Genomic DNA, 56431 nt, shown 5'->3' on the forward strand with positions numbered 1-56431 from the left:
AATGCGATTGATCAGGGTTCAAACTAAGGCGTAAAAACAGGAAACTGCGCGCAGAAGTTTCGCACAGCGCATCCCTCAATATACTACGCGATATCGAGCAGCAATGCGCGGTGGTCGGAGACCTCGGGCGCCTCGACCACCTCGAACTTGGCAACCTCCACGTCAGACGTAATCAGCATGTAGTCCGCAAAGCGGCCCTGCTTCAGATAGTGGGAGGTTCGCGTGTCGACAAGGCCGTTTCCGGTGACGAGATCGGAAAGACCCAACCGGGCAAGGACCCGAAAGGTCGCGCTGCCGGGCAGCACATTGAAGTCGCCGCAGACCACGAGTCCTTCGTCGCCGGGCCAGATCCGCCCGATGAGGCCGGCCAATGCCAGCGCCTGCTGTTCGCGCTGCGCCGTATCGCCTTTGCCGGCCGGATCGCGCAGACCATGCATATGGGCGATCGTCACGATGCGGGCGTGCGCATGGTTGAAGAGGCGGATGCAATGGGCGTTGCGCGGTCTGGGATGGTCACCCCAGCCATCGGCGGAAAAACTGCCATGCACGAAGTCCAGCGCCTGGGCGATGACGGAATGCGATTTTCGGACGAAGGTCGCCAACCCGAATTCCGCGACAATGGCGGCGTCGCCATCGAAAAGCTCACCTCTCGATGTCGGGCAGAAGAAGGCGTCGTGGCCGGGCAGGGCGGCGCTGATTTCCTGAAACAGATTGACACGTTGCGGCAGTTCCAGCCCCGCATCCCGGTATGTCGACCATCCGCTATCCGCATTCGGCGCCCGCAGCACCTCCTGCAGGCACAGCACATCAGGGTCGGCCTGCTTGACATAGGCGATCAGGGCCTCGTGCAGTCGGCCGCCCCATGCATTCAGCGAAATGATGCGCAAGCTCTCGGCTCCATCTTATAGCTGGCGGAATCAGATGGTGGCGCCGCCTTCAGAGTTCCGACTTGATGTCACCCATCCGGTTCCAGGCGTCGAGGCCGGCAATCTTGTAGGCTTCGGCGAGCGTCGGATAGTTGAAGGTGTTTTCGACGAAATACTCGACCGTGCCTTTGAGATTGAGCACCGCCTGGCCGATGTGCACCAACTCGGTGGCGCCTTCGCCGACGATATGCACGCCGAGCAGTCGGCGCGTCTTCAGCGAGAAGATCAGCTTTAACAAACCGGTATCGAGGCCCATGATGTGGCCGCGTGAGGTCTCGCGAAAGCGGGCAATACCGCATTCATAGGGAATGCCGCGCTCCTTCATTTCTTCTTCGGTCAGGCCGCAGGTCGAAATTTCCGGCACGGCATAGATGCCGTAGGGGAAATATTTCTGCGGCTCCTTGGCGACTGCGCCGATCGCCACGCGCGCGGCGATGCGGCCCTGTTCCATCGAGGTCGAGGCGAGGCTCGGGAAGCCGACGACGTCGCCGGCGGCATAGACGTTGGCAACCGATGTCTGGAAGGTCTCCGGATTGACCTTGAGACGGCCACGGCTGTCGGCCTCAAGTCCGATGGCCGGAAGGTTCAGCGCGTCGGTCGCTCCCATGCGTCCGGCGGCAAAGAGCACCATGTCGGTCACAAGATGACGGCCGTTGTCGAGCGTCAGCTGGACCTTGCCGCTATCCAGCCGTTCGACCTTCTCGGCCGTCGTGCCGAGCAGCAGCTTCATGTTGCGGTCGCGCAGCTGATAGGTGAAATCCTCGACGATTTCCTTGTCGATAAAGTCGAGCATCGTCGACTTTGGATCGATCACGGTCACGGCAGTATCAAGCGCCGAGAAGATCGTCGCGTATTCGATGCCGATAACGCCGGCGCCGATGACAACCATGGTGCGCGGCAGCTCTTCGATATCAAGCAGCTCGTCGCTGTCGAGCACGGTCCTGCCATCGAATGGCATGTAATCCGGGCGGAAAGGTTTCGTGCCCACCGCAAGCAGAATGCTGGCGCCGCTCACCGTCAGCGCTTCGCCGTCATCCTTGATGACCTGCAAGGTGGTGGAATCGACGAAACTCGCCTTGCCGCGCATGTGGTGGACACGGTTGCGAGCGAACTGATGCTCGAGCACTTCCACTTCATGGTTGAGCGTAATCAGCAGGCGGCGACGCAGGTCTTCCGCACTGATCTCCTGCTTGACGCGGTAGGATCGCCCGTAGAAGCCGCGCTCGCGCCAGCCGGAGAGATTGAGCGCGGTCTCGCGCAGCGTCTTCGAAGGGATTGTGCCGGTATGGACGGACACGCCGCCGACGCGCTTGCCCTGTTCGATGACAAGCACTTTCTTGCCGAGTTTCGCAGCCTGGATCGCGCCGCGGCGCCCTGCGGGACCGCTACCTACCACAACGAGATCGTACTGAAACATCCTCTAGCCTCGGATTGGAAATGGAATCATTTTGCGACAAAAATGTCGCTCTTTTATCGGTAGCCGGTCAATGTTACAGATTGTTTTACGGCTGCCGATTCAGCCGGACTGTGTTTTTCAGATCAGCTTCAGCCCTTTCAGGCTGACATAGTCGTCCTTGCCGATGATGATGGGGTCGTGGACAGTGATATCAAGAGCCTTCGCCGCGTCGATGATCACCTTCGTCATATCGATGTCAGCGCGCGACGGTTGTTCATGCGCGAGTGATGTAGTCCGCGGAAATATCGCTCACCCCAGTGACCCCGAGTAACGCCATATTGCTATGCAGTTCCGTCTTCAGGATATCCGCCGCTCTGAGCACGCCCGGTAGCCCCGCGACGGCTGCAGCATAAAGGAATGGCCTGCCCACGAACACGAAACAGGCGCCAAGCGCGAGGGCCTTCATGATATCCGTTCCACGCCGGATACCGCCGTCGATCATGACGGCAATGCTGTCTCCAACACGTGCGGCAATCTCCGGAAGGACCTGAAGGGGAGATGCGGTGCCGTCGAGCTGACGACCGCCATGATTGGAGACGATCACCCCATCCGCCCCGGTATCGGCAGCCCGTGCCGCGTCGTCAGGGTGCATGATCCCCTTGACCACGAGCTTGCCGACCCAGCGCTTGCGTATCCGCTCCAAGTGGCTCCAGTTGAGATGGTCACGCTTGCCGAAATCGCGCGTGACATTCGAGGAGATGATCGGCGCGCCTCTTGTGGCGTAGGAATTTTCAAAATGCGGAATGCCGTGCCGGACGATCGTGCGCAGGAATGTACCGGTAGTCCAGCGGGGATGCGAGATGCCCTGCCATGCCAAACGGAGCCCGGGACGCAAAGGCGTCGAAAACCCCGCTCTTACATTATTTTCGCGATTGGGCAGCGTGGCCGTATCCACGGTCAGCAGAAGGGTAGCGATGCCGGCCGCAGCGACCCGATCGATGAGAGCGTCGATACGGTCAGGTTCGCCGGGGAGATAGGCCTGAAACCATGCTTGTGGCGAAACCGCAGCGATCTCTTCCATGGGGATGAGCGATGAACCGCTTATAATCATCGGGATTCCCGATTGGTCGGCTCCTTGCGCGAGCACGATGTCCCCCCGATAGGCCATCAGCGCGCTGATCCCCATCGGCGCGATGCCGAATGGTGCGGCATGGGTCTTGCCGAAGAGGCTCGTCTCGGTGCTGCGCCTCGAGACGTCCCGAAGTACACGGGGCCGAAAGGCATAGGCCTGGAAGGCCTCTGCGTTATGCCGCAGCGACGCATTGGTCTCGGTCGCGCCGGCAATATAACCGAACAGAGGCTTCGGCAGATGTCGCCGTGCCCGCAGTTCAAAGTCATCGAGGCAGAGCGCATCGCGGCAGAGCGGGCGCGATCGATCAATGGTACCCCTGGAGATCGTCATGAAGCTTTGTCTTCTCGGTATTTCGGGCGGGTATTATTCAGCGAGTGGCGGCGCAGGATTGCATAGAATCCCGCGCCAGCGACTGCTGTCAACTGAAGCTTTCCTCAGCCTTCGCTTGCCTTGGATGCTTGCCTGCGACCTCTCCGGATCGACGGCCGCGATCTTTCCGAGCCGGAATGTCGCTAGTTGTCCGTCGATAGAGTAAACCGACGTCGGTCGATCCGCTCGCGCGCCAACTGCCCCGCCGCTGAGCAAAGATCGGGCGCATACAACTGACAAGTTCCTCGCTTTTCGATTCCCCTGTCGATCAGATCAAGAAGTCGTGCAGGTGTGATGTCGGGCGGCGCGGCAATGCGACCGGTGACGATGTACTTTTCCATTTTCTCATGATCGGCGTGATCAATACCGGGGTTGCGCCAGCAATTTGCGCACATGATCTTAAGGCTCTCGGTGTGCGAATAGATAATGGCGTCACCATCCAATTCCTCACTCAGATCGACCAATTGGCGTGCTTTCTCTTGCGTGCCCGCGAAAGCAAAGAACTGATAATTCCGGCGCAGAAGCGTTGCCAAATGCGGGAAGACCGGGACCTGCTGTTCACCGTAGGTGTGGTACGTAATCGGAGCGCCATCCATGAGGATGACATCGCCATAGTCGACGCTCAGATTGCCGTACAGCACGCTGCGAATAATGCCGTGACACGGGCTTAACCGTTCTATCCATACTGTCTCCTCCGCCCCTGGATCATCAGAGTCCGCCGTCCGCTCAGCAAGAGGCCGATGGGCAAGCCTCACCTTGCAGGCCGGATAACCACCCTCCGGTAACCCGAATCGTCCAAGCTCGATCCTCTGTCCCATCCGCTTCCATACGTCCAAAGCGGTCTCGGTGTCCCTTGCGCCGGTGGCGCAGATTCCAAGATTCCACTCCGTTGCGTCAGTAACCTCCCGCTGCAGGCTTGCAGCAGTGCGGCCCGCCGCTACGCCTTCTGCGAATCTGCCCCGCGTTTTGTAGAAAAGGCCCAAATTATATTGATACGAGCTGTTCCGTGGATCGATTTCCGTCAGTTTCCGGAGACTGTTCTCGGCGATTTCTGGCGCGCCATCATTCGTGCCGACGTGGCGAGCCCGCGCAGTATCTGCTTGTGTTCAGGCTGTCCCTCATGGAGCTTGGCTAAGCGGTCCAGCGTCGCGACCGTTGATTGAAATATCGGGTGTTCCGGCGGTGATGCGTTCAGGTCATCGATGTCACGGACGGCTTCCAGGCATAGCCCGAGCGCCGAAAGGATATCGATATTGTCCTCGTGGGCATCTGCGATCTCGGAAAGAACGTCTGTCGCCTCTTCTCTGGTGAGGCTTTGTTGGTCGACTATCCATAGCAATGCCATCGCGACCTCAGTCTGGTGACGCTGGGCTTTTCGAAATGGTTGGATCTTCTGCCATGCCGCCGACGTGCGGCCCGCTTGTCCTTCGGCAACGACGTCACGCGCTATCGCGTCGATCTCATCGGAAGTGAGAACAGCGCTGGGACCATTCGACATGATCGTCTCCGTAGAGGGCTTCGGGGTGGACAAGGTTGGCGGTGGTTGTGAGGTCGCGTTTCAGCTTAGCGGGATTAGATCAACTTCAGCCCCTTCAGGCTGACATGGCCGTCCTTGCCGATGATGATATGGTCGTGGACGGTGATGTCGAGCGCCTTGGTTGCCTCGATGATCACCTTCGTCATGTCGATGTCGGCGCGCGAGGGGGTCGGGTCGCCGGAGGGATGGTTGTGCACGAGGATGATCGCCGTTGCCGACAGTTCGAGCGCGCGTTTGACCACCTCGCGGGGATAGACCGGCGTATGGTCGACCGTGCCGCGGCCCTGCACCTCATCAGCGATCAGCACGTTGCGCTTGTCGAGGAAGAGAATGCGGAATTGTTCTCGTGTTTCATGCGCCATGGCGGCATGGCAGTACTGGATGACCGAGGACCAGGAGGAGAGAACCTGCTTGCTTCTGATCTCGCTCTTCAGGGTCCGGTGAGCGATGGTGGCGATCAGTTTCAGGTCGAGGGCGACATTCTCGCCGACGCCCTTCACCTCCGTCAGTAGCGCCGCCGGCGCGCCAAAGACGCCGGCGAGAGAGCCGAATCGTTCGATGAGCCCCTTGGCGATCGGTTTGGTGTCGCGTCGCGGGATCAGCCGGAAGAGCAAGAGCTCGAGGATTTCGTAATCGGCAAGCGCCGTATCGCCCAGTTCGCGGAAGCGGTCACGCAGCCGCTCACGATGACCGTGATAATGTTCCGGCCCGGAGAGCGAGGCGGGCAGGGCGGTCGGGGCGTTCGGCGCGGCTGGTTTTTGTGGCCGGCCGCCGAAGAACGAGCGTTCGTCGACAACAGGCTCTTCAGTCTCGAAAGGCAGCTTGTCGTCGGAAGATGTCGCAACAGGCCGCTTCGCCATCAGATCGTCACCTGGCAAGCGGCGGCAGTCCGGGCCGGTCGAGGCCACCCGGTGACAGCGTGAAGATTTCGCAGCCATCGGCGGTGACGCCGACCGTGTGTTCATACTGCGCCGAAAGCGAGCGGTCGCGGGTCACGGCCGTCCAGCCGTCGGCGAGCACCTTCACATGCGGCCGGCCGAGGTTGATCATCGGCTCGATGGTGAAGATCATGCCTTCGCGCAGCTCCGGCCCTTCATTGGCGCGGCCATAATGCAGGATGTTCGGCGAATCGTGAAACAGCCGGCCGACGCCGTGGCCGCAGAAATCGCGCACCACCGAACAGCGCTCGGCCTCCGCATAGGCCTGGATCGCCTCGCCGATCGCGCCGGTGCGGGCGCCGGGCCTGACGGCCGATATGCCGCGCATCAGGGATTCATAGGTGACCTCGAGCAGCCGCTCGGCGGCGCGCTTGATCGTGCCGACCGGATACATCCGGCTCGAATCGCCATGCCAGCCGTCGAGCACGAAGGTAACGTCGATATTGACGATATCGCCCTCGCGCAGCGGCTTGTCGTTTGGAATGCCGTGGCAGACGACGTGATTGATCGAGGTGCAGGTGGATTTGGTATAGCCGCGATAATTCAGCGTCGCCGGATACGCGCCGTGGTCCATGCCGAAATCGAATACGAATCGGTCGATCTCGTCGGTAAGCAGGCCGGGCCTGACGATATCGGCAAGCGCATCGAGGCAGCGCGCGGTCAGCTGGCACGCCCTGCGCATGCCTTCGAACGCCTGCCCATCGTAAAGCCGGATGGCACCCGTATTCTTCGGCGGCGCGGAGGAGGCTTCGATATAATTCACCATTGCAGGGCCTTAGCGGAGATTGTTAGATTTGTTCATAATGCAGCTATGCCGGGTTCGTCCATCGCGATCAACCGTCGGGACGAGATTTCTGAAAGGATTCGCGCCGTCTCCCGCGCCCGTCCGACGCCGGATTCTGAGTGCTGGAAGAAATATCCACAATCTTCCCAAGGGGATAGGATTGATCGGATAAGGTCTCCCCGCTACTCACCGATTGGTGACAGCGGGGAAGGGTCGGTCATGCTGAGTGAAGCTGAAAATCTTGATAATTCGCCCGGGGTTGGTGCGGAGCCGGAGCGGCGCGTGCGCGATCGCGGCGCCACCGAGCGCGCCATCCTTGCCGCCGCCAAGAGCCTGCTGGCGCAGGAGGGCTTCCAGAATTTCGGCATCAATGCGGTCGCCCGCCGCGCCGGCTGCGACAAGCAGTTGATCTACCGCTACTATGGCGGCCTTGACGGTTTGGTCGAGGCGATCGGCGCGGATCTCGGCACATGGGTGAGGGATCGCATTCCGGAAGATGCCGGCGGCATGTTCATGCTCACCTACGGCGATCTGATGGAGCGGCTGGCGCTTCTGCTGCTCGACGCCTTGAGAAATGATCCGCTGATGCGCCGCATCCTCGCCTGGGAAGTATCGGAAAATACCGAGCAGGTGACGCGGCTGTCCGAGGCCCGTTCGAAGGCTCTTGCCCTTTGGCTGGATCGCATGCGCGGTTCGCTGGCGCCACCGAAGGGCGTGGATGCGGCAGCCGTCAATGCCGTCGTGATCGCGGCGATCCAGCACCTCGTGCTTTCCGGCGCAGCCGGCGGCCAGTGCGCCGGCCTATCGCTGAAGACGTCGAAGGACTGGGAGAAGGCAGCGACGGCACTGAAGCGTCTCGTGCGCGGCGTCTACGGCTGACACCCTTTCATCCACAGGCTCCATTCATCCACAGGGAGGAGGCCCGGCGTTAACCTTAACGAATGGTTTACGTTGCGTGGGGCTGGTTAACCCGACAGTGTGGCGGGGAGCAGAGATGGTACGAGTGAGAGTCCCGAGTTGACGCCCATGGGAAGCAAGATCGCCAAAGCCGCAATTCTGGTGACGGCAATGATGTTCTTCGCAGTCCTGGCGCTGGATATTGCAATTCCGGCGCTGGTGCTTTGCATCATGGCATTGTCGACCTGGCTGGTTTCCCTCGATCTGCCCGTTGCCCGCAAGCAGGGAGGAGAAGCCGCATGAAGTGGTTTCTAGTCTTCTGGGCCGGTCCTATCGTCTTTTTGGGCGCATGGTACTGGCTCTCCTATTACGACATGAATTTCGGCATCTTCATGCTGACACGGCAGGTCCATGACCTGACCTTCGAAATTTATGGCGAAGCCCTCGGAATTCCGGCGGAAACCATTCCGCCGCTCGTTGCCCGCGCCATTGCGGTGGACAGTCTCGTCGTCTTCGCCATCCTGGGCTTTAGAAAGCGTAAGTTGATCGCCGCTTGGTGGAAGGCGCGTCAGGCGCTGAATTCGTCTCCCGCAGACCTTGCGAGCGAGGACAGCCTGTCGAGGGCCCCCTGAAGGATGAAGCTTGCCGCGGCCGAATCGATCCGTTCGGCTCGCTTGGCACGAGAGACGTCCATTTCGATGAGCGTCCGTTCGGCCGCGACCGTCGAAAGCCGTTCGTCCCAATAGACGAAGGGCAGCACCGTTTTCTGCTCCATGTTGCGCACGAAAGCGCGCGTCGCCTGTACGCGCGGCCCCGCCGATCCGTCCATATTCATCGGCAGGCCGATGATGAAGCCGGCAACCTTTTCCGCCGTCGCGAAGTCCAGCAGCGCCTGCGCATCGATTGTGAACTTGACGCGGCGGATCACCGGTCGCGGCGTGGCGAAGCGCCGGCCAAGATCGGACATCGAAAGCCCGATCGTTTTGGTGCCGAGATCGAGCCCGGCGATCGCCTGCCCGGGAGCAAGGGTTTCAGCCATTTCCTCGATCGTCAGCACCGTCATTGCCGTTTCATCCCGTCAAAAGAAATTGAAGCCGCCGCCGCTTTCCTTTGCCGGGGCATGAGATATTTCCTTACCATCGAAATCAGATTTTGCATCACGTAAGGAGAGATTTCATGAAGATCACCTGGCTTGGCCATTCCGCCTTCCGCATCGAGACATCAAAGGCGAAGATCCTGCTCGATCCCTTCCTCAGCCATAACGCCTCCTTTTCCGGCCAGGACATCAAGGATGTGTCCGCAGGCATCACCCATATCCTGCTGACCCATGGCCATGGCGACCATGTCGGCGATACCGTGGCGCTTGCCAAGGAAACCGGCGCCGTCGTTCTTGCGAATGCCGATCTTGCCGCATGGCTCGGTTCCAAGGGCGTCGACAGGATCGAGATGGGCAATACCGGCGGGACGGTCACGTTCGGCGGCTTCTCCGCCACGTTCACCAATGCGCTGCATTCCTCTGCCCAGATCACCGAGGACGGCGTCTCGCATGCGCTCGGCAACGCCAACGGCCTGATGCTGCATTTCGATGACGAAGCCTCGATCTTCGCCATGGGCGACACCGATATCTTCTCCGACATGGCGCTGATCAACGAGTTGCACCAGCCTGATATCGGCTTCGTGCCGATCGGCGACCGCTTCACCATGGGCGGCGCGGTGGCGGCACTCGCCTGCCAGCGCTATTTCAGCTTCAAGACCGCGATCCCCTGCCATTACGGCACCTTCCCGATCATCGACCAGACGGCCGATAAATTCGTTGCCGGCATGGAGGGATCGAAGACTGAGGCGAGGGCGATGAAGCCTGCCGAGAGCCTGTCGATCTGACGAAACCCCGTTGCACCGGGCGGACATGGCCTTTATAGCGGGTGAGAAAAATCCTATCCGGAGAATGCCATGTCCGTCGATCTTGCCACCGTGAAGCGCGTCGCCAAACTTGCCCGTATTGCCGTCTCTGAGGATGAGGCAAATCGCATGGTCGGTGAGCTGAACGGCATCCTCGGCTTCGTCGAGCAGCTCTCCGAAGTCAATGTCGATGGCGTTGAGGCGATGACATCGGTGACGCCGATGGCGATGAAGAAGCGGGCCGACGAGGTGACCGACGGCAACAAGGCCGCCGATATCGTCGCCAATGCGCCCGTCACCGACCATAATTTCTTCCTGGTTCCGAAAGTCGTCGAATAAGGCTTCGAAAGCCTCTTTCCGACCTTGTTGCCATTTTCAAGACCTGAAGCGAAAACACGATGAGCGAACTCACCAGCCTGACCATTGCCGAAGCCCGCGAGAAGCTGCGCGCCAAGGAAATCACCGCAATCGAATTGACTGAAGCCTACATTTCGGCGATCGATGCGGCCAATGAGCGGCTGAACGCCTACATAAAAACAACGCCGGATCTCGCCCGCGTCATGGCCAGGAAGTCCGACGAGCGGATTGCAGCCGGCACGGCGGGCGAGCTCGAAGGCATCCCGCTGGGGATCAAGGATCTCTTCGCCACCGTCGGCGTCCACACCCAGGCCTGCAGCCACATTCTCGATGGTTTCGAGCCGCGTTACGAATCGACCGTGACGCAGAACCTCTGGGATGATGGCGCCGTCATGCTCGGCAAGCTGAACATGGACGAGTTCGCCATGGGCTCGTCCAACGAGACGTCCTACTACGGCCCGGTGATCAATCCCTGGCGGGCAGAAGGCTCCAACCAGCAACTCGTCCCGGGCGGCTCCTCCGGCGGCTCGGCAGCTGCGGTTGCCGCCCATCTTTGCGCCGGCGCCACCGCGACCGATACGGGCGGCTCGATCCGTCAGCCGGCCGCCTTCACCGGCACCGTCGGCATCAAGCCGACCTATGGCCGCTGCTCGCGCTGGGGCACCGTGGCCTTCGCCTCCTCGCTCGATCAGGCCGGTCCGATCGCCCGCGATGTGCGCGATGCCGCCATCCTTTTGAAGTCGATGGCAAGCGTCGACGCCAAGGACACGACCTCGGTCGATCTGCCCGTGCCGGACTACGAGGCCGCCCTCGGCCAGTCGCTGAAGGGCATGAAGATCGGCATCCCGAACGAATATCGCGTCGACGGCATGCCCGGGGAGATCGAGACCCTCTGGCGCCAGGGCATCGCCTGGCTGAAGGATGCCGGCGCCGAAATCGTCGATATCTCCCTGCCGCACACCAAATATGCGCTTCCGGCCTATTATATCGTCGCGCCTGCCGAGGCGTCCTCGAATCTCGCGCGTTATGACGGCGTGCGCTACGGCCTGCGCGTCGACGGCAAGGATATCGTCGACATGTACGAAAAGACGCGCGCCGCCGGCTTCGGCAAGGAAGTCAAGCGCCGCATCATGATCGGCACCTATGTGCTGTCGGCCGGCTATTACGACGCCTATTACATCCGTGCCCAGAAGGTCCGCACGCTGATCAAGCGCGATTTCGAACTGGCCTTCGATGCCGGCGTCGACGCCATCCTGACGCCGGCAACGCCGTCCTCCGCCTTCGGCATTGCTGACGAAAACCTCGCCGCCGATCCGGTGAAGATGTATCTGAACGACATCTTTACGGTGACGGTCAACATGGCGGGCCTGCCCGGCATCGCCGTGCCCGCCGGACTCGACCACAAGGGCCTGCCGCTCGGCCTGCAGCTGATCGGCAAGGCCTTCGACGAGGAAACCCTCTTCAAGACTGCCTACGTCATCGAGCAGGCCGCCGGCAAGTTTACGCCGGCCAAGTGGTGGTAACGGGTCTCACGATCCGAACGATAGCCTCCGCCGACCACGAAACGGTCGGCGCCGTCGGCTTCGCCGCATGGGCCGCAGCCGACGCCTTCGACGACAGTTATCGCGACCCCGATGTGATTGCTAAAGTCAGGCAAGAGTTCACCGTGTTTCCGCGAGAGACGAAAGGTGAGATCTTCGTTGCCGAACTCCACGCGGAGATCGTCGGCTGGGGTGCCCGGGAAGGCGAACCCAACTATGTGTCCGATCTCTGGGTGCATCCCGATCATCAGGGTAAGGGTGCGGGCGAGGCTCTGCTGTTGCATCTGTGCGAGCTGATGGCGGCCGAAGGACTGACGACCGCCCGGATCGACACGCATGCCAGGAACATAGGCGCGATCCGGCTTTACAAACGCTGCGGTTTCACCATCATCTGGCACGGTATCGAATTCTCCAGGAGCATGGGCGTCCCGCTCGAAAAGGTGCACCTGGAGAAGCAGCTAGGCTGAGCAATAGCTGAAACTGGGAGGGCTACATGGCAGGCAATGATCTTGTGCGCCTGATCGAGGCAATCGATCGCCTTGCCGCCGGCGGCTTCGCCATGGGCGCCGATTGGCAGGCCGTCCACGATATCTGTCAGCGCCACGAAGGCGAACAGCCGTTCGACTGGGGCCACGCTCTCTGCCATCGCATCGAGGGCGACGACTGGAATGCCGACTACTGGTATCGCCGCGCCGGCAAGATGCGCGGCTCGGGCACGATGGCCGACGAGTGGGCGGCGATGCGGGCGGAATTGTCCGCAAAGGCTTGAGCTTTGCCCTGACCGCGCCGGTTTAAGGCGCAGTCAGGGTGAGTTGGTCGACTGACCCTATCTATTTGTCCAGCTCCGACCTGACTGCAAGAGCTCGAAGGCTACAGCGCGGAGCCGGCCGAGGTCAAAAGCTCGATTGTTGCCGATGTAGAAAACAACGCGCTGCTGATTCCACAACCGTCGGGAATATGAGCATGTTCAACAGCTCTTGCGCCAACTGGGTGTCTTCCCTACGCAGGTCCTACTTGAGGCCGTTATCGCTGAAGTTACATTGAACAACGAGCTGAAGTTCGGTCTCCGCGCCCTCGTATCGAAGGATTGCGTGGGCAAGCGTCAAGCCGGCCGCCAAAGCCAGCAGAGATAGGGTTGTTGTCGTTCGTATCGAAGGGGACAAGGGAGAGCAGCTCTCGGCAAGAGCGCGGACTGCTCCTTGCATCAGATGAACGACCGGCCTGTCTGAGACGGCGAGGGAGATGCCAAGCGTTGCAGGATTCGAGCGCGTTGCGGCACGCTATCCACAGGCTTTCGGAGCGTTGCAGAAGTGAGTGCTGAATGTTGGACGATTACTGATCTCAGATGCTTCTGCAATTGTCGTTAGTTGCATTTATTTTGCATTTCGACGTGATCACTACTTGCATTTGAAAGTGATTGCGACTTTAGAATGCGGAAATTTCAGTACGTTGTGATTCATCTGGGGGCTTCATGCGTAAATTTCCGTCTGGCGTTGCAGCTTTTGCTGCAGCGGTTTCTTTTGCTTTGTTCTTTGCGCCGAGTATAAACCAATCTGTTATCGGGACTGCGGTTGCTGCCGATGCCGATAAAACCATCGGCGATGGCCTTGGTAATGGAGGTTCAGGACTGGGCGGTGAAACCCAGAATGTTCCCCCGAGGTCTCAGGCCGGCGCCGATCCTGCAGCGGCGGCTCCTAAGCCCGACAAGGCGGTCGACCGAACCGGTCTCGGCAAGGCTGGTGTGGCGCCGGCTGACGATACCGCCGAGGATGCGACCAAAAGCGAAGCGCCGACCACCAGCGTAAAAGCAAAAGCTGCGACATCGACTGCTACAGCGGTTGCCGCTGCAGCGGCGGTCGATCCGGATGCGCCGCCTGTCGGCACATCGGCGCGTTCGACGACGCCGATACCGGAGGTTTCCGGGTCCGGCACGTTCAACGAGGAAATCGGAATCGAAACCCCGGCCTTTCATGGCATTCAGCCGGAAATCGCGCTTCAGTATGTCTCGTCGCGCAAGACGAAGCTCGGCGGGCTTTACCAGGGCTGGCTGGGTTATGGTTGGGGACTTAAAGGCTTCGATGTGATCGAGCGCGCCAGCATCGGCCAAGGTCTGCCGGCATTCAATTCGAGTGATATTTACCTGTTGAATGGCGAGGAACTCGTCCCTTGCGGGACAAACACGGTTTCCCCGTCATGCTCGACCGGCGGCACCCATGCCACCGAGGTTGAAAGCAATCGCCGCATCGTTCGCGATTCTTCTTCCGCCAACGAATGGATCGTCACCAATCCCGATGGCATCAGACTGACATTCAAGTCACTAACTGCCATAACAAATGCAAACCCTGCTCCGGGGGCGCTGTCTGATCTCTATAATAGTTCTCGCTGGTTGCTCACTTCCGTCAGCGACACGAATGGCAATACGGTTGCATATGCTTACACGTGCCCCGACCTGTTTGTCTGCTATCCCGGTACTATTTCATATGGCAATACCGTCATTCGGTTCCGCTATGAAGCTCGGCCTGACCAGATCATCATGGCCAACGGCCATCGTTTCTCCTATACCAAAAACCGGATCAAGACGATTGCGGTCGAGGTCAATGGCCAGTTGAAGGTGGCCTATGCGCTTTCCTACAATCAAGCGCCATTCTCCAACAGATCCCGGTTGGTCCAGGTCGAACGCTACGGCAGCGACGCCGTCATCGCTTCTGATGGCACTATTTCGGGGCCAACGCATAAGCCAATCCGCAAGATGGCCTATCACAATCTAAGCTATAGCTACGATTATGCGCCAAATCTTACCGCGCCTCCGACCAATGGTGATCCTTCCAAATATGAAACATTCACAAATGTCGAGACATTTGCCACGACGGACATGAATCTGGACGCCAGGGATGAGCTGTTAATAAATCGGGCAACGAGAAGGGCGATCAAGGAGCAGGACAGCTCGGGATTTTCCTACACGTATTCCTGGACTATGACAGTCAATTCGTTTGGATCGGATGGACGTGCAGTCTATCCCAGAAGCATCACTCGAGCAGATTACGGCAGTACGGTTCATCTTCTCGCGTATCCCGGAAGATATTTTCCGAGTGTTAAGGACATCCCTTACAGTTCAATAACCACCAGCAGTTCGGGTTATCGGACATTGAATGACGTGGTCGGCACGGCATGGGATCAGTCCATATCCGATGGAAGGTGCTCCTCTTCCTCCTACACCGCAATGTGCGCGGCGTTGCCTTCCGTTTCTAGCCCGTCTACCGACCCATTTTCTCAGAGTCAATCATTCGTGGCCGATCCTGATGGGAATGGCGTTGATCAACTTTTCAAATTCACTTCCTTGTTCTTGGGGGGCAGCGGTGGATACATTGTGGGGGCCGCCGACCTGCTCGGGAATGGTCGGCAGGGCACCGTCATCGGCGGCGCATCCTCGATTACGAAGGTCCTGAGTTATACCGGCAGCAGCTGGGTCAACATCCGGGATGCGTCGATCGATTGCCGCAATAGAGTTTGTGCTCTCGCCGACGTCAACGGCGATGGGGCCACGGATCTGGTGCAGAACACGTCTTTCTCGAATGGGAAATACAGTGGTCTATCGATCTGGCTATGGACAGGACGCGACTACGAAGCGTTTATACAGAACGCGTCATTTTCAGGTTCGCCGCTGCTACGCGATTTCGATAATGACGGCATGACCGACATCCTGGTTGCTGACGGCGCGACCCAGGCAAATCCTTATAGAACGACCTATGCCTGGGGAGTTTGGTTCGAGCCATCCGGTGCCCGGTTGGTTAAATCTCCGTTGGCGATCTCAGGGTCTAATATTTCCGGCGATTTCAACGGCGACGGTTTGCCGGATTTCTTGAATTCGCGGACCGGTGTGTTGCTCTCCATCTCAGGTACCGGCAATCCCAACCTTCTGCGCAGCATGACTCTCGAAACCGGGGCTACGGTTTCGGTCGATTATAAGCCGTCGTCAGCGCTGCCTGGTGCTGATATGCCACTGATGCATACTGTCAGCAGGATCAGCGCCAACGACGGAAAGGGGAACGTAAGCAATACCGACTACGCCTTCTCAGATGCTCTCTATAGCTTCGATCTGCGCAGGTTTTATACTTTTGGCTCTATGGTCAAAACCCTGCCACCGGCTTCAGGAGAGGCAGTTCGTCCTACCGTAAAAACATCTTATCGCAGAGATCGTGCAAGTTACGGGCGGCCTTGGGTTGTGTTGAGAAGTGACGCTAAGGGAAACTCCCTGCAAATTACCGAGGACTATTCGTTCCAGATCGATAAGAAGCCGTATTCGTTTAGAAATATTGCGACAACGACGAAGCTGACAGAGGGGGGCACGACGGCCTACCTGCGCACGGACCGCAGTTTCGATGCCTATGGCAACGTGACCGAGATCAAGGATCGCGGCCGCACGGTCGACGCTGCCGGCACTGAGAATGTGAACACTTTGGGCGACGAGAAGACGACGACGTTCACCTATGCGCCGAACACATCCGCTTACATCGTCTCACTGCCGACTTCGAAGACCGTTCGTCTTGGTGTCGATGCCGCCTCACCGATCGGCAGCAAAGAGGAATATCTCTATGACGACGCGACGGCTGTTGCGACGCCATCGGTCAAGGGCAATCTGACACAGAAGCTCGCCTATATGAAAGCCGGCAGCACGCCGAGAGTGTCACCGACCAGCTATGGCTACGATGCCTATGGCAACCGGATTGCCGAGACCGATGCGCTCGGCAACCGCACCGAATGGGACTACGACGCCACCTACCATCTCTATCCGGTGGCGGAGCGCAGCCCCCGCTACTTCGCCAACGGCACGTTGCCTGGCGACAGCCACTTCGTCAGCTCGACGACCTACGATCTCGTCTGCGGTCTGCCGGCCACGAAGACCGACTGGAACGGCGTCGTCGAGACCTTCACCTATGACGCCTATTGCCGGCCCTCTGGCTATGTGAATGCCGGATCGGGCAATTACCTCAACACCCGCTATGAGAACGAGGGCAACCCGACGACGCAGGCGGTGGTGACCTCTTCGCCAAGGACCAACGGCTCGGGCGAGGTGTTCAGCCGCACCTATTATGACGGTCTCGGCCGGCCCTGGCGGGTGGAGACACCCGGAGCGTCGGCCACCGGCCCGACTCGCATCACCGACACGGTCTATGATGCCCGCGGAAACGTGAAGCAGACCTCGCTTGTGCGGTTCAACGCCGCCACCGAGACGCCGCAGTGGACGACCAACAGCTACGACTGGCAGGACCGGGTGATCAAGACGGTCAATCCCGACACCAGCCAGAGGCTCTATCAGTATGCGGCGCAGTCGGCACTCGTTGCCGACGTCACCAGGCTGCCGGTGTCGCTGACGGTCATGACCGACGAGGAGAACCATCCGCATCGCAGCTATACCGACGCTGACGGCAATGTCATTGCCCTGCAGTCGCAGCTCGGCGCGAACTGGGTCACGGAGAACCGCAGCTACGATCCGCTCGGCCGTCTGCTGGGTGTGCGCGATCCCAAGGGCGCGCAATGGAGCTACAGCTACGATCTGCTCGGCAACCGGTTGACGGCAAGCGATCCGGATCTCGGCAACTGGTCCTATGAATATGACGATGCCGGCCGGCTGATCCGCCAGACGGATGCCCGCGGCGCGGTAACGACGATGGCCTACGACCAGATGGGCCGGGTCCTCCGCAAGGAGGTGACCGAGCCGGGTGCGACGGTGCCGACACTGCTGGCTGAGAACAGCTATGACGAGCCCGCCGCCAGCGGCCAGTCCCACAACGCCGGCATGCTGACCAAGGCCGAGAATGCCAATGCGACGGTGACCTACAGCCGCTTCTATAACGGCGCCGGCGACAAGAGCATCACCAGCACGACGATCGACGGGGTGACGAACACGACCACGGTCGAGCATGGACCGAGCGGCAAGACGACGGCGATGAGCTATTTGCCGACGACCGTCGCCGTCGGTGAGGCGACCACGCCCTGGCTCTATAACGAGGCCGATCTGCTTTCGAGCATTCCCGGGCTGATCGATGCGACCAGCTACGAGGCCGACGGCCAGACGACATCGATCACCTACATCAATGGCGTGACGACCAGCTTCAGCTATTCGCCGATGCGGCGCTGGCTGGACCGGGTGACAACAGCGAAGAGCACGACGGTGCTGATGGACAATCAGTACGGCCGCGACAAACTAGGCCGCATCAAGACGATCACCGGGCTGACGGCCAACGACAACTGGACCTACAGCTATGACGATCTCTCTCGTCTGACCGGCGCCGACAACGGCGGCGACAACAGCCTCGACGAGACCTACAGCTACGACACCAATCACAACCTTCTGTCGCGCAGCCGGATCGGCGCCTATACCTATCCGGCGCCAACGGCGATCCGTCCGCATGCGGCAACGCAGATCGGCGCCAAGGCGATCGACTATGACGCCAACGGCAACATGATCTCGGACGGAACCCGCACGCTTGCCTGGGACGGCGCCAACCGGCTGTCGACGGTGACCCAGAACGGCGCCACGGTGACGCTGTCTTACGGACCGGATGGCGCGCGGGTGAAGAAGAGCTGGGCCTTCGGCACCATTCTCTATCCCGACGCCAATGTCGAGATCGACCGGACGACGCCGGGCACGGATATCTACACGCTTTATCCGCATCCCGACGCCAAGATCGTCGTCACCGATGGCAGCACGGTACAGGACAAGTTCTTCCTGCATCGCGATCATCTGGCCTCGGTGCGGCAGGTGACCGACGAAAGCGGCATCCCTGTCGAGCAGACCGGCTATGCCGCCTATGGCGAGGCCACCAACACCAGCTTCCAGACGAAGAAGAGCTATATCGGCGAACGCTTCGATCCCGAAACCGGGCTGATGTATCTCAATGCCAGATACTACGATCCGGCATTCGGGCGGTTTATCTCACCGGATGACTGGGACCCGACACAGCAAGGGGTGGGCACCAACCGCTACAGCTACTCCGAAAATGATCCCGTTAATAAAAGCGATCGCAATGGGCATCAATGGGGTCAGCTTAGTGGAACGACCACAACGGGCTTCTTCAGCGATTTCATTGGCAGCCTTTATGGCCAAAATCCTCACAGTCGGCAAAGTGATCAAGTGCTGGCTGACCGGGCCGCGAAAGACGTGAACGCAGCAACAATGAAAGTCTCGAAAAGAGCTGCGGACGAAACAGGTCTGCCAGCGATCTATGATGGAATACGCAACAGGAGTGCGTTAAAGGTAGGTGCCGGCGTTCTTACACTCATTACATTAGTTGGTGGGCCAGAAGGTAAGGTTGCCGAAAAGCTGGCGCTTAAAGCCGGTGAAAATCTTGTCTATCGTGCGGTAAATTTGGCTGGGGAGGTGAAGTACGTCGGCATCACAAACAACCTGGAGCGGCGGGCCGCCGAGCATTTGAGTTCCAAAGGTATAGCCATTGACGCGATCCCAGGGCTGAGTAACCTTTCTAGGATAGATGCCAAGGCTGTTGAGCAAGTTCTTATTGAGAAGTACGGTTTGGCCAAAAATGGCGGATTGATGAACGTGATTAACAGCATCGCAAAATTAAACCCAGCATATGCTGGAGCAACGCAACGCGGAGCCGATCTGTTGAAACAAGTTGGGTATCCGGGGTACTAAATGGCGAAGCTGAAAATCGGCGATATTGTCGAGATCAACACCGCGAAAGGACTGGCTTACGCACATTACGCGCACAAGCATAAGCAATTTGGTGCGTTGCTTCGGGTGTTTGGAAAATTCTTTGATGCTCGACCCGACAGTTTTGTCAATTTGGTAAGCAGCCGGCCAATGTTTATGTGTTTCTTTCCGCTAAGCGCAGCGATTGATCGAGGAATTGTATCAATTGTTGGCAACATGGCGCTCCCGTCTGATGCCACGAAATTCCCGACGTTCCGGGCCGGTGTTGTAGATCCGGCTACGCGGAAGGTGGGTGTGTGGTGGCTGTGGGATGGTGAGAAGGAATGGCGGGTCGGGCATTTATCTGCTGAACAGCGTCAACTGCCGATTCGGGGGGTATGGAACGATACGTTGTTGGTCGAGCGACTTGAATCTGGTTGGACGCCTGAAACAGATTCGACCTGAAATAGGCTTTCATCCATCTGCGATCAAACGATGGCGGTAGGAACTGGACGTGGAAGCCACAAGCGGCGGCGACTTCACCCGCGATATCTGGTATCGCCAAAACTCCCGATGTCGGGCGAAGCCGTTGCAACGAACAGTGTCGATCTCAAACCCCCATGACGAGGAGGTGGCGCTGATCGCCTCTACGCTGGTCGAGCACGCGGCAAGGAAAAGCCGTCGCGGTGGCTCCGATAGAGCGGGGGTGGTTGTAAACTTCAGCCCATCTAGAGCGCTTCCGATTTTAGCTGAATCGGAAGGGATTCCGTTTTTGGCTGTTTTGTGATTCAAGATGCTGGCTGGAATGGAGGCCAGCATCGGATGACTCGACCTCTTTCAAATGATCTTCGCAAGCGTGTTGTTGATGCCATCGAAGCGGGCGAGAGCTGCCGGTCGGTGGCGGTGCGGTTCGGTATTGCGGTGTCTTCAGCGGTGAAGTGGTCTCAGCGCTACCGCTCGAGCGGATCTGTGGCGCCTGGGAAGATGGGCGGTCACCGCAAGCGTGTTCTTGAGCCGTACCGGGCGTTTATCGCCGAGCGAATTAACCAGACGCCGCATCTATCACTGCACGGATTGAAGGAAGAATTGGCCGCACGAGGGGTGAAGGTATCCCACGACACCGTATGGCAATTCCTGCGGCGCGAGGGGCTGCGGTTCAAAAAAAACACTGTTCGCCCTTGAACAGGGACGTGCCGACATCGCGCGGCGACGACAACGCTGGCGGTCCTGGCAGACCGGTCTCGATCCTAGGCGGCTGGTCTTCATCGATGAAACCTGGATCAAGACCAACATGGCGCCGCTTCGGGGCTGGGGGCCGAAGGGCAAACGCCTGCGCGGCTTCGCCCCGCATGGCCATTGGCGCACCCTGACTTTCCTGGGCGCGTTGCGCTACGATCGGCTTGCCGCACCTTGTGTCTTCGATGGACCCATCAATGGCGAATGCTTCCGAGCCTATGTCGAACAGCAACTCCTGTCGGTGCTCGAACCCGGCGACATCGTCGTGATGGATAATCTTGGCTCCCACAAGTCGGTCGCCATCCGTCAGATGATCCGCAACGCTGGTGCGCGACTCTGGTACCTACCGCCATACTCTCCCGACCTCAATCCGATCGAACAGGCCTTCGCCAAAATCAAGCACTGGATGCGCTTGGCTCAGAAGAGAACGATCGATGACACTTGGCGCCATATCGGACACCTCGTCACAACCATCGAGCCCAACGAATGCAGCAACTACTTCGCCAATGCCGGATATGCTTCCGTGAAAACCTGAAACGCTCTAGCGATTGCTTCAACGCCCGATCGCCTCCGTTTGCAAGTTTGCATCGGTCAGCGTCCCAGGAAAGCGACGATATCGCCGATTCGGTGAGAGCAGGCGCGTTCGCCCGGTGGTCGTCATAGACGGATCGTCCCATCCCGTGTTTTTCGGATGCAGCAGCCGGAATCGCTGTCGCGGGTGGCATAGAAGGCGACTACGTCGCGAAGCGTGTGGAAATAGCCGTTATGGAGGAAGCTTTTCTTCAGAGCGACATTGCGCAGCGTCGGCGTGCGGAACAGGCCACAATATTCGCTGTGGTTGGCGAGATCGGTACGCTGAGGGCTGCAGAGGCCGAGATCGTTATAGTCAGGATCGGCATTAGCCGGGATTGCCATGTTACGCGGTGCTGCGAGCGTGAGGAAACCGAAATCGGAACAGAGTGGCGGCTCTTCGTCATCTGCGGGGAGGCTCAGATGGCAGCTCGACAATTGCTCTTTGCAGGATCCTCGAAAGTTGGGGTCCGCGCAACTCCTGCGCGGTCAGCGTCGCCTTGCCGGCGAGAAAGGCTTTTAGGGCTTGCGACCTCGTTCGGGGACTGCCAGCCAAACAGGTGCTCGCCGACCGCGCCTAGCCGCGACGCCATCGCAAGCATCAGCATGCCTACAATCGCACCGCGTACAAGCAGCGCTGGGCATTGAGAGTTTCTTCGCCAAACTCAAACACTGGCGACGCCTCGCCACCCGCTAGGACGAGCTTTGCAGCCGATTTCATCGGCTTCATGATCTGGCAAGCATCATGCTTTGGCTCAAATAGCTAACTTGTCACCACAGCCTAGTGCCTGGGCAATGCGAGCGGAATTGCAAAGCCTGACCGCGCCGTAGGCACGATCAGGGTTAGTCGCCAAACCTATCTATTATCCAACTGCGACCTGACCAATCTCAACCCTCGTTCGGTAATCCGGTAGGGTTGGCCGCCCGAAGACTTGATTGCCTTCAGCCGCTTCAGTCTGCGGAAGAGATCGAGGTCGACGCCGGCATAGAGCCAGCCTTCGCGGGTGAAGCAACTGACGTTCTCAATCTTTCTGTTGTCGTCGCGGATAATTTCGATGCGGCCACCTTGGGCCATGAGATGCAGGATGCGCTGCTCCGTGCGGGAAATGTCCATATTGTGAGATCCGGTATCGCGCCGTAGGCGCGCACAAAAACGATCTGGCGCTCATTCGAACGTCAGGGCTTCGTTTTTTCGGGCCAATGCGCGCAAGACGACTTGCGGGCAGGGCCTTTACCGGGTCTCAGGCAGGCTCAACATAAAACACCTCGATAAGATCCATTATTCAGCCCGGAAAAAGCGGTCAAGAGCATCCTTGTCGATGAAAACCGGTCGAAAACCCTGGTTTCGATTGATCATCCCTTTGCAGCTACTGGTAAATTCCGCGACTCAGTGATCTAGTTAGAGGGGTAACGCGGAGGTGTCGTTGATCCACATTCGCAATGCCCGAGACGGGGAAGCGGAGCTCTTGAGCGAGATCGGGCTCAGGGCCTGGCAGAAGGCGATGGCGTCGATCGGCGAATCGGATGCGATGATCGACGCGGCGCGCAACGCCTTTCGCAACTTCGTGGAGAATGACTGGCTGACCATCACGATCATCGAGCAGAACGGCCAGGTCGCAGGCTGGGCTGCACGCGAGGGATTGGACGAAACTATCTCGGATTTCTGGATCGATCCCATCTTCACCCGGCAGGGACTCGGCTCAGCCCTTCTCGAACGCATTGAGAAGGATATCGCCGGCCGAGGCTTCGAGACGGCGGCGGTGCAGACTCATTCCGGCAATAGCGAGGCAATCGGCTTTTTTCGGAAGCACGGTTACGGCATCCACTGGCTGTCGGTCGCCTATAATCCGAAGCTTGACCGCGACGTGCCCTCTGTCGGGCTGACGAAGCCGCTGGTTTCGGGCAGCCCAGGCGGCTATGGGCAGGAATTCTGAAGTTTAAAAATCCAGATGAAGGCGAGGGGCCCATAGCGGCGCGAAGGCCAGCGCCGCGGCCAAGGCGCCGTGGAGGACCAGGATCGCCGCCAGCATCGACCGGAACGGCTCCTTCCTCGTCTTGTGGCGCAGGAGCTGCTGTGCCGCCACCGCACCGAGGCTGCCGCCGATCAGCGCAAGGGTCAGAAGCGTACGCTCGCTGATGCGCCACCCGCCCTGGCGCGCCGCCTGCTTGTCGAGGAAATAGACCGAAAAGACGATCAGGTTCAGCGCCAGAAACAGTGCGGCCAATTTGGTGATGTCGGTCATCGTCATGCGGCTACACTGCCATGCCCCGGTTAACCCAAGGCAAATGTCGCCGCCCTTCGTCAAACCGCGGTGTGCGATGGGGAAAGCCTTGCACCGGAATGCCATTTCCTTTACCTCACCAGTGGAAAAGAACAGCCTGCAAAGAGCATCAGATGACCATTGTCGACGTCCGCACGCCCGATCCGAAACGCTTCATCCCCGGCGCCACCGGCGACTGGGAAGTCATCGTCGGCATGGAAGTCCATGCCCAGGTGCTGTCCAATTCGAAGCTCTTTTCCGGCGCTTCGACGGAATTCGGCAAGCCGCAGAATTCGAACGTATCTCTGGTCGATGCCGCCATGCCCGGCATGCTGCCCGTCATCAACGAGGAATGCGTCAAGCAGGCCGTGCGCACCGGTCTCGGCCTCAAAGCTGAGATCAACAAACGTTCGCTCTTCGACCGCAAGAACTACTTCTACCCCGACCTGCCGCAGGGCTATCAGATCTCGCAATACAAGGATCCGATCGTCGGCGAAGGCAAGATCGTCATTTCGCTCGGGCCGGACCGCCAGGGCCAGTTCGAGGATATCGAAATCGGCATCGAGCGCCTGCACCTCGAGCAGGATGCCGGCAAGTCGATGCACGACCAGCACGCGACCATGTCCTATGTCGATCTAAACCGTTCCGGCGTGGCGCTGATGGAGATCGTCTCCAAACCCGACATGCGCTCGTCCGATGAAGCCAAGGCCTATATGACCAAGCTGCGTTCGATCGTGCGTTATCTCGGAACCTGCGACGGCAACATGGACGAAGGCTCGATGCGCGCCGACGTCAACGTCTCCGTGCGCCGTCCGGGCGAGGCTTTCGGCACGCGCTGCGAAATCAAGAACGTCAATTCGATCCGCTTCATCGGCCAGGCGATCGAATACGAAGCGCGCCGCCAGATCGGCATTCTGGAAGACGGTGGCACGATCGATCAGGAGACACGCCTCTTCGACCCGAACAAGGGCGAGACGCGTTCCATGCGCTCCAAGGAAGACGCGCATGATTACCGCTACTTCCCCGATCCGGATCTGCTGCCGCTCGAATTCGACGATGCCTTCGTCAAGGCGCTCGAAGCCGATCTGCCGGAACTCCCCGACGACAAGAAGGAGCGCTTCGTGCGTGAACTCGGCCTGTCGGTCTACGATGCCTCCGTGCTCGTTTCCGAAAAGGCGATCGCCGATTATTTCGAGGCCGTGGCCGCCGGCCGCGACGGCAAGACGGCGGCAAACTGGGTGATCAACGACCTGCTCGGTGCGCTCAACCGTACCGGCAAGGACATCGAACAGACGCCGGTCTCGCCGGCTCAGCTCGGCGCGATCATCGACCTCATCAAGGCCGGAACCATCTCCGGCAAGATCGCCAAAGACCTTTTCGAGATCGTGCTGACCGAAGGCGGCGATCCCGCCGAGATCGTCGAATCGCGCGGCATGAAGCAGGTGACGGATACCGGCGCCATCGAAAAGGCCGTGGACGAGATCATCGCCGCCAATCCCGAACAGGTCGAAAAGGTCAAGGCGAAGCCGACCATGGCGGCATGGTTCGTCGGCCAGGTGATGAAGGCGACCGGCGGCAAGGCCAATCCGCAGGCGGTCCAGGCGCTCGTCAAGGCGAAGCTCGGCATCGAGGAATAACCCGTGTATTTCGTCCGCACCGCCGGAGAGCGCGACCTCGAGAAGGTGCGCGCTCTTCTGGTGGAGAGCTTTCACGCCACCTATGACGAACTCCACGGCAAAACAAAGGTGGACGATCTGATCGCCCATCTCTTTACGCCGGCAGCGCTGAAGGCGCGGCTGGCGCGCAAGGATGCCGAGTTCCTCGTCGCCGATAATGGCCGCAACATCGGCGGCGTGGGGTATGCAGCGATGTCGCAAGCGTTGACGAAGACGGTCATGCTGCATCTCCTCTACGTCAATCCGTCGCTGCAGCGCCAGGGCATCGGCCGCGATATCTTCGCCGAGCTCGAAACCTGCTTTCCGGATGCTGAGATCATGCGTCTGGAAGTCGAGCCGCAGAATGCGGCGGCGATCGCCTTCTACCGGGCGCATGATTTCACGGAAGTTGGCCGCAACGAGAACAGCGCACCCGGACAATCCGGCATTCCCTCGCTGATTTTCGAAAAACCGCTGCAAGGGCATTAAGGCCGTGCCGGTCGAGTTATCCGATATTCTCATTCGCCAAGCGCACGGGGACGATCTGCCGGCGCTTGTGGCGATGTTTGCCGCCGATGCTCTCGGCGGTCACGGCGATACGTCGGATGTCGAGGCTTTTGCCGATTATGCCAAGGCCTTCGCCGTCATTGAGGCTTCGCTGAACCAGACGCTTTATGTCGCAGAGCGCGGCGGCGAAGTCGTCGGCACGTTCCAGACGATGCTCACAACCTCGCTGACAGGCCGTGGTTCTTCGACGATGATCATCGAGGCGGTGCAGACGCGGGCCGACATGCGCGGGCAGGGCATCGGCACTGGAATGATCGAATTCGCCATATCAGAGGCAAAAGGCCGCGGCGTGCGGCTGGTACAGCTGACCTCGAATGCCATACGCAAGGATGCCCATCGTTTCTATGAAAGGCTTGGCTTCAAACCTTCGCATCTCGGCTTCAAGATGGCCTTGAAATGACCCTTGCCTCTCGTGGAATCGCTGGACAATTCGGCTTGGCGACGGCATAAGCGAGGAGCTAAATTCTGGTTTGGCCCGCACTGGCGGGCACAAGGAAAAGACATGCGGAATCTTCTGGTTCAAATCTTCACCTGGTGGAACAGTCAGACGATAGGCACGCGTTTTGCGACCTGGCGTTTTGGCAAGCGCGTCGGCGAGGATGAGTTCGGCAACGTCTATTATGAAGGCGGCATGTCTTCCTATGGCCTGCCGAAGCGCTGGGTGATCTACAAGGGTTATGCCGAAGCCTCCGCCATTCCGCCGGGCTGGCATGGTTGGATGCATCATCGCACCGATGTTCCGCCGTCCAAGGAAAACTACGTCGCCAAGGAATGGCAGAAGACGCATCGTCCGAACCTCACCGGTTCGCCGCAGGCTTACCGTCCGCCGGGCTCGCTCGCGGTTCCGGGCGAGCGGCCGCGTGTCACCGGCGATTACGACGCCTGGACGCCCGGCAACTGAGACGGCCCGACCGGGCGATCGCAAGCCCGGCTTTTGGCCACAATTGACCTTTACCCGCAGGTTGGCCGCGCTTGACAGCGGCAGTGAACCGAAAATGTCTGGAGACGGGTGCATATGAAGCTCTTCACGCGGTACATGGTCCTGCGTGGCGCCGGATCGCTGCTGGCGCTCTCGGCTCTGCTTCCACCGGTTGCGGCGCATGCCGCCCGCATTGACAATCCGGTTGCCGTCTTCTCCGGTCTCGACAAGATCACCGGCCGCATCACGACGTTCGATGTCTATGTCAATGAGACGGTACAGTTCGGCGCCCTGCAGGTGACGCCGAAGGCCTGCTATTCGCGCGACCAGGCGGAAGCGCAGAAGATCGACGGCTTTGTCGAAGTCGACGAAATCACCCTTGACCGCAAGATCCGCCGCATCTTCACCGGCTGGATGTTCGCCGACAGCCCCGGCCTCAACGCCGTCGAGCATCCGATCTACGACGTCTGGCTGAAGGACTGCAAGACAAGCTCGGACGTCCCGGAACCCGACAGCGCCAAGGCGCCGGCTCGCTGATTGATATCAGCTAGGCAGACGCCAAAAAAGCTTCACAATTTCGGCGCCGTCTCCTGGTTAAGCCGCGAGCCTATGCCGTGGGTGTCTTGTTTCGCGTGAAAAGACCTTTGGCAAACCGAAGCGCACCGCCAAGCACGATGACAATAAGGATACCGGCCTTTTTCAGAAAGGCGGCGGCAAGCGCCAGGAGCCCCACCTTTGCGGCGATCTTGGCGCCCGCACCCGCGGCGATCATGCCGGCCATTCCGTAGGCCGCGATCTTGTCGCCTTCGACGAAGTCGGTATAGGCCATTCCCTTGTCGAACTGCACGAGCGTCGTGACGGTCGGAATGACCTGCTCGATCTCCTTCAACTGGTTCAGGCCAGCCACGAAATCGAACTCGAATACGCCCTGGCGACCAAGAACGCGCATGGAGTAGTTAAGCGTATGCGGGGCTTGCGCATCATCACCGAACAGCAGATCGCGCGCCCAATGCATCGCATGCGCAGATTTGTCGTAATGCGGCGTCGAGGCCCAGCCGACAAGCGTGATCTTTCGAAAACCCTGCTTTTCGCGCTCGACGTTGTTTTCCCGAATGGAATCCTTGATGTTCTGCAGCAGTTCATCGTAATCGGTCGTGGCGGCATCGGCGTCTGAGACATAGCCGTCGGCGCTGTATTCGACAATGGAACCCCAGGCCGCGATATCGGTCGGCGCGTATTTCGCCGGGAAGATCATCCCCATCGTTCCCTCAGCCGCCTGCGGCGGATTTCCCCAGATATCGACCAGCACCTTCTTCGTATCTGCGGAATTGAGATAGTAGAAGCCTTCGGGCACGTTCAGCATTGCCTTTGCAGCAGGCAGCTTGATTGCACCCTGTTGAAAATCGAGCTTTTGCAGCAGTGGTTTTTCTGCGTCCGAAAAAGCCCTGGCAGGGAACATCTCCTGGTAAGGGCGCGCCCCGGCTTGACCCGTGAACAAGACGAAAAGGATTGCGGCCGCAAAATATCGTTTCAAAATGCTATCCCCCGTTGCATGGCCGAACCTATTCAATCGGCCCAAAAATCAACGCAAGGATGAAACGATCACATTTAAAACTTCAGGTGTGGCGATTCCATCGCGTTGGCAAGCAACAACGCATATTCGGTCTTCGGCACATCGATCGCTCCGAACGTCTTCAGGTGCTCGGTGGTAAATTGCGTATCGAGCAGCGTGAAGCCCTTTTCCCTCAGCCGGTCGACCAGGTGTACAAGGCAGATTTTCGAGGCGTCCGTCCGGCGTGAAAACATGCTTTCGCCGAAGAAGGCCGAGCCAAGCGAGACGCCGTAGAGGCCGCCGACCAGTTGATCGCCGTCCCAGGCTTCGACGGTATGGGCATGACCGATTTCGAACAGCGTGGAATAAAGCGATCGGATCGTCTGGTTGATCCAGGTGCTCGGGCGTCCCGATGTTTCCTCCGCGCAAGCCGCGATCACCTGGTCGAAATCGTGATCGAAGAGGATTTCGAAGGGTTTCCTGCGCACCGTTTTTGCGAGGCTTTTCGAGATATGGAAATCATCGAGCGGCAGAACGCCGCGCAATTCCGGTTCGACCCAGAAGATCTCCGGGTCATCGGCGGACTCGGCCATCGGAAAGAGGCCGATGGAATAGGCGCGCAGGAGGATGTCAGGGGTTATGCCTGGTGACTTCCTGCGCGATCCTGCCATTCCTGTCCTATGCCGCCGGCGTGTTGGCGAGGTAATGTTCCAGCCAGTGGATATCGTAGTCGCCGTTGGCGATATCCTGGTTGGAGACGAGATCCTGGAACAACGGCAGCGTCGTCTTGATGCCGTCGACGACGAATTCGTCGAGCGCGCGGCGCAGGCGCATCATGCATTCGACACGGGTGCGGCCGTGCACGATCAGCTTGCCGATCAAGCTGTCGTAATAGGGCGGAATCTTATAACCCTGATAGGCGCCGGAATCGATGCGCACGCCAAGGCCGCCCGGCGCATGGAAATGCGTGATCGTTCCGGGCGAGGGCACGAAGGTGCGCGCATCCTCGGCATTGATCCGGCATTCGATCGCATGGCCGGAAAAATGCACCTCGTCCTGCGTCACGGAAAGCCCGCCGCCGGAGGCGACGCGGATCTGCTCGTGCACCAGGTCGATGCCGGTGATCGCTTCGGTGATCGGATGTTCCACTTGCAGGCGGGTATTCATTTCGATGAAATAGAACTCGCCGTTCTCGTAGAGGAATTCGATCGTGCCGGCGCCGCGATATTTCAGCTTCTTCATGGCATCGGCGCAGATCTGGCCGATCTTCATGCGCTGCTCGACATTGAGCGCAGGCGAATTCGCTTCTTCCCAGACTTTCTGGTGGCGGCGCTGCAGCGAACAGTCGCGTTCGCCGAGATGAATGGCGTTGCCTTCACCGTCACCGAAGACCTGGATTTCGATGTGGCGCGGCTTGCCGAGGTATTTTTCCATATAGACGGCATCGTTGCCGAAGGCGGCTGCCGCCTCCGTGCGCGCCGTCGACCAGGCCTCGATCAGATCGGCCTCGCTCTTGGCGACCTTCATGCCGCGCCCACCGCCGCCGGCCGTTGCCTTTATCAGCACGGGATAGCCGATTTCGGCCGCTGTCCGCAGCGCATCCTCTTCGGTCTTCACTTCGCCATCCGAGCCAGGAACGACGGGAATGCCGAGTTCCAGCGCCGTCGTCTTGGCGGTGATCTTGTCGCCCATGATGCGGATGTGATCAGCCGTCGGCCCGATGAAGGTGATGCCATGCGCGTCGAGAATATCGGCGAACTTGGCATTCTCGGAGAGGAAGCCATAGCCCGGATGCACGGCGTCGGCGCCGGTGATCTCGCAGGCGGCGACGATCTGGTGGATATTGAGATAGCTCTCGCGCGAGGAGGGCGGACCGATGCAGACGCTTTCGTCGGCAAGGCGCACATGCATGGCATCGGCATCGGCGGTGGAATGCACCACGACGCAGGCAATGCCGAGCTCCTTGCAGGCCCGAAGCACGCGAAGGGCGATTTCCCCGCGATTGGCGATGAGGATTTTCGAAATCATGGGCTTGGGCCTATTCGATGACGACGAGGGCTTGGCCGTATTCGACGGGATGTCCGTCGTCGACGAGGATCTCGGTCACCTTGCCTGACTTCGGCGAAGGAATCTGGTTCATCGTCTTCATCGCTTCGATGATGATGAGCGTCTGCCCTTCCTTGACGGTGGCGCCGATTTCGATGAAGGGACGTGCGCCCGGAGCCGGCGCCATGTAGACGGTGCCGACCATCGGCGCATTGACGACATTCGCCGGGTTGCGGCCGGGTGCTGCGGCGGGCGCGGCAGCGGCGGCTGCGGGAGCGGCGGCTGCGGCCGGGGCGGCAAAGGCAGGTGCAGCAATCGGCGCCTGGACGTATTGCGGCGTGCCGCCGCGCGAAACGCGGATGCGCAAGTCGTCCTGCTCGACCTCGATCTCCGTCAGATCCGTCTCGTTGAGAATATTGGCGAGATCGCGGATCAGTGCCTGATCGATACCCGATTTCTTTTCAGCCATGGTGTTGCCCTGTCTTCTTCTTATGCCGTGATGTTCTTCAGCGCATGGAGCGCCAGGATGTAGCTGTGAGGCCCGAAGCCGCAGATCACGCCCTTGCATGCCGGCGCGATCATCGACTTGTGGCGAAATTCTTCCCGTGCATGGACGTTGGATATGTGGAGTTCGATGACGGGGATTGATATAGCGCGGATCGCGTCGTGCAGCGCGACTGACGTATGCGTATAGGCGCCTGCATTGATGGCGACGCCGGCAGCCTTTTCCTCGGCCTCGTGGAACCAGTCCACAAGCGTGCCTTCGTGGTTGCTCTGACGGAAGTCGATATCAAAGCCGAGTGCGCGCCCGGCTGCCTTGCAGTCTGCCTCGATGTCCTTGAGCGTCTTGCCGCCATAAATGCCGGGCTCTCGTTTACCCAGCATGTTCAGGTTTGGGCCGTTCAGGACAAAAATCGTTTGCGTCATCGAATGTTCCGTAAATGCACGACGGCAACCTATAGACTCCGCGAGGGCTGAATGAAAGCCCTTACGGGTTGGCCGACAGGAATCGCGCCACATTTGTCCACATGGCTGAAACGCTTCGATTCTGGCGATTTGATGAGCGGCCGGTCGGCTGCCTGATTCCTCAGCAGGCGGTCTTGCCGCAGCTGCGCATGTTCTTGACCTTGGCTTCGAGATCGTCGAGCCCGACGGCGCCCGGGACCAGCTCGTTGCCGATCACATAAGAGGGCGTGCCGCTGATGCCGAGGCTGGAGGCAAGCTGATAGGTCGCCTGAACGATCCCATCGTTCGGGCTCTTCGCCATCTCGGCGCGAATCTTGTCTTCGCTGACGCCGAGAGAGCCTGCGACAGCGATCGCACTGTCTTCCGAGGCACGGCCTTCGCTGCTGAGAAGGGCGACATGGAAATCGGCATATTTGGCAGGCGCCAGCCTGCGGAAGGCGTCGGCCACTTTGTGGGCGGCAACCGAATCCGGCCCGAGGATCGGGAATTCCTTGAGGACGAAGCGGACGTTCGTGTCCTTCTTCAGCATCGCCTGCATGTCGGGAAGCGCGTGGCGGCAGTAGGTGCAATTATAATCGAAGAATTCGACGACGGTCACATCGCCCTTGGGATTGCCGAGCGTGACGTCATCCTTTGAATTGAAGATGTTCGCGGTGTTCTCCTCGATCGCCATATTGGCCTTCACCAGCCGCGCGGCTTCCTGCTTCTTCTGCAGCGCGTCCTGGACGTCGAGCATGATCTCCGGGTTTTCGATCAGATATTGCTTGATGAATTCGCCGAACTCCTTCTTCTGCTGATCGTCGAGCGCTGCCGCCGGAAACGGGAGCGCGATCGATGCGGCGAGCGCCAGTGCGGTGAAGCTTTTTGAGAAGAAGGCCATGATATCCTCGTCATCGGCGATGTGGTCTTGGTCGAGAAAACCGTCGCCGGGTTATGGACTTGAACGCGTCGCGTCAAGGTACGGGGTGTCGAGTTCTGTTCAAACAGGAATTTTCATCCCTGCGCCGCCCTCGCGGGATTGTGATGAGCCGATTAATGCGGCAATTGTCTGGCCAATAGCGAAGAAGCCGAGCGAGAAGCGATCTTGTTTTCCATATCGAAACGCAGCGAAATCGAGCCTTTTCATGCCATGGACGTGTTGGCGGAGGCGACGAAGCGGCGGGCAGTCGGCCATCCCGTCATCTCGATGGCGGTCGGCCAGCCCTCGCATCCCGCGCCTCGATCTGCCCTCGAAGCGGCAAGCGCCGCCCTTGTCGAAGGCCGGATCGGTTATACGGATGCGCTGGGGACGGCGCGGCTGAAATCCGCACTGGCCTGGCACTACAGGGACCGTCACGGCTTGGAGATCGATCCCAAGCGCATCGCCATAACCACAGGCTCCTCGGCAGGGTTCAATCTCGCCTTCCTCACGCTTTTTGATGCCGGCGATGCCGTGGCGATCGCAAGACCGGGTTATCCCGCTTATCGCAACATTCTCGGCGCGCTGGGGCTGGAGGTTCTCGAAGTGCCGGTGACGGCCGAGACCCACTTCACCCTGACACCCGAGAGCCTCGAGGCGGCGCAGCAGCAAAGCGGCGTCAGGCTCAAAGGTGTGCTGCTTGCAAGCCCCGCCAACCCGACCGGCACGGTGACCGGCCGTGACGGGTTGAAGGCGCTTGCGGATTACTGCGCGGCCCAATCCATCGCCTTCATCTCCGATGAGATCTATCATGGGCTGACCTTCGCGGGGGAGGAGGCGAGCGCGCTCGAGCTGACGGACAAGGCGATCGTCATCAACTCCTTCTCCAAATATTACTGCATGACCGGCTGGCGAATCGGCTGGATGGTGCTGCCGGAACGGCTGGTGCGGCCGATCGAGCGGGTGGCGCAGAGCCTCTATATCTCGCCGCCCGAGCTCTCCCAGATCGCAGCGGTGGCTGCGCTTGGCGCAAGCGAAGAGCTCGATCATGTCAGGGCGAGCTATGCCGCAAATCGCGCGCTGCTGCTCGACCGCCTGCCCAGGATCGGCCTTGCGCCCGCTTCGCCGATGGACGGCGCCTTCTACGCCTATGTCGATGTCTCGCGCTTCACCAATGACAGCATGGGTTTTGCCAAACGCATGCTCGCGGAAATCAACGTCGCGACGACGCCGGGCCTGGATTTCGATCCGCTGGAGGGACACCGAACCCTGCGTCTCTCTTATGCGGGTTCGCAAGGAGAGATCGCCGAGGCGTTGGAGCGGATAGCAGTCTGGCTGAAGTAGGGCTGCGGGGGCAAGCGGCTGCTTGCCCACCTGCTCCTTAGATTAGCTGCGCGACGAAAACAGCGAGGCGAGGGTCGAGGCGGGCTTGTTGTTCAGCCGCGGCACCACCACGAGCTGCTTGATCTCGCCGCGTTTGTAGGCGGCCAGGAAGCGTTTGTAATCCTTGAAGGAAACGCAGCCGTTGGAATCACCGTTCTTGCCGAGCATGTAGGTGTGGGCAAGCAGGCCGACGCGGTCATAGATGGCATCCGAGCCTTCCACCGGTGTCAAGCGCAGCGCTTCGACACCGTGAAAGAGGGCCTCGCGCATCGTGAGGACATAGGTATGCGGCGGCGTCGGTCCGCGCATCTTCTTGTCCACGTAACGCGGATTGTCGCGCATCTTGCCGAGACCGGAATGAGCCTCCAGCCGTTCGCCGTTCGGCAGATAGACGGTGCTGTTTTCGATGTCGTAGATCGCGACACCTGCCCGCAGTTTTGGCGAGAAGACCGGCTTGTCGTAGCGCGGCACGGCATCGTCCTCATCGTCCTCGATCGGCGAGTTCGGCTGGGCATAGGCCAGGACAGGCCCGGCAGAGCGCTGTGCACCCTTGACGGCCGGCGCCGGTTTGCCCACGAGTCCGTCCGGACGCGCCATCGGCAACGGCACGGAACCTGCATCGGGCGACAGGACCAGATCGAAGGGTTGATCCTCCGCCGCTGCGACCTCCACCGGTGCGGATTCTGTTGCAGGAACCGAGGCGGTCCTGACATGAGAGGCGGCCGGCTCGATCGGGGCGGGCGCGATCTGCCGGGGGTCGGCATCAGCAAGCGCGAGCATTGCCTGGAGTTGGGCCGCGGCGACGGCCTCCTTTGACGGAACGATGATCCGGTTGCCGTCGTCTTCTTCAATCTCTGCCGAGGCGAGTTCGACCGGCGGCGGCGCGATCGCATCATCCTTGCGGAACTTGGCACTGTCGGAAATCGCGGCGACGACCGGTTGCTCGGCAGCCATGACGAGCCGATTGTTCTTCGTAAGAGCCGCCAATGCCGTTGCGGCAGCGGCCGTCTTTTCGGCGTGAGACTGGATGAGGCTTGCCGTCAGCGGCGTTTTCGGCTTCGCGTTGAAGGCGGTCAGCCGGTCACCCTTGCCGACATGGATCAACCTCTCAAGGCGAGTTGACGGCGCCGCCTTCGAGGCGGCCCGGATCTGTGCCAGGCTATCGGCTGGAGAAAAGGGCGCCGCGACCGAATGCATCGTTGCCAAGGTCGCGATCAGCCATGTTGAGGTTAAAAGCCCGGCGCCGATGACACCGTAAAGAAAACCGCGAGATCTGTGCGAACGCAAAGCAGATCCGCCAAGAGGGGCGACGTGATCCAACGTCCCTACCGCAAACGCCATACTACACTCGTCTTTCAAACTCGCTACGCAGGCCGGCGGCACTGACTGACTAAAACTTCGCCGGGCCGGTAAGGGCGCAAAGGGGCCGAATTTAGGCCGCTTGCGACTTCCGACTGTTTCGCGAGGATGACGAATTATGGTTTCTAATTTGTTTACGCGATATCGCTGTTTCTTGGGATGTCTCAAAAAGAGATGCCTGCCGGCGTCTCAGGTGCGTTCCATCACATAACTTCCCGGTGCTTCTTCGATCGCGTTCAGCGCATCGCCGCCGGGTTTGCGGGCCGCAACGCGTCTGCCGTCCTGCGTCTCGATCCAGGTCTGCCAATGCGGCCACCACGACCCCGCCGTCTCGGTGGCCCGCTCGAGCCAGGTCTCGTAGTCGCCCTTGGCCGGGCCACCCGTCCAGAACTGGTATTTCTTCTTGTCGGGCGGGTTGACGACGCCAGCGATATGTCCCGAGCCGGTGACGACGAATTCCACCTTGCCGCCGAAGAACTGACTGCCGAGGAAGACCGATTTTGCAGGCGCGATGTGGTCTTCGCGCGTGGCGAGATTATAGATCGGGATCTTCACATCCTTTAGCGATACGCGCTTGCCGTCGAGGATCATCTCGTTCTGCGTCAACGCATTGCGGAGATAGCAGTTTCGCAGGTAGAAGGCGTGGTTTGCTGCCGCCATGCGGGTCGAATCGGCGTTCCAGAACAACAGGTCGAAGGGCAGGGGCTCCTGACCCTTGAGGTAGCTGTTGACGAAATAAGGCCAGATCAGCTCGGAAGCGCGCAGCATGTTGAAGGCCATCGACATCTTCGTGCCGTCGAGATAGCCGGCCGCCTTCATATGCTCTTCGAGCGCGGCAAGCTGCTCCTCGTCGACGAAGACCTTGAGATCGCCGGCATGGGTGAAATCAACCTGCGTTGTGAAGAGCGTGGCGGTCTTGATGCGCCGGTTTTTCTCCTTGGCGTGCAGCGCCAGTGTCGCCGCTAGCAGCGTGCCGCCGACGCAGTAGCCGACGGCGTTGACGTCCTTCTCGCCGGTCGCCTTCTCGATCGTATCGAGCGCGAAATCGACGCCCTCGCGGGCATAGGCGCCCCAGTCCTTCTCGGCGTGACGCGCATCCGGGTTGACCCAGGATATGACGAAGACGGTCTGGCCCTGGTCCACGCACCATTTGATGAAGGATTTCTGCGGGTTGAGATCAAGAATATAGAACTTGTTGATCCAGGGCGGGCAGATCAGCAGCGGCCGCTTCAGAACTGTTTCGGTCGAGGCTTCGTACTGGATGATCTGGCAGATATCGTTCTGGGCGATGACTTTGCCCGGTGTCAGCGCCATGTCGCGGCCGACAGCGAATTTTGTCATGTCGGTCTGTCGAAGGCGAAGCTCGCCGTTGCCCGCAGCGATGTCCTCGGCGAGCATCTTCATGCCGCGCACCAGGTTTTCGCCGTTGCTTGCGATCGTCTCGCGGTAAAGCTGCGGGTTGGTAGCGATGAAGTTGCTCGGCGAAAGGGCTGCCGTGATCTGCTTCACGTAGAATCCAGCCTTGTGCTTGGTATGCTCGTCGAGGCCGTCGGTCTCCGACACTAGCTTGTCCACCCAGTCGCTCGTGACGAAATAGACCTGGCGGAGGAAATCGAAGAACGGATTTTTCTGCCAATCCTCGTCCGAAAAGCGCTTGTCCTTGCGGGTGTCGGGCTCGGGCGGCAGGGGTTCGCCCTGCACGCGCTGCATCGAGCGCATCCAGATGCCGAAGAACGAGGACATCAGCTGGGTCTGCGCCTCGAAGGTGCGACGGGGATCGGAAATCCAGTATTCGCTGACCTTGGAAAGCGTTTTGACCATGTCGGTCATCGGATCGATGGCGGTTTCGTTAATCTCGCCGCGTTCGCGCGGCGCAAGCCAGGCCGAGGCGGCCTGGCCGAGATTTTCGAGCGCCCGGGCGAAATTCATCGCCATGGTCTCGGGATCCTTCAACAGATAGGGTTCGAGATCGGTCGCGTCGAAACCGGTCTTGTCGCCATTCTTCTGGCCGCCACTCTCCTGCTTGCTGTCGGTCACCATTTCCTCCGGCGGCAGCACTCTTTTTATCCGTTTGTTGTACATCGTGACCGAACGAGAAAACAAGTTCCACCCGCATCGGCTCGTGCTATTGCTTTGTGGCTGCGACAAATTTAACAGTCGAAGCAATCAGAACTGGATTTTGAGGCATGATCGAGAACGACATTCGGCGCATCGCAACCTTCAACCGCACCGCATTGATCTGCGCCGCGGCGGCGATGACCCTTGCCGGATGCAATCTGACGGCGGAGGAAAAAGCCGCCGCCGCCGCCAAGCGAGCGGCGCCGACCGCCGTCGTCATGCCGGCAACCAAGGGCGAGGCGGTTGAAGGCGGTCTGATGAAATCACCGGACGGCTATCCGAATTTCGGCGCGCCGCTGACGGCCGCCAATGTCCAGATGAGCGACGAGCAGGCGGCCGAACTGCAGCATCAGTTGACCGCGCTTGCAGCCCGGCGCAAGGCGGGCACGATCTCGGAAGCCGAATATCAGGCCAAGGTCACCGAAATGCGCCGCCTTGCCGCCGAGCACGGTGCGCAGACGCTCTCTGAAATCTCCAAATAAGCCTTGCCTTTCAGGCAAATTGGACGCAAAGCCTTCCGGATGGATCGGAAGATGCGATTTTGCCGATAATGCGTGGTTGTGCGGCCTTTCCGTCAAAGATTTGCCGCTTGGCTTGGGTCTGATGAATACGGCGCTGCGATTGTGAAGTTCGTGTCGCAGCCGCCGGAAGACGGAACGAACTTCGACCGCGGCCCGAAATGCCGCCTTTCCATGGGGAATGAAATGGAAGAGTTTCACAAAGTCCGGCGTTTGCCGCCTTATGTTTTCGAACAGGTCAACCGTTTGAAAGCAAGCGCGCGAGCGGGCGGCGCCGATATCATCGATCTCGGCATGGGAAACCCTGACCTTCCGACTCCCCAGGCGATCGTCGACAAGCTGTGCGAGGTCGTGCAGGACCCGCGCACGCACCGTTATTCGTCCTCCAAGGGCATTCCGGGCCTGCGCCGCGCCCAGGCCGCCTATTACGCCCGCCGTTTCGGCGTCAAGCTCAACCCGGATACGCAGGTGGTCGCCACCCTGGGCTCCAAGGAAGGCTTCGCCAACATGGCGCAGGCGATCACCGCTCCCGGCGACGTGATTCTCTGCCCGAACCCCACCTATCCGATCCACGCCTTCGGCTTCCTGATGGCCGGCGGCGTGATCCGCTCGATGTCGGTGGAGCCGGACGAGACTTTCTTCCCGCCGCTCGAGCGCGCGGTCCGCCATTCGATCCCGAAGCCTTTGGCGCTGATCCTCAACTATCCCTCGAACCCGACGGCCTTTGTCGCGACGCTCGATTTCTACAAGGACGTCGTCGCCTTCGCCAAGAAGCACGACATCATCGTGCTCTCCGACCTCGCCTATTCGGAGATCTACTTCGACGGCGCTCCGCCGCCGTCGGTTCTCGAAGTGCCGGGCGCAATGGATGTGACGGTCGAGTTCACGTCAATGTCGAAGACCTTTTCCATGCCTGGCTGGCGCATGGGCTTTGCCGTCGGCAACGAGCGGCTGATCGCTGCACTCACCCGCGTCAAGTCCTACCTCGATTACGGCGCCTTCACGCCGATCCAGGTGGCGGCGACGCATGCCCTGAACGGCGACGGCTCCGACATTGCCGAAGTGCGCAATGTCTATAAGCGCCGCCGCGACGTCATGGTCGAAAGCTTCGGTAAATCGGGCTTCGAAGTGCCGCCGCCGGCAGCCACCATGTTCGCCTGGGCGAAAATCCCGGAAAAGTTCCGTCATCTCGGTTCGCTGGAGTTTTCCAAGCTGCTGGTCGAGAAGGCGGACGTCGCCGTTGCTCCGGGCATCGGCTTCGGCGAGATGGGCGACGACTATGTCCGTCTGGCGCTTGTCGAGAATGAACACCGCATCCGTCAGGCTGCGCGCAACATCAAGAAGTTCATGTCGACGGCAGACGAGACGATGCATAACGTCATCTCGCTTAACGCCCACCGTTAATTCCAACTCTTGGGCAGCCGCGTTCGGCGGCTGCCGCCACACAGACATTTCAGGATCGATCCATGGCAGATGCCCTCAAAATCGGCATTGCGGGCTTAGGCACCGTTGGCGCCTCGCTTGTCCGCATCATTCAGCAGAAGAGCAACGAGCTTGCCGTCACCTGCGGACGTCCGATTACGATCACCGCGGTTTCCGCGCGCGACAAAACGCGGGACCGGGGCGTTGATCTTTCTGCCGTCACCTGGTTCGATCGGCCCGAGGATCTGGCCGAAAAGGGTGATATCGACGTCTTCGTCGAGCTGATGGGCGGCGCCGAAGGGGCTGCCAACGTCTCGGTGCGTGCCGCACTTCAGCGTGGTCTCCATGTGGTGACAGCCAACAAGGCGCTGCTCGCCTATCACGGCGTCGAGCTTGCGACGATCGCGGAAGAGAAGGGCTCGCTGTTGAATTTCGAGGCGGCGGTCGCCGGCGGCATCCCTGTCATCAAGGCGCTGCGCGAATCGCTGACGGGCAACGCCGTCTCGCGCATCTATGGCATCATGAACGGCACCTGCAATTACATCCTGACCAAGATGGAGAAGGAGGGGCTTTCCTTCGCCGAATGCCTCAAGGAAGCGCAGCGGCTGGGTTATGCCGAAGCCGATCCCGCCTTCGATATCGAGGGCAACGATACCGCCCACAAGCTCGCCATCCTGACGACGCTTGCCTTCGGCAATCGCATTGCGGCCGACGACATCTATCTCGAAGGCATCACCAATATCTCGATCGAGGACATCCACGCCGCCGCCGAACTCGGTTACCGCATCAAGCTGCTCGGCGTTGCCCAGCGCACCGAGACCGGCATCGAACAGCGTGTACACCCGACCATGGTCCCGGTCGATTCTGTCATCGCCCAAGTCGACGGCGTTACCAATGCGGTTGCAATTGAGTCCGACGTCCTCGGCGAACTGCTGATGGTCGGTCCAGGCGCCGGCGGCAATGCGACGGCCTCGTCCGTGCTTGGCGATATCGCCGATATAGCCAAGAGCCAGCCGGGCGCTCAGCGCGTGCCGGTGCTCGGCCATCCCGCAAAGGCGCTGGAGCCTTACCGCAAGGCGCAGATGCAGAGCCACGAGGGCGGATATTTTATCCGCCTGACTGTGCTCGACCGCACCGGCGTCTTTGCAAGCGTCGCCACCCGCATGGCGGAAAACCACATCTCGCTCGAATCGATCGTCCAGCGCTCTACGCAGCACCTGGCCCCATCGCATCACCAGACGATCATTCTCGTCACCCATGCGACGATGGAAGAGTCGGTGCGCAAGGCGGTCGCCTCGATAAAGTCGGAAGGCTATCTCTTCGGCGAGCCGCAGGTGATTCGCATCGAACGGCCGAAAGAAGAAGCTTAAGCATCTTTCGTCTGAGAGTATGAGCCCGCTCTGTCTCTGGCAGGGCGGCTTTTTCTGTTAATCGTTCAGCCTCCCTGCGGAAGTCTATATTACCAAATGCCGAAATATTGATATAAATAAAACCACAGATGGTGAGTCGCCGGCGTGGAGTATTTCATGAGCAAGGACAGCCACGCCGGAAAGGAGCATGGCAGCCCGAGCAAGGTGCCGCCAGCCCGCCCTGATATGTTTGCAGACATCCTCAAGCCGATGCGTCCTGACATGAGGGACGACAGCCATGACGAGGCCCTTGACGATGAACACACGGAAGGCCGCAACTGGGCCATTCTGCTGACGCTGTTTTCGGTCTTGTTGGTGCAGATCGGTGGCATCGCCGTGATCATCTGGCTGATCTTCTGGTAAAAATGCGTGTCTGCAAATCCGTCGCTATGTTATCTCCGCTGCTCCTGTAGAAAGAACAGATGAAGTCAGCGGAGTTTGGAATGGCAGATCTCGTCGATCCGGTACAGCGCGCGTTTCTTGGCGTGGAGAAATCCGCACTCGACAATCGCTGGGTTGCAAGACTCGACCAGGCCGGCCAGAACCGGGCGCTCGCCATGGCGCAGGTTCACGGGCTGCCGGATCTGATCGCCCGGGTTCTCGCAGGACGCGGCGTCCCGGTTGACGAAGCGATCGAATTCCTCGATCCAACAATCCGCGGCCTGATGCCCGATCCCCACACACTGACCGATTGCGAGAAGGCGGCAACCCGCCTCGTGCGTGCGATCGAGCGCGGCGAGAGCGTGGCGATTTTCGGCGATTATGATGTCGACGGGGCGGCCTCCTCGGCGCTGATGTTCCGCTTTCTCAGCCATTTCGGGGTCAAGGCGAACATCTACATTCCCGACCGCATCTTTGAAGGTTATGGCCCCAATCCGGCGGCGATCAACCAGCTGATCGACAATGGCGCCCGGCTGATCGTCACCGTCGATTGCGGCTCCACCAGTCACGACGCGCTTGCGGCGGCTGCTGCGCGCAATATCGATGTCGTCGTCATCGATCACCACCAGGTGACACATGAGCTGCCGCCCTGCCATGCACTCGTCAATCCCAATCGCGAGGACGATCTGTCGGGGCAGGGGCATCTTTGCGCGGCCGGCGTCGTCTTCATGGTGCTGGTCGCGACATTGCGGCTGCTGCGCGCGGCCGGCAACAAACACATCCTGGCGCTCGACCTGCTGCAATGGCTTGACATCGTGGCGCTTGCGACGGTCTGTGATGTCGTGCCGCTGAAGGGGCTCAATCGCGCCTATGTGGTCAAGGGGCTGGTTGCTGCCCGGCACCAGAGCAATGCCGGGCTTGCCGCACTCTTCCGCAAGGCGGGGCTCGCAGGCCCGGTGACGCCTTATCATTTCGGCTTTCTGATCGGCCCGCGCATCAATGCCGGTGGACGGATTGGTGACGCCGCACTCGGAAGCCGCCTGCTGACGCTCGATGATGCCGGCGAGGCGGAGGTGATCGCGCAGCGCCTCGACGAGCTCAACCGTGAACGCCAGGCGATGGAGGCGATGATGCTGCAGGAGGCGGAAGCCGAGGCGCTTGCCGAATACGGCGACGGCGAGGGCGCCTCCGTCATCGTCACCGCCCACGAGAAGTGGCATCCAGGCATCGTCGGGCTGATCGCCGCGCGGCTGAAGGAGAAATTCAAACGGCCCGCCTTCGCGATCGCTTTCGATCCCTCCGGCCGCGGCACCGGCTCAGGCCGCTCCATCAATGGCTTCGACATGGGCAGGATGGTGCGGGCTGCGGTCGAGGAGGGCATCCTGGTCAAGGGCGGCGGCCATGCCATGGCGGCGGGGCTGACGGTCGAGCGCGCCGATCTCGGCAGGTTGAGAACCTTCTTTACCGAGAAGGCCGCACGGACAGTGGCGAGCCTCGTCGCCAACGAGACATTGAAGATCGATGGCGCAATCGGCGCAAGCGGCGCCACGCTTGAACTCATTGACCGCCTGGAAGCCGCCGGCCCTTATGGCTCCGGCCACGCCCAGCCGCTTTTTGCGGTACCGGCGCATCGGGTACGAGACACGCGCCTGGTCGGCGAGAAACATGTGAAGGTGACGCTGGAGGCGATGGACGGGTCGCGGCTCGATGGAATCGCCTTCCGCGCCGCCGATACCGGCCTCGGCAATCTTCTCATCAATTCACGCGGCGCCAGCCTCCATGTCGCAGGCTGGCTCGGCGCCGAACATTATCAAGGCGCGCGCCGCATCCAGCTGCGCGTCTGCGACGCAGCGCCAGCGAGATAGCACGCTTGCGAAAGCCGCCGTCGGATGAACGAATATAAGGAAGTAAAGTGGCACGCCCTAGGGGAGTCGAACCCCTCTTCCCAGAATGAAAATCTGGTGTCCTAACCGATAGACGAAGGGCGCTTCCTTCGTGGTGGCGCCCTTATAGTCAGCACCTTCGAAAGCCGCAAGCGCCAAGGCGCGAAAAAATCACAGTTTTTGCCGATTTTTTTTAGCTGTGGAAAACATGGCGCTACGGGGCGGCGGATGGCTGGAAATATCGAACCGACGGGTGGTTGGCGGCATCATAAGCTCGATGGTACGCCCTAGGGGAGTCGAACCCCTCTTTACAGAATGAGAATCTGTCGTCCTAACCGATAGACGAAGGGCGCAGGCCAGCCTCGTTAAAATAGGCGTACGCGCCGGCTTCTGCAAGCGGATGTGATGGCTTCTATATGGAGGGAAAGTGGCACGCCCTAGGGGAGTCGAACCCCTCTTCCCAGAATGAAAATCTGGTGTCCTAACCGATAGACGAAGGGCGCTTCCTTCGTGGTGGCGCCCTTATAGTCAGCACCTTCGAAAGCCGCAAGCGGCAAATGCGATTTTTTTCAAAAAAATGACAGATATTCCGACGGCCGTGGTATTTCAGATTACTGCTGCCGAATCAAAGGCTTGTACGGCCTCCCAGAAGCAGATGAAGTTCAGCTGACCTTAGGTGAGGGAACTTCGCGCCGACGATGTTAGATCGCTCTTGCGGTGGTTACGGGCGCCCGTTTGCCGCCGCAGCCCCAGTTCCAGTCGCGGGTCTTGCCGGTGTCGAGGTGGACCGAGTCGGTGTGGCAATAGGTGCCGACCCCGCCGCGATCCGGCAAGGAGCGGATATAGGCGGCGATATCCCACTTGGACACGCCGTCGATCTGAATGTCTGCGGCCTCACAGCTCTTGTGCATCGATTCATCAGCACCACCGACCAGGCGGTTATGTTCTTCGTCGCGATAGCCTGATGTGACGATGACGGGCCGGCCGAAATGGTTCTCGACCGTCTTGATCACTTTCAGCAGGTCCGGCTTGAAGCAGCCGACCTCGACATTGTCGTTCTGGACGTGCAGCCCGTTCGGCGCAACTCGCGTCATGCCGGGCAGCGCGGCTTTGTGCAGGAGGCCGGAAAGACTGCCGAGCAGGTTCTGCTTCGGTGCGCTGTAAAGCGCGTTTGTCGTCGAGGCCGGGATACCGCCCGTCGCCACCGAGGCTGTTTGTACGGGCGCAGGCTGCGTGCCGGAATTTTCAGACGATTGCTGCGGCAGCACCGGCGCTGCCGGCTGCGAGGGCATGATCGGCTGGCTGTAGACGCTGCTTTTTGCGGGTGCCACTCCTTCCGTCGGCGCAAAGGCTTGCGGCTGGATGACGGTAGACGTGCTGTTGTTCTGCGGCGGCGCCTGGTGATCCGAAAAGATGCTCATCGCCTGGGCGTTGATCCGTGTCGACTGCATGACGAGCCCGCCTATATTGGCAGGCGCCGCCATTGCCGGATCGGCCGGCGGGACGGCGGCATTCGCATCCCCTGCCACGACCTGTGGCGCGGCCTGGGCGCCGGAGACATTGACGAGCCGGGGGTCGGTATAGACCGAGCGCGGGGCAGATTTCACCGGCGCCGTTGCGCCAATTTGTGGCGCTGCAGCCACCGTCGCCGGAACCGCAGGGGTCGCCGCTGCGGAATCGAGCGTCTTCTTGTTCGATACGCAGCCCGACAGCGCCAACATCGAGGTGGCGATCAGCAATGCGCCGGTAATGGGCATCCGCGTCTCAATATTACCCAAGCAATCTGTCTCCGGTTGATGCGAAAAACAGCGAAATATCGCCATCCTCCGCTTCGATTCACCGGGAGATTGCCTGCGGGGCCGGGTCGCGGCAAGCGCCAAGGCGCCAGCCGGACCCGAAATCGCAAAAGCCGCAAGTTTCGCAAAAGCCTTGCGGCCAAAACCCTTACCAGGCGCCGGTATTGCCCATGGAAACCCAGGGTTCGGCGGCCGGAAGCGGGCTTCCCTTCTGCAGAATTTCGATCGAAATGCCGTCGGGCGAGCGCACGAAGGCCATGTTGCCGTCGCGCGGCGGCCGGTTGATGGTAATGCCGTTATCCATCAGCTTTTGGCAGATCGCGTAAATATCATCCACCTCATAGGCGAGGTGGCCGAAATTGCGTCCTCCGCTATAATCCTCCGTATCCCAGTTGTAGGTGAGCTCGAGGCAGGGGGCTTTTTCGCTGCGCGCACGGTCGAGATCGTCGCGAGCGGCCAGGAAAACTAGGGTAAAGCGGCCCTTCTCGTTTTCGTGGCGGCGAATCTCCTCCAGTCCGAACAGCGAGGTATAGAAGGCAAGCGAAGCGTCCAGATCTTTGACGCGAACCATCGTATGAAGATAACGCATTCTATCTACTCCTTTATAGGGGCTGGCCTTTTTGGCGAGCCGAGGTCAGCTTCGGGCAAGTCATCTTTATAAAATGTGCAGCTGGGAATAACCGAAAACTAGGACTTGCGCTTATCCGTTACCAAGATGTTAATCTTGATTTCAAGAATCAGTTAACCGTAACAGTGTGACGCGTATTCGAGGGGCTGGCGATAATGGCTGATAGGATTTCATCGAACGCATACACCGATGTCGACGAGCTGTCGTCAGAAGCGGTCGATCTTGTCGAAATCACCGGTGTCGTCAAGTGGTTCGACGTCGCCAAGGGCTTCGGCTTCATCGTGCCTGATAACGGCATGCAGGATGTTCTCCTGCATGTGACCTGCCTGCGCCGCGACGGCTACCAAACGATCCTCGAGGGCACGCGCATCGTCGCTCTCGTCCAGCGCCGCGAGCGCGGCTACCAGGCTTTCAAGATCCTCTCGATGGATCAGTCGACTGCCATTCATCCCTCGCAGTTGCCGCCGGTGCGCACCCATGTGCAGGTCACCGCCACGAGCGGGCTCGAGCGTGCGCTTGTCAAGTGGTTCAACCGCACCAAGGGCTTCGGTTTCCTGACGCGCGGCGAGGGCACCGAAGACATTTTTGTGCACATGGAAACGCTGCGCCGCTTCGGGCTGACGGAGCTGCGCCCCGGCCAGGTGGTCCTCGTCCGCTTCGGCGATGGCGAAAAGGGCCTGATGGCCGCAGAGATCCATCCCGACGTTCCGAGCCCGGCAAGCCGGTCGCACTGACATGCGCGGCATCGTCCTGTTTCATGCGATCAGAAGCGCCGTCCTGGCGCTTTTTTTCTTGGTCGCCCTGCCGGCTTTGGCTGAGGAGGAGATGCGGTTCGACAAGGAGCCGCTGCTCATCCAGACAGCCGCGGGCAAGATGCTGCATTTTACCGTCGAGGTCGCCGCCACCGGTGATCAGCGCGCCCGCGGGCTGATGTTTCGCAAGTCGATGGCTGATGACGCCGGCATGATTTTCGATTTCGGGCAAACACGGCGCGTTGCCATGTGGATGGAGAACACCATCCTGCCGCTCGACATGCTCTTTGCCGACGACACCGGCACGATCCGCCACATCAAGGAAAACGCAAAACCCTATTCACGCGACATCATCGATTCGATGAGCCCGGTGAAATACGTCGTCGAACTCAATGCCGGCATCGTCGGCAAACTCGGAATCAAGCCAGGCGACAGAATCGTCAGCGCCACGACGACGAAGGCGAAGTGACGGTACGTAAGCTCGCGGGTGCACCAGCTGCGATGCAGGTATCAAGAAATTGATGGATATCAGGGTATTGAATGGTCGGAGTGGAGAGATTCGAACTCCCGACCCTCTGGTCCCAAACCAGATGCGCTACCAGACTGCGCTACACTCCGTGCCGTGATTGGCAGCGGGAATACACGGTTCGCTTCGCCGTCGCAACCCATAAATCCAGCGGTCGCCGGAGATTTCTCACCATGTCTGTGGACGCAGGGGGAAATCTCGGGTCGGCCGTCAATTTACCTGTGAGGCGCAATTGGACGTCAGGGCGATCAGCCTTAGCCGCGGGCGATCAGGCCGATATATTGGGCATAGCTGATAGCGATATAGAAGAAAGCGGTGATGCCAGCTCCTATCATAATGGCATTGAACTCTGTCGAACGTCTCATCATGCGTGCATCCACTGAAGCCGATTGAGCCGCAAACTAGTGCCCATGGCCGGCTGCGGCAATCAGCTTGTGATCACAACATGAGACAATTGGTAATATTGCGCAATGGCCTGGAATTCCTGCGGATTTAGGTGGATGGGAAGCGACATGAGGGATGAATGTGCTGGGCCGCCCGAGTTAACGATAAGCCTTGCTCCCCAACACATTGGCGTATTGTCGGTGCGGCTGTGGCGGCGGCGTCGCGATCCGCTTTTTTCTTGAAAAAACGGGGATTCGCGGATAAGCAAAATTCAACTCTTCGCGTTATCGCAAACGACGAAGCAAGGGCCCGGCAACGGGATTGAGACCATGAAAGGCGGGGCGCTCTGTCCTCGCATATTCGGAGATGCCGCAGTCATGTCTGCCAAGATCTATCGTCCTGCTAAGACCGCCATGCAGTCCGGCAAGGCCAAGACCCATCTCTGGGTGCTTGAATTCGATCAGGAGTCGCCGCGCAAGATCGATCCGATCATGGGCTACACCTCCTCGGGCGATATGCGCCAGCAGGTAAAGCTCACCTTCGAAACGCAGGCACTTGCCGAAGCCTACGCCCAGCGCAACGGCATCGAATACCGCGTCATCGCGCCGAAGGACCCAGCGCGTCAGGTTGTGGCCTATCCGGACAATTTCCGCTATACCCGCACGCAACCCTGGACGCATTGAAATTTCTCGTCCACATATGGCGCATTCGGTCGCGCTCTTTGAACGTGACCGCCGGACGGCCCCTTAGCTCAGCTGGATAGAGCACCTGCCTTCTAAGCAGGTTGTCGCAGGTTCGATTCCTGCAGGGGTCGCCACCATCTTTCAGATATCTGTTTTTACGCAGTTTTTGAGAAACCCCTTATCGGAGTTGTTTTGAGGGCTAGGCTTTTAATATGCATCCGGCAATGCTGGTAATCGGCTTTTGGGCAAATCTCACCGAAATGGGCGCGCAGTCTGTTTAACATTTATCGGCCATGAACTCGCGGACACCCCTAGTACTAATTTCTATGGAGGGAAGGTGACAAAGCGCGCAAGTATCATCTGCCTAGTAGGTTTCATCCTCTGTTTCGTAGGCGTGATTGCCCTAGGAATTTTCAGCGGCGGTGTGGAGTATATGCATGGCTCCACCAGATATACCTACAACATTCTTTGGACACTTCTTGCTGTACTATTTCTGCCAGGCCTCATGAGTTATTTATTTTCGCGGTCGTGGCCGGAATTTCGCAAGGATAAGGCCAATAGAGAATTCGTGCGCAAGAACAAATTGTTAACATTTTTTATTTGGCGCGAAATCAGGGATGAAGGAATGGACAACGGGCAGCATCAGTAGCGGTCATGCGGATTTGGCTGCCATGGCAGGATGCCGACCGATAATAACATTCTGAAACGCGACATCCGAGTTATTGCCACAGCCAGAAACAGTTGGCTATTCCGCGATACCGTCGACGGTCCAAGGCCGGCGCCTTGGGCGCCTGACCGGCGCTCCACTCGACCGCGTCAAAAATCGCGAGATGTACGGGGACCGCTATCGCCTCGCGCAAAGCGGCACCGGAAAGGCCGGCCGACACCGGCCGAAAATGACAGCGCGCGGAGGGGATCGCCGCTCGGGCTACGCCCTCCCAGCTTGCTCATCCACGCGCTGAAGTAACCGAAGTTTGCGTGCTGTGTGGCGGATTTTACTCCGCCCTCGTTGGCACGATTGTTGCGGCGGTCGGGCGACCGCCGCAACGGGTATGATTACAGGAGAAAATCGCCTGCCCCCAGCTGGACGTGGCCCTGCAGCTGAATCTCGAAGTCATGAACACCGTCGCCGTTCAAGTCGGCCTGGATAACGGTATGGTCGTCCTCGTAGTGCCACGCGAGCGCGCCAGCCTTCTTGTCGAACAAGGCATTCTCCTGCGCCTGGAAATGGAAGGCTGCATCGCCCTGCGCAGATCCATTCGCATCGATCGCCGAGAGGTCGATCTTATCGACGCCATGCTGGAAGTCGGTGATGACGTCGCGGTTCGAGCCGGACCCAGTTTCCGTCGCCGTTTTGAAGGCAAACGTATCCGAGCTGGTGCCGCCGGTCATGATGTCCTTCCCGGCACCGCCAATGATGACGTCTGCGCCGGCGCCGCCGTTCAGCTTGTCCGCGCCGGCCCCGCCATTGAGAACGTTGCCGCCGTTATTGCCGCCGGTCAGCACGTCGTCGTAGCTGGAGCCGGTCACGTTTTCGATGCTGACGAGCTTGTCACCGGTGGCATCCCCGCCCGATGCTACCTTAGTCGCCAAGTCGACGTGGACCCCCGCGCTGGAGCCCGCATAGCTGGCGGTGTCGTTGCCATTGCCGCCGTCGAGCACGTCCGCGCCGGCGCCGCCCTTCAACATGTCATTACCGGCGAGACCCTTGAAGGTTTCGTTGCCGCCGTTGGACTGACCGGTGTGCGGCATGATGTCATTGCCGTTGGTGCCGGTGTACAGCTTCGTGGTTGTGGTTGGCGTTCCCGTGGTGGGGGTCTCCGTAGTCGGCGTAGTTGGCGTTCCCGTGGTCGGCGTCCCCGTGGTGGGCGTCCCCGTGGTCGGCGTCCCCGTGGTGGGCGTTCCCGTGGTGGGCGTTTCCGTAGTGGGCGTCTCCGTAGTCGGCGTACCGGTGGTTGGCGTTGTCGGTTGCGTTGGTGCGGTCGGTGTTCCCGATGCCGGGGCGGAGCCGGATTCGTAAGCACCCATATCAACAGTTCCTACGACGCGCGCGTCGCCGTCCAGATCGACCGAGCTGACGCCGTACTTGGTGGTTCCGCTGTCAACCGCCGCCGAGCCGGAGCCGAGGTGGAAGTCGTCGCTCGATGCCCCCACGAATTTCGGGTCAACGCCGAGCTTGTTGCCGTCCGCCGAGCTAGGCATCGCGTTGCCGCCATCGGTTTTAACCGAGGCCTGGCCGGCCGTGCCGTTGTAGGTGATGTTGTTGGCCCAGACGACGTTTTTGTTGGTGTAGGCGTCGGTCGACGTATTATCGATCGCAGTATTGTTCTTGTTTAGCGATGGGTCGGCTACGGCGACGTTGTTGACCCAGGTGTTGTTGCTCGACGCCGAGTTGCTCAGCTCGCCCCGCCAGGTGCCGGTGTTCTGCGGGTCCTGATTGTTGTGGTAGGCGGTGTTGTTCTTCACGGTGACGGAGTCGCTCCAGGTAACCTGAATGCCTTTGCCGCCGTTCCCGTAGACGAGGTTGTTGTCGACCAGGGTCTTGAACGTGTAGTTCGGATTACCGCTCGCCTGCGTGCTCTGGAAATCGTCGATGATGATGCCGTTGCCGTCGGTGTGTTCACCAGACTTTGTGACGTTGTCGTGCGAGATGTTGTTGCGCACGATGTTCCGGTAGCCATCCGTCGAGGTATCACCGGTGATGTTCCGGTTCTCGTAGAGCGAGATGCCCGAGAACCAGCCCGACGACGCGTTATTATAGGTCTCGTTGCCTTCGACGTGGATGAAGTCCGACTGGTTGAACTGGATGCCCGACTCCCCGTTGCCGTGGACCTTGTTATTGAGGATCTGGACGTGGTGGACACCGCTCGCTTCGATGCCGTCGCCGCTGGCGCCGCTGATATCAAAGCCGTCGACGACCACGTGGTTGGCGTTGACACTGATCGCGTTCCACGAGCCCGCGGGGGCCCGGATCAGCGCCCCGCCGGGCACTTCCGAGCGCAGCGTGATGTCGGCTGCCGCCGAGCCGTCCTTGTCGATGTTGATGCTCTCGTTGTAGGTCCCCGTTTTCACCACGACCTCGTCGCCAGGCTTAAGGTTCGAAGCCATCGCCTCACTGATCGTGCGAAAAGGAGAGGAGGCACTGCCGTTACCGCCGCCGCTGCTGCTCGAAGCTACGTAGTATGTTGTCATGGTTTTGTTCCTCAACTTCAGCGTTGTCTAATATTTTGTGGTTAATCATGTCTTGCGGCGGGGTTTATAGGACGAGGTTCTGAAGGGCGCAACAGCATCTAAACAGTAAGTACTTGAGAAACATAGCCATATTGCTGCCACAATATCCAGATCACTCCCAAGTTACATTTTGAAATATTTGCGGAAATCCGATTCGCCCAAATTGGGACAAAATATATATCTCGCTTCCCGCGAATTATTCTTTCTGCAACCAGAGCGAAGCCCGCCCATTGAAAAGATTAGGAAAATCTGATGGACGTGACTGAAATCCTGCCGCCAAGGCGGGATCAACATTTTTTCTGAATTTTTCAATTTTTGGCAGCTTCGCCTTCACGATTGGGGCTAATTGACATGGCCGTGGCAAGGCCAGCACCGTCTCCGGGGTGCTCGATTCGATCATGAGTCGCTTTCAAGACTGATTAGATAATGGGCACACCGCTCCTCCGCAGACACATGCCAGCAGGTGAAATTCGCCTTCGAAGCGCAGGCTCTGGCGGACGCCTATACTCAGCGCAACGGCATCGAATGCGTGTGATCGCGCCGAAAGACACCGCTCAGGTGGTGGCGTATCCCGAACAATCCTTAACTCGAACCCCGCCACTTTGGAGAGGGTGGGCGGGGCAATTCATCCATGGCTCGGGGTCACATCGCTAGATTACAAGGGAAATTTGCTCGGACACCTCATCTTGCGTGGAGGCGGCCGAACCCAATTCCGGCGCGGGGTCCTTTGGCGGCACATAGAACGGCACGGCGATGTTCAGACGCTCTCGGCCTCGCAGTTGTTGTATAGCGAGGGAAAGATCCATCTTCTTCGTGGCTGGTCTTTCCGATACCGGAGCCATGACGATTTCGGTTTGGCTGTCATGTCGTCATGCAGGCGGCAAGCAGTTTTATGGAGATCATCTTTGATACATCGCAGACGTGAATAATATTATCCAAGACGGCAAAGTAATCATCGCAAGTGGGTTATTTCGTGTGGTGCGTGGCAGCCAATACAAAGACAGAAATTCTGAGGATGTCGCCAGAAAGTTGAAATATCGTGGGATTATATATGTTCGATCTGCGCTATACTGCCTCTAGCCGCAATAGGTGGGGTGCTGCTGCCGTCGACAACGTATACCCTCCCTGGTCAATTCTTAGGGGGCGAGTATGAGAACGATCTTTGTGAGCATCAGCGCCGCTGCATTTCTAACTGCAATGAATGCCTACGCGGTTGATCTTCCTGCAGGGGCCAAAAAGGCTACAATGGACGAGTTCAAAGCTTTTGCTGATGGCAAGCATGTGAAGGTAGAGATTGTCGATCTCGAAAAGCCTGTGACCGCCGAACTCGTTTGGAGTTGGAAGAAGGGGACCATTACCGGCAAGGCCGATGTCGGCGGCAAAACGATCGACGTGAAAACGAAACTCACCTTCAAGGGGGATAAGGCCTGTTCTGCCGGCAAAGACGAAAAGCCAAGCTGCCATTTTATCTATATCGACGGCAGCAAGTTCTACGAAGTTCGAGATGACATGAAAGTACATGCGGTGTCGACCGTCGGTTGAGGTTCGCATCCATCCCGCAGCTCCCGATCTCCGCACTTATGGAGCTCGGTCCAATCCCGCTGCTCCGGTTGCCCTGAAAGCCGCGCTGCAGCTTCCACCATCCCCGTGGTAAATGCCGGACGGCAAGGGCCGGCCATCCGACAGCGCCAAAAGCTGATATGCGGCCGCCGTCGACAAGCCACGCCGATACAGCCGGGCTTGTGTTCCCGGCTTTTGAAGTCCTATGGCAAACTAGAACCGTTCGGTTCTTCTCAGCGATCCAGGAAATGATCGAAGTAAATCTTGGGGATGGGGTAAGCGTAGACGCCTCGATCGACAAAGCCGCGCCTGTAGAGGCAATTTCTGAGCGCCGCGTTATAGTGCAGGCTCTGCGGATCCGGCGACCCGCGTCGCCATGAGCCTGCCTCCGGCACGCACCACTGAAGAGCTTTGTCGTATCGAGAGAGGAGGGCAGGGTCTGTTTCGACCCGTACGCCACTGTAGGATTGATAGTTTGAAGGAGATTCTGCGGCCGAAATACAGCCCAGGCTAAGTGCAACGCCAACGACTGCCATCAATCTCATTGGGTTTAGTTCTCCTCTGGTTGATCATCGAAGTAATCGAGCGGGAGGTTATTTGTTTCAACGCCTGCGGGCAAGAGGGATGGGGTGCTGGAGCAATTCCAGGAAAAGTGTGAAACGCTTTCCGTCCCGGAACTGTGTAAAAACAAAAACTTAGAGCGGTTCTGCGCTTCCATGAAAAAGCTGAACCGCTCTCGGCATGGCCGGGACCGCCAGCGCGGCGGCCTCTCAATGGATCAATCCAGGAGATCGGCCCGCACCTTCCGCCGGGCGGCGGCGATTCCCGTCCTGCCGGTGTCTGCAATCTGTTGCAGGCCGCCGCCCGCTGAACATGAAAGACCCGCCGAACCCAAAAGGTGCGGCGGGCCTCCAACAAGTTCAGCATTCGGGGTCAGTGCAGGATTTGGCTGAGGAACAGCTTGGTGCGCTCGTGCTGCGGATTGTCGAAGAATTCGGCTGGCGAATTCTGCTCGACGATCTGCCCCTGATCCATGAAGATGACGCGGTTGGCGACCTGGCGGGCAAAACCCATTTCGTGGGTGACGCAGAGCATGGTCATTCCTTCCTCCGCGAGGCCGACCATGGTGTCGAGCACCTCCTTGATCATTTCCGGATCGAGCGCCGAAGTCGGCTCGTCGAACAGCATGATCTTCGGGTTCATGCAGAGCGACCGGGCGATGGCCACGCGCTGCTGCTGACCGCCGGAAAGCTGGCCCGGATATTTGTTGGCCTGTTCGGGGATCTTGACCCGCTTCAGGAAGTGCATGGCGATTTCTTCCGCCTGCTTCTTCGGCATCTTGCGCACCCAGATCGGCGCCAGCGTGCAATTTTCGAGGATCGTCAGGTGCGGGAAGAGGTTGAAGTGCTGGAATACCATGCCGACCTCGCGGCGCACTTCGTCGATCTTCTTCAGATCGTTGGTGAGTTCGGTGCCGTCGACGATGATCTGGCCCTTCTGGTGCTCTTCGAGACGGTTGATGCAGCGGATCATCGTCGATTTGCCCGAACCGGACGGGCCGGCGATGACGATGCGTTCGCCGCGCATGACCTTCAGGTTGATGTCGCGCAGCACGTGGAAATCGCCGTACCACTTGTTCATGTTGATGATTTCGATCGCCACTTCCGTTGCGGAAACGGTGAGCTTCTTAGCTGGAGCTTCAGCCATGATTATTTCCCTCATTCTTATCGTTTGTGGCCGGTGTCGAGGTGACGTTCGATGAATGCTGAATAGCGCGACATGCCGAAGCAGAAAAGCCAGAAGGCGAAGCCAGCGAATATCAGCCCCGTCAGCGGCGTTACTGCGGTTGCCCAGTTCGGATCAACGAAGTTGAGGCGAACGATGCCGAGAAGGTCGAACATACTGATGATCGATACCAGCGAGGTGTCCTTGAACATGCCGATGAAGGTGTTGACGATGCCGGGGATCACCAGCTTGATTGCCTGCGGCATGATCACCAATCGCATCTTCTGCCAGTAGCCCAACCCGAGCGAATCCGCGCCCTCGAACTGGCCCTTGGGAATAGCCTGCAGGCCGCCGCGGATGACTTCCGCCATATAGGCGGAGGCGAAGATCGATACCCCGATGATCGCGCGCAAGAGCTTGTCTACCGTCCAGCCGGCCGGCAGGAAAAGCGGCAGCATGACGCTCGCCATGAACAGGACGGTAATCAGCGGCACGCCGCGGACGACTTCGATGAAAACGACGCAGAACGTGCGGATGACCGGCATCTGCGAGCGCCTTCCGAGCGCCAGGATGATGCCGAGAGGGAAGGAGACGGCGATGCCGACGAAAGAGAGCACCAGCGTCACAAGCAGCCCGCCCCAGAGTGGGGTCTCGACGATTTCCAGGCCAAATCCGCCGTAAAGCAGAAAGAAGGATACGATCGGCAGCACGCCGAAGAGCAGGAGGGCGTTGACGCCCTTACGCGGCGCCGAAGGGATGAGCATCGGCACCAACAGGAGTACGAAAAGAATGCCGACCAGCGTCGGGCGCCAGCGCTCGTCGAGCGGATAACGTCCAAAGATGAACTGGTCGAATTTGGCATTGACGAAGGCCCAGCATGCACCGCTCCAGCCATCCGGCTGGATGCCACCCTGTACGGCAGTGGCGCAGAAGGTGCGGTCCGGGCCGCTCCAAACCGCCTGCACGAAGAGCCAGTCGAGCGCGTGCAGGAGAGCCCAAACGACAAAGACCAGCGCCAGGATGGTTAGGACCATGTCCTTGGGCGTCGCAAGCAGGTTACGCCGAATCCAAGCGACCGGACCTTTCTCTGCCGAGGGCGGCGGTTCCGGCGCCAGTATGGCGGTTCTGACGAAAGCGTTGCTCATCTTACCTCTCCACCAGCGCCATCTTGGCATTGAACCAGTTCATCAACAACGAAGTTACGACGCTGAGGCTGAGGTAAATGACCATCCAGATGAGGATCACCTCGACAGCCTGACCGGTCTGGTTCAGCGTCGTGCTGCCGACGGCGACGAGATCGGCAAAACCGATGGCGATCGACAACGACGAGTTCTTGGTCAGATTGAGATACTGGCTGCTCAGCGGCGGAATGATGATGCGGAAGGCCTGCGGAATGACGACCAGCCGGGTGATCGACGAGGGGTGAAGCCCGAGTGCGGCTGCAGCTTCGGTCTGTCCCTTCGGCACACCGCGAATGCCTGCGCGCACGATTTCGGCGATGAAGGCAGCGGTGTAGAAGGAAAGTGCCAGGAAGAGCGACATGAATTCAGGCCCGACGACGGAGCCGCCGGTGAGGTTGAATTTGCCCGCGATCGGATAATCGAACGTAAGCGGCGCGCCTGCGACCAGGAAGACGATCAGCGGCAAGCCGACCAGCAGGCCGATCGAAGCCCAGATCGTGTGGAACGGCTGACCTGTCGCTGCCTGCCGGCGATGCGCCCATCGGGCCGTCGCAATCACCGCGATGATCGCGACGACGAAGGCGACGCCGACGAGCCAGAAAGTCTCGCCGAAAATCGGTTTGGGGAAGGAAAGCCCACGGTTGTTCAGATACGCCCCGAGCGGCAGATGCAGTGACTCGCGCGCATTCGGCAGAACCGCCAGAACGCCCGAATACCAGAAGAAAATGACAAGCAGCGGCGGAATATTGCGGAAGACTTCAACGTAGACCGTGCACAGCTTGGCAATCAGCCAGTTCCTCGACAGGCGGCCGATGCCGATGATGAAGCCGATGATGGTGGCGGTGATGATGCCGGTAACGGCGATCAGGATCGTATTCAGAAGGCCGACGACCAGTGCCCGGCCGTAGGTCGAATCGCTTGAATAGGCGATCAGCGACTGACCGACCTCGAATCCGGCGCGGCCGTTCAGAAAACCGAAGCCCGACGCGATGTTGGCGCGCGCCAGATTGACGGCAGTGTTGTGCGCGACCCACCAGACGAAGACGACCAGCAGGACGATGGTGAGAACCTGGAAGAAAATGCCCCGAATTGTCGGGTCGTAGAGGGCGGACTGAAAGCTCCAGCCGCTCCTGGATACACGTGTTGAATCCAAAGCCTGATGCGTCATGCTTGGCCAATTCCCCATTACGCTCCTTTTCGGAGCTTTTTTATTGGAGGGGAAAGGCGGTCGCCCGCCTTTCCGGCTTCATGCGTGATGCCGCTCAGCGAACCGGCGGAGCGTACTGAATGCCGCCCTTGTTCCACAGGGCGTTAAGGCCGCGCGCAATCTTGAGCGGGCTGCCCTGGCCGATGTTGCGCTCAAAGACTTCGCCGTAATTGCCGACGTTCTTG

56 protein-coding genes, 5 tRNA genes and 4 pseudogenes (1 of these 65 only partly in view) are annotated in these 56431 nt (G+C 59.5%); 32 read left to right on the forward strand and 33 right to left on the reverse strand.

Features of this window, described 5'->3' with window-relative positions; translation table 11 throughout:
* Positions 1-83: 83 nt before the first annotated feature.
* The 8 genes and pseudogenes from Tal182_RS10210 to map form a co-directional block, all read right to left on the reverse strand.
* Positions 84-887, reverse strand: coding sequence for an endonuclease/exonuclease/phosphatase family protein (locus tag Tal182_RS10210; protein ID WP_085859356.1), 804 nt, complete (start codon positions 885-887; stop codon positions 84-86).
* A gap of 49 nt (positions 888-936) precedes the next feature.
* Complete coding sequence (sthA, locus tag Tal182_RS10215) at positions 937-2343, reverse strand: Si-specific NAD(P)(+) transhydrogenase (RefSeq protein WP_064802151.1); 1407 nt, start codon at positions 2341-2343, stop codon at positions 937-939.
* A gap of 117 nt (positions 2344-2460) precedes the next feature.
* Positions 2461-2592, reverse strand: a pseudogene (locus Tal182_RS10220) (JAB domain-containing protein); the annotation flags it as partial.
* 4 nt (positions 2593-2596) lie between these two features.
* On the reverse strand, positions 2597-3784 hold the full coding sequence (locus Tal182_RS10225) for an alpha-hydroxy acid oxidase (protein ID WP_085859357.1): 1188 nt from the start codon (positions 3782-3784) through the stop codon (positions 2597-2599).
* Between the two features lie 182 nt (positions 3785-3966).
* Positions 3967-4641, reverse strand: a complete 675-nt coding sequence (locus tag Tal182_RS32700; RefSeq protein ID WP_245344844.1) for a hypothetical protein — start codon at positions 4639-4641, stop codon at positions 3967-3969.
* 203 nt (positions 4642-4844) lie between these two features.
* Positions 4845-5321 (reverse strand): hypothetical protein, encoded by a 477-nt coding sequence (locus tag Tal182_RS32705; RefSeq protein ID WP_245344845.1) that lies wholly within the window; start codon positions 5319-5321, stop codon positions 4845-4847.
* 74 nt (positions 5322-5395) lie between these two features.
* The gene (gene radC, locus Tal182_RS10235) at positions 5396-6220 is read right to left on the reverse strand and encodes a DNA repair protein RadC (protein WP_085860904.1); all 825 of its coding nucleotides are present in this window, start codon (positions 6218-6220) and stop codon (positions 5396-5398) included.
* Between the two features lie 7 nt (positions 6221-6227).
* Positions 6228-7064 carry a type I methionyl aminopeptidase gene (gene map / locus Tal182_RS10240; protein WP_064802166.1) on the reverse strand — a complete coding sequence of 279 codons (837 nt, stop codon included), beginning with the start codon at positions 7062-7064 and terminating at the stop codon, positions 6228-6230.
* A 237-nt stretch (positions 7065-7301) separates the two neighbouring features.
* On the opposite strand from map, the gene Tal182_RS10245 reads away from it, so the two are divergent.
* The 3 genes from Tal182_RS10245 to Tal182_RS10250 all read left to right on the forward strand — a co-directional run bounded on the left by Tal182_RS10245 (position 7302) and on the right by Tal182_RS10250 (position 8611).
* Positions 7302-7961 carry a TetR/AcrR family transcriptional regulator gene (locus Tal182_RS10245; protein ID WP_085859358.1) on the forward strand — a complete coding sequence of 220 codons (660 nt, stop codon included), beginning with the start codon at positions 7302-7304 and terminating at the stop codon, positions 7959-7961.
* A 147-nt stretch (positions 7962-8108) separates the two neighbouring features.
* A complete protein-coding gene (locus Tal182_RS32210; RefSeq protein ID WP_164517783.1) occupies positions 8109-8282 on the forward strand; it encodes a hypothetical protein in 174 nt (57 codons plus the stop codon).
* Positions 8279-8611 (forward strand): DUF6105 family protein, encoded by a 333-nt coding sequence (locus tag Tal182_RS10250; protein ID WP_085859359.1) that lies wholly within the window; start codon positions 8279-8281, stop codon positions 8609-8611. The genes Tal182_RS32210 and Tal182_RS10250 overlap by 4 nt, the downstream gene beginning before the upstream one ends.
* Here the strand turns inward: Tal182_RS10250 and ruvX are convergent.
* Positions 8548-9042, reverse strand: a complete 495-nt coding sequence (gene ruvX / locus Tal182_RS10255) for a Holliday junction resolvase RuvX (RefSeq protein ID WP_064802172.1) — start codon at positions 9040-9042, stop codon at positions 8548-8550. The genes Tal182_RS10250 and ruvX overlap by 64 nt on opposite strands.
* Positions 9043-9155: 113 nt before the next feature.
* Here ruvX and Tal182_RS10260 point away from each other — a divergent pair, with 113 nt between their 5' ends.
* The 9 genes from Tal182_RS10260 to Tal182_RS10295 all read left to right on the forward strand — a co-directional run bounded on the left by Tal182_RS10260 (position 9156) and on the right by Tal182_RS10295 (position 21201).
* On the forward strand, positions 9156-9860 hold the full coding sequence (locus Tal182_RS10260; RefSeq protein ID WP_085859360.1) for a metal-dependent hydrolase: 705 nt from the start codon (positions 9156-9158) through the stop codon (positions 9858-9860).
* A gap of 69 nt (positions 9861-9929) precedes the next feature.
* Positions 9930-10217 (forward strand): Asp-tRNA(Asn)/Glu-tRNA(Gln) amidotransferase subunit GatC, encoded by a 288-nt coding sequence (gatC, locus tag Tal182_RS10265; RefSeq protein ID WP_011425142.1) that lies wholly within the window; start codon positions 9930-9932, stop codon positions 10215-10217.
* Positions 10218-10276: 59 nt separating this feature from the next.
* The gene (gatA, locus tag Tal182_RS10270) at positions 10277-11758 is read left to right on the forward strand and encodes an Asp-tRNA(Asn)/Glu-tRNA(Gln) amidotransferase subunit GatA (protein WP_064810211.1); all 1482 of its coding nucleotides are present in this window, start codon (positions 10277-10279) and stop codon (positions 11756-11758) included.
* Positions 11749-12243: a GNAT family N-acetyltransferase gene (locus tag Tal182_RS10275; protein ID WP_085859361.1), complete on the forward strand. Its 495-nt coding sequence runs from the start codon at positions 11749-11751 to the stop codon at positions 12241-12243. The genes gatA and Tal182_RS10275 overlap by 10 nt, the downstream gene beginning before the upstream one ends.
* A 26-nt stretch (positions 12244-12269) precedes the next feature.
* On the forward strand, positions 12270-12545 hold the full coding sequence (locus Tal182_RS10280) for a hypothetical protein (protein ID WP_085859362.1): 276 nt from the start codon (positions 12270-12272) through the stop codon (positions 12543-12545).
* 702 nt (positions 12546-13247) lie between these two features.
* The gene (locus Tal182_RS10285) at positions 13248-19433 is read left to right on the forward strand and encodes an RHS repeat-associated core domain-containing protein (RefSeq protein ID WP_085859363.1); all 6186 of its coding nucleotides are present in this window, start codon (positions 13248-13250) and stop codon (positions 19431-19433) included.
* A complete protein-coding gene (locus Tal182_RS10290) occupies positions 19434-19895 on the forward strand; it encodes a hypothetical protein (RefSeq protein ID WP_085859364.1) in 462 nt (153 codons plus the stop codon).
* Between the two features lie 49 nt (positions 19896-19944).
* Entirely contained in the window at positions 19945-20217 is a 273-nt protein-coding gene (locus tag Tal182_RS31655) for a hypothetical protein (RefSeq protein ID WP_125461473.1), read from the forward strand.
* A gap of 35 nt (positions 20218-20252) precedes the next feature.
* A protein-coding gene (locus Tal182_RS10295; protein ID WP_094299093.1) for an IS630 family transposase occupies positions 20253-21201 on the forward strand; the annotation gives its coding sequence in 2 pieces (ribosomal slippage) (positions 20253-20588 and positions 20590-21201; 948 coding nt in all).
* An 18-nt stretch (positions 21202-21219) separates the two neighbouring features.
* On the opposite strand, the pseudogene Tal182_RS10300 reads toward Tal182_RS10295, so the two are convergent.
* A pseudogene (locus Tal182_RS10300) lies at positions 21220-21753 on the reverse strand (cytochrome-c peroxidase); the annotation flags it as partial.
* 7 nt (positions 21754-21760) lie between these two features.
* Between Tal182_RS10300 and Tal182_RS31660 the strand changes: the two are divergent.
* Positions 21761-21999: pseudogene (locus Tal182_RS31660) on the forward strand (transposase); the annotation flags it as partial.
* 93 nt (positions 22000-22092) lie between these two features.
* On the opposite strand, the gene Tal182_RS10305 reads toward Tal182_RS31660, so the two are convergent.
* Positions 22093-22350, reverse strand: a complete 258-nt coding sequence (locus Tal182_RS10305) for a YjhX family toxin (protein ID WP_085859365.1) — start codon at positions 22348-22350, stop codon at positions 22093-22095.
* A gap of 310 nt (positions 22351-22660) precedes the next feature.
* On the opposite strand from Tal182_RS10305, the gene Tal182_RS10310 reads away from it, so the two are divergent.
* Positions 22661-23170, forward strand: coding sequence for a GNAT family N-acetyltransferase (locus Tal182_RS10310; protein ID WP_085859366.1), 510 nt, complete (start codon positions 22661-22663; stop codon positions 23168-23170).
* Between the two features lie 3 nt (positions 23171-23173).
* Here the strand turns inward: Tal182_RS10310 and Tal182_RS10315 are convergent, their stop codons facing one another.
* Entirely contained in the window at positions 23174-23485 is a 312-nt protein-coding gene (locus Tal182_RS10315) for a DUF1294 domain-containing protein (RefSeq protein WP_085859367.1), read from the reverse strand.
* Between the two features lie 146 nt (positions 23486-23631).
* Between Tal182_RS10315 and gatB the strand changes: the two genes are divergently transcribed.
* The 5 genes from gatB (at position 23632) to Tal182_RS10340 (ending at position 27175) form a co-directional block, all read left to right on the forward strand.
* Positions 23632-25134, forward strand: a complete 1503-nt coding sequence (gene gatB, locus Tal182_RS10320) for an Asp-tRNA(Asn)/Glu-tRNA(Gln) amidotransferase subunit GatB (protein ID WP_064802192.1) — start codon at positions 23632-23634, stop codon at positions 25132-25134.
* A gap of 3 nt (positions 25135-25137) precedes the next feature.
* The gene (locus Tal182_RS10325; protein ID WP_085859368.1) at positions 25138-25641 is read left to right on the forward strand and encodes a GNAT family N-acetyltransferase; all 504 of its coding nucleotides are present in this window, start codon (positions 25138-25140) and stop codon (positions 25639-25641) included.
* A gap of 4 nt (positions 25642-25645) precedes the next feature.
* Positions 25646-26119: a GNAT family N-acetyltransferase gene (locus Tal182_RS10330; RefSeq protein ID WP_085859369.1), complete on the forward strand. Its 474-nt coding sequence runs from the start codon at positions 25646-25648 to the stop codon at positions 26117-26119.
* A gap of 102 nt (positions 26120-26221) precedes the next feature.
* Positions 26222-26620 (forward strand): NADH:ubiquinone oxidoreductase subunit NDUFA12, encoded by a 399-nt coding sequence (locus Tal182_RS10335; protein ID WP_064810220.1) that lies wholly within the window; start codon positions 26222-26224, stop codon positions 26618-26620.
* A gap of 114 nt (positions 26621-26734) precedes the next feature.
* Positions 26735-27175, forward strand: a complete 441-nt coding sequence (locus Tal182_RS10340; protein WP_064802201.1) for a DUF2155 domain-containing protein — start codon at positions 26735-26737, stop codon at positions 27173-27175.
* A gap of 70 nt (positions 27176-27245) precedes the next feature.
* Here the strand turns inward: Tal182_RS10340 and Tal182_RS10345 are convergent, their stop codons facing one another.
* From Tal182_RS10345 to Tal182_RS10370, 6 genes are all read right to left on the reverse strand, one after another.
* On the reverse strand, positions 27246-28172 hold the full coding sequence (locus Tal182_RS10345) for a DUF2167 domain-containing protein (RefSeq protein WP_085859370.1): 927 nt from the start codon (positions 28170-28172) through the stop codon (positions 27246-27248).
* 74 nt (positions 28173-28246) lie between these two features.
* A complete protein-coding gene (gene aat, locus Tal182_RS10350) occupies positions 28247-28861 on the reverse strand; it encodes a leucyl/phenylalanyl-tRNA--protein transferase (RefSeq protein WP_085859371.1) in 615 nt (204 codons plus the stop codon).
* 7 nt (positions 28862-28868) lie between these two features.
* Positions 28869-30218, reverse strand: coding sequence for an acetyl-CoA carboxylase biotin carboxylase subunit (gene accC / locus Tal182_RS10355; protein ID WP_064802207.1), 1350 nt, complete (start codon positions 30216-30218; stop codon positions 28869-28871).
* 10 nt (positions 30219-30228) lie between these two features.
* The gene (gene accB, locus Tal182_RS10360; protein WP_064802208.1) at positions 30229-30705 is read right to left on the reverse strand and encodes an acetyl-CoA carboxylase biotin carboxyl carrier protein; all 477 of its coding nucleotides are present in this window, start codon (positions 30703-30705) and stop codon (positions 30229-30231) included.
* Positions 30706-30725: 20 nt separating this feature from the next.
* On the reverse strand, positions 30726-31163 hold the full coding sequence (aroQ, locus tag Tal182_RS10365; RefSeq protein WP_085859372.1) for a type II 3-dehydroquinate dehydratase: 438 nt from the start codon (positions 31161-31163) through the stop codon (positions 30726-30728).
* Between the two features lie 160 nt (positions 31164-31323).
* Positions 31324-32082, reverse strand: a complete 759-nt coding sequence (locus tag Tal182_RS10370; RefSeq protein ID WP_064802212.1) for a DsbA family protein — start codon at positions 32080-32082, stop codon at positions 31324-31326.
* Positions 32083-32286: 204 nt separating this feature from the next.
* Here Tal182_RS10370 and Tal182_RS10375 point away from each other — a divergent pair, with 204 nt between their 5' ends.
* The gene (locus Tal182_RS10375; RefSeq protein WP_085859373.1) at positions 32287-33444 is read left to right on the forward strand and encodes an aminotransferase class I/II-fold pyridoxal phosphate-dependent enzyme; all 1158 of its coding nucleotides are present in this window, start codon (positions 32287-32289) and stop codon (positions 33442-33444) included.
* Between the two features lie 42 nt (positions 33445-33486).
* Here the strand turns inward: Tal182_RS10375 and Tal182_RS10380 are convergent, their stop codons facing one another.
* Complete coding sequence (locus Tal182_RS10380) at positions 33487-34824, reverse strand: DUF2778 domain-containing protein (RefSeq protein ID WP_085859374.1); 1338 nt, start codon at positions 34822-34824, stop codon at positions 33487-33489.
* Between the two features lie 207 nt (positions 34825-35031).
* Positions 35032-36882, reverse strand: coding sequence for a class I poly(R)-hydroxyalkanoic acid synthase (gene phaC / locus Tal182_RS10385; protein ID WP_245344854.1), 1851 nt, complete (start codon positions 36880-36882; stop codon positions 35032-35034).
* A gap of 146 nt (positions 36883-37028) precedes the next feature.
* Between phaC and Tal182_RS10390 the strand changes: the two genes are divergently transcribed.
* The 5 genes from Tal182_RS10390 (at position 37029) to recJ (ending at position 42555) form a co-directional block, all read left to right on the forward strand.
* The gene (locus Tal182_RS10390; RefSeq protein ID WP_064802219.1) at positions 37029-37442 is read left to right on the forward strand and encodes a hypothetical protein; all 414 of its coding nucleotides are present in this window, start codon (positions 37029-37031) and stop codon (positions 37440-37442) included.
* Positions 37443-37664: 222 nt separating this feature from the next.
* Positions 37665-38882 (forward strand): LL-diaminopimelate aminotransferase, encoded by a 1218-nt coding sequence (locus Tal182_RS10395; RefSeq protein ID WP_064802220.1) that lies wholly within the window; start codon positions 37665-37667, stop codon positions 38880-38882.
* Positions 38883-38944: 62 nt separating this feature from the next.
* Entirely contained in the window at positions 38945-40270 is a 1326-nt protein-coding gene (locus Tal182_RS10400; RefSeq protein WP_064810226.1) for a homoserine dehydrogenase, read from the forward strand.
* A gap of 156 nt (positions 40271-40426) precedes the next feature.
* The gene (locus tag Tal182_RS10405) at positions 40427-40672 is read left to right on the forward strand and encodes a hypothetical protein (protein WP_085859376.1); all 246 of its coding nucleotides are present in this window, start codon (positions 40427-40429) and stop codon (positions 40670-40672) included.
* A gap of 80 nt (positions 40673-40752) precedes the next feature.
* Positions 40753-42555 (forward strand): single-stranded-DNA-specific exonuclease RecJ, encoded by a 1803-nt coding sequence (gene recJ / locus Tal182_RS10410; RefSeq protein WP_085859377.1) that lies wholly within the window; start codon positions 40753-40755, stop codon positions 42553-42555.
* 48 nt (positions 42556-42603) lie between these two features.
* On the opposite strand, the gene Tal182_RS10415 is transcribed toward recJ, so the two are convergent.
* The 5 genes from Tal182_RS10415 to gloA form a co-directional block, all read right to left on the reverse strand.
* Positions 42604-42678: transfer RNA gene (locus Tal182_RS10415), tRNA-Glu, on the reverse strand.
* 173 nt (positions 42679-42851) lie between these two features.
* Positions 42852-42926 (reverse strand) — tRNA-Glu (locus Tal182_RS10420).
* A 75-nt stretch (positions 42927-43001) separates the two neighbouring features.
* A tRNA-Glu gene (locus Tal182_RS10425) sits at positions 43002-43076 on the reverse strand.
* A gap of 198 nt (positions 43077-43274) precedes the next feature.
* On the reverse strand, positions 43275-44351 hold the full coding sequence (locus tag Tal182_RS10430) for a D-Ala-D-Ala carboxypeptidase family metallohydrolase (protein ID WP_094299094.1): 1077 nt from the start codon (positions 44349-44351) through the stop codon (positions 43275-43277).
* Positions 44352-44517: 166 nt separating this feature from the next.
* The gene (gene gloA / locus Tal182_RS10435) at positions 44518-44958 is read right to left on the reverse strand and encodes a lactoylglutathione lyase (protein ID WP_085859379.1); all 441 of its coding nucleotides are present in this window, start codon (positions 44956-44958) and stop codon (positions 44518-44520) included.
* Between the two features lie 194 nt (positions 44959-45152).
* Here gloA and Tal182_RS10440 point away from each other — a divergent pair, with 194 nt between their 5' ends.
* Both Tal182_RS10440 and Tal182_RS10445 read left to right on the forward strand, forming a co-directional pair.
* Positions 45153-45731, forward strand: a complete 579-nt coding sequence (locus Tal182_RS10440; protein ID WP_064802232.1) for a cold-shock protein — start codon at positions 45153-45155, stop codon at positions 45729-45731.
* A 1-nt stretch (position 45732) separates the two neighbouring features.
* Positions 45733-46218: a DUF192 domain-containing protein gene (locus tag Tal182_RS10445; protein ID WP_085859380.1), complete on the forward strand. Its 486-nt coding sequence runs from the start codon at positions 45733-45735 to the stop codon at positions 46216-46218.
* 72 nt (positions 46219-46290) lie between these two features.
* Here the strand turns inward: Tal182_RS10445 and Tal182_RS10450 are convergent.
* Positions 46291-46367: transfer RNA gene (locus Tal182_RS10450), tRNA-Pro, on the reverse strand.
* Between the two features lie 669 nt (positions 46368-47036).
* Here Tal182_RS10450 and Tal182_RS10455 point away from each other — a divergent pair.
* The 4 genes and pseudogenes from Tal182_RS10455 to Tal182_RS32215 form a co-directional block, all read left to right on the forward strand.
* Entirely contained in the window at positions 47037-47342 is a 306-nt protein-coding gene (locus Tal182_RS10455) for an ETC complex I subunit (protein ID WP_008526983.1), read from the forward strand.
* Between the two features lie 57 nt (positions 47343-47399).
* A tRNA-Arg gene (locus Tal182_RS10460) sits at positions 47400-47476 on the forward strand.
* Between the two features lie 203 nt (positions 47477-47679).
* Complete coding sequence (locus Tal182_RS10465) at positions 47680-47991, forward strand: hypothetical protein (protein WP_064810231.1); 312 nt, start codon at positions 47680-47682, stop codon at positions 47989-47991.
* Between the two features lie 24 nt (positions 47992-48015).
* A pseudogene (locus Tal182_RS32215) lies at positions 48016-48117 on the forward strand (transposase); the annotation flags it as partial.
* Positions 48118-48398: 281 nt separating this feature from the next.
* Here Tal182_RS32215 and Tal182_RS10475 read toward each other — a convergent pair.
* Both Tal182_RS10475 and Tal182_RS31665 read right to left on the reverse strand, forming a co-directional pair.
* Positions 48399-50534, reverse strand: coding sequence for a right-handed parallel beta-helix repeat-containing protein (locus tag Tal182_RS10475; protein ID WP_085859381.1), 2136 nt, complete (start codon positions 50532-50534; stop codon positions 48399-48401).
* A 235-nt stretch (positions 50535-50769) separates the two neighbouring features.
* Positions 50770-50973: a hypothetical protein gene (locus tag Tal182_RS31665; protein WP_125461474.1), complete on the reverse strand. Its 204-nt coding sequence runs from the start codon at positions 50971-50973 to the stop codon at positions 50770-50772.
* 749 nt (positions 50974-51722) lie between these two features.
* Between Tal182_RS31665 and Tal182_RS10480 the strand changes: the two genes are divergently transcribed.
* On the forward strand, positions 51723-52115 hold the full coding sequence (locus tag Tal182_RS10480; protein WP_085859382.1) for a hypothetical protein: 393 nt from the start codon (positions 51723-51725) through the stop codon (positions 52113-52115).
* Positions 52116-52366: 251 nt separating this feature from the next.
* Here the strand turns inward: Tal182_RS10480 and Tal182_RS10485 are convergent, their stop codons facing one another.
* The 5 genes from Tal182_RS10485 to Tal182_RS10505 all read right to left on the reverse strand — a co-directional run.
* On the reverse strand, positions 52367-52678 hold the full coding sequence (locus tag Tal182_RS10485; RefSeq protein ID WP_082929653.1) for a hypothetical protein: 312 nt from the start codon (positions 52676-52678) through the stop codon (positions 52367-52369).
* Between the two features lie 388 nt (positions 52679-53066).
* Positions 53067-53840 (reverse strand): amino acid ABC transporter ATP-binding protein, encoded by a 774-nt coding sequence (locus Tal182_RS10490; RefSeq protein WP_038688615.1) that lies wholly within the window; start codon positions 53838-53840, stop codon positions 53067-53069.
* Positions 53841-53857: 17 nt separating this feature from the next.
* Positions 53858-55003: an amino acid ABC transporter permease gene (locus tag Tal182_RS10495; protein ID WP_085859383.1), complete on the reverse strand. Its 1146-nt coding sequence runs from the start codon at positions 55001-55003 to the stop codon at positions 53858-53860.
* A 1-nt stretch (position 55004) separates the two neighbouring features.
* On the reverse strand, positions 55005-56207 hold the full coding sequence (locus tag Tal182_RS10500) for an amino acid ABC transporter permease (protein WP_085859384.1): 1203 nt from the start codon (positions 56205-56207) through the stop codon (positions 55005-55007).
* A gap of 94 nt (positions 56208-56301) precedes the next feature.
* Positions 56302-56431 carry the 3' end of an amino acid ABC transporter substrate-binding protein gene (locus Tal182_RS10505; protein WP_085859385.1) on the reverse strand. 896 nt of this gene lie beyond the right edge of the window, so 130 of the gene's 1026 nt are visible here — the last part of the coding sequence; the start codon falls outside the window, past its right edge — the gene reads right to left on this strand; it ends in the stop codon at positions 56302-56304.

The sequence above is a fragment of the Rhizobium sp. TAL182 genome, from assembly GCF_002117725.1.
Lineage (GTDB): Bacteria > Pseudomonadota > Alphaproteobacteria > Rhizobiales > Rhizobiaceae > Rhizobium > Rhizobium esperanzae.

Excerpts from the sequence above, each read along its gene's own strand:
- phaC (WP_245344854.1), bottom strand. The coding sequence starts at position 36,882 with ATGGTGACCGACAGCAAGCAGGAGAGTGGCGGCCAGAAGAATGGCGAC.
- Tal182_RS10500 (WP_085859384.1), bottom strand. The coding sequence starts at position 56,207 with ATGACGCATCAGGCTTTGGATTCAACACGTGTATCCAGGAGCGGCTGG.
- Tal182_RS10305 (WP_085859365.1), bottom strand. The coding sequence starts at position 22,350 with ATGGACATTTCCCGCACGGAGCAGCGCATCCTGCATCTCATGGCCCAA.
- Tal182_RS10440 (WP_064802232.1), top strand. The coding sequence starts at position 45,153 with ATGGCTGATAGGATTTCATCGAACGCATACACCGATGTCGACGAGCTG.
- map (WP_064802166.1), bottom strand. The coding sequence starts at position 7,064 with ATGGTGAATTATATCGAAGCCTCCTCCGCGCCGCCGAAGAATACGGGT.
- Tal182_RS10290 (WP_085859364.1), top strand. The coding sequence starts at position 19,434 with ATGGCGAAGCTGAAAATCGGCGATATTGTCGAGATCAACACCGCGAAA.
- Tal182_RS10490 (WP_038688615.1), bottom strand. The coding sequence starts at position 53,840 with ATGGCTGAAGCTCCAGCTAAGAAGCTCACCGTTTCCGCAACGGAAGTG.
- gatC (WP_011425142.1), top strand. The coding sequence starts at position 9,930 with ATGTCCGTCGATCTTGCCACCGTGAAGCGCGTCGCCAAACTTGCCCGT.
- accC (WP_064802207.1), bottom strand. The coding sequence starts at position 30,218 with ATGATTTCGAAAATCCTCATCGCCAATCGCGGGGAAATCGCCCTTCGC.
- gloA (WP_085859379.1), bottom strand. The coding sequence starts at position 44,958 with ATGCGTTATCTTCATACGATGGTTCGCGTCAAAGATCTGGACGCTTCG.
- sthA (WP_064802151.1), bottom strand. The coding sequence starts at position 2,343 with ATGTTTCAGTACGATCTCGTTGTGGTAGGTAGCGGTCCCGCAGGGCGC.
- recJ (WP_085859377.1), top strand. The coding sequence starts at position 40,753 with ATGGCAGATCTCGTCGATCCGGTACAGCGCGCGTTTCTTGGCGTGGAG.
- Tal182_RS10455 (WP_008526983.1), top strand. The coding sequence starts at position 47,037 with ATGTCTGCCAAGATCTATCGTCCTGCTAAGACCGCCATGCAGTCCGGC.
- Tal182_RS31665 (WP_125461474.1), bottom strand. The coding sequence starts at position 50,973 with ATGATCGAATCGAGCACCCCGGAGACGGTGCTGGCCTTGCCACGGCCA.
- Tal182_RS10250 (WP_085859359.1), top strand. The coding sequence starts at position 8,279 with ATGAAGTGGTTTCTAGTCTTCTGGGCCGGTCCTATCGTCTTTTTGGGC.
- Tal182_RS10475 (WP_085859381.1), bottom strand. The coding sequence starts at position 50,534 with ATGACAACATACTACGTAGCTTCGAGCAGCAGCGGCGGCGGTAACGGC.
- gatB (WP_064802192.1), top strand. The coding sequence starts at position 23,632 with ATGACCATTGTCGACGTCCGCACGCCCGATCCGAAACGCTTCATCCCC.
- Tal182_RS10380 (WP_085859374.1), bottom strand. The coding sequence starts at position 34,824 with ATGGCGTTTGCGGTAGGGACGTTGGATCACGTCGCCCCTCTTGGCGGA.
- radC (WP_085860904.1), bottom strand. The coding sequence starts at position 6,220 with ATGGCGAAGCGGCCTGTTGCGACATCTTCCGACGACAAGCTGCCTTTC.
- Tal182_RS10280 (WP_085859362.1), top strand. The coding sequence starts at position 12,270 with ATGGCAGGCAATGATCTTGTGCGCCTGATCGAGGCAATCGATCGCCTT.
- gatA (WP_064810211.1), top strand. The coding sequence starts at position 10,277 with ATGAGCGAACTCACCAGCCTGACCATTGCCGAAGCCCGCGAGAAGCTG.
- Tal182_RS10285 (WP_085859363.1), top strand. The coding sequence starts at position 13,248 with ATGCGTAAATTTCCGTCTGGCGTTGCAGCTTTTGCTGCAGCGGTTTCT.
- Tal182_RS32700 (WP_245344844.1), bottom strand. The coding sequence starts at position 4,641 with ATGGGACAGAGGATCGAGCTTGGACGATTCGGGTTACCGGAGGGTGGT.
- Tal182_RS10400 (WP_064810226.1), top strand. The coding sequence starts at position 38,945 with ATGGCAGATGCCCTCAAAATCGGCATTGCGGGCTTAGGCACCGTTGGC.
- aroQ (WP_085859372.1), bottom strand. The coding sequence starts at position 31,163 with ATGACGCAAACGATTTTTGTCCTGAACGGCCCAAACCTGAACATGCTG.
- accB (WP_064802208.1), bottom strand. The coding sequence starts at position 30,705 with ATGGCTGAAAAGAAATCGGGTATCGATCAGGCACTGATCCGCGATCTC.
- Tal182_RS10495 (WP_085859383.1), bottom strand. The coding sequence starts at position 55,003 with ATGAGCAACGCTTTCGTCAGAACCGCCATACTGGCGCCGGAACCGCCG.
- Tal182_RS10225 (WP_085859357.1), bottom strand. The coding sequence starts at position 3,784 with ATGACGATCTCCAGGGGTACCATTGATCGATCGCGCCCGCTCTGCCGC.
- Tal182_RS10340 (WP_064802201.1), top strand. The coding sequence starts at position 26,735 with ATGAAGCTCTTCACGCGGTACATGGTCCTGCGTGGCGCCGGATCGCTG.
- Tal182_RS32210 (WP_164517783.1), top strand. The coding sequence starts at position 8,109 with ATGGGAAGCAAGATCGCCAAAGCCGCAATTCTGGTGACGGCAATGATG.
- ruvX (WP_064802172.1), bottom strand. The coding sequence starts at position 9,042 with ATGACGGTGCTGACGATCGAGGAAATGGCTGAAACCCTTGCTCCCGGG.
- Tal182_RS10485 (WP_082929653.1), bottom strand. The coding sequence starts at position 52,678 with ATGAGATTGATGGCAGTCGTTGGCGTTGCACTTAGCCTGGGCTGTATT.
- Tal182_RS10405 (WP_085859376.1), top strand. The coding sequence starts at position 40,427 with ATGAGCAAGGACAGCCACGCCGGAAAGGAGCATGGCAGCCCGAGCAAG.
- Tal182_RS32705 (WP_245344845.1), bottom strand. The coding sequence starts at position 5,321 with ATGTCGAATGGTCCCAGCGCTGTTCTCACTTCCGATGAGATCGACGCG.
- Tal182_RS10370 (WP_064802212.1), bottom strand. The coding sequence starts at position 32,082 with ATGGCCTTCTTCTCAAAAAGCTTCACCGCACTGGCGCTCGCCGCATCG.
- Tal182_RS10445 (WP_085859380.1), top strand. The coding sequence starts at position 45,733 with ATGCGCGGCATCGTCCTGTTTCATGCGATCAGAAGCGCCGTCCTGGCG.
- Tal182_RS10395 (WP_064802220.1), top strand. The coding sequence starts at position 37,665 with ATGGAAGAGTTTCACAAAGTCCGGCGTTTGCCGCCTTATGTTTTCGAA.
- Tal182_RS10315 (WP_085859367.1), bottom strand. The coding sequence starts at position 23,485 with ATGACGATGACCGACATCACCAAATTGGCCGCACTGTTTCTGGCGCTG.
- Tal182_RS10390 (WP_064802219.1), top strand. The coding sequence starts at position 37,029 with ATGATCGAGAACGACATTCGGCGCATCGCAACCTTCAACCGCACCGCA.
- Tal182_RS10335 (WP_064810220.1), top strand. The coding sequence starts at position 26,222 with ATGCGGAATCTTCTGGTTCAAATCTTCACCTGGTGGAACAGTCAGACG.
- Tal182_RS10480 (WP_085859382.1), top strand. The coding sequence starts at position 51,723 with ATGAGAACGATCTTTGTGAGCATCAGCGCCGCTGCATTTCTAACTGCA.
- Tal182_RS10245 (WP_085859358.1), top strand. The coding sequence starts at position 7,302 with ATGCTGAGTGAAGCTGAAAATCTTGATAATTCGCCCGGGGTTGGTGCG.
- Tal182_RS10260 (WP_085859360.1), top strand. The coding sequence starts at position 9,156 with ATGAAGATCACCTGGCTTGGCCATTCCGCCTTCCGCATCGAGACATCA.
- aat (WP_085859371.1), bottom strand. The coding sequence starts at position 28,861 with ATGGCAGGATCGCGCAGGAAGTCACCAGGCATAACCCCTGACATCCTC.